The following is a 55,008-nucleotide window of genomic DNA, read 5'->3' on the forward strand; positions in this document are numbered from 1 at the left end:
GGTCGTGCACCTGGAAGAAGAACTCGAGCAGGTCGCGGAACGTGGTCTGCGCCGGGTCGTAGACCACCTCGATGGCCTCGGCGTGGGTGCCGTGGTTGCGGTAGGTGGCGTTGGGGACGTCGCCGCCGCTGTAACCGACCCGGGTCGAGATCACCCCGGGCTGACGGCGGAACAGCTCCTGCATGCCCCAGAAGCAGCCGCCGGCCAGGACGGCCCTTTCGGTTGACGTGCTCACGGCGTCACTCCTTCTCCTCGTGCGGGGTTACCGTCGGTACAACTTCCCCCGGCCCCCGATGATTCCACGCGGGTATTACGGAAGCCTGACGTGACGTGCGACGATGGGCGGGGACGGGACTCTCTCCCGGGAGGCGCGATGCGCGACGACATCGCCTCGGAACGGCCCGGCGGCGTGCTGGTCGTCGAAGTGCGAGGCGAACTGGACATCGACACGGTGCTGCGGTGGACGACGGTGTTCGAAGCCGCCATCTGCGAAATGCCGGGGCCGCACCTGCTGGTGCTCGACCTCGGCCTGCTGGAATTCCTCTCGGTCCGCGGGGCCCGCGGACTGCTGGGCGCGCTCGCCCTGTGCCGCGAGCGCGGGATCGCGGGCTGCCTGATCGTGCCGCCCGGCAGCGATGTCGAGCGGGTGGTCCGGTTCACCGGGCTGGCGGCCCGGGCGCCGGTGTTCTCGCACCGGCTGCTCGCGATCGCCGCCTACCAGCCGGTCGCGGTGCGGTGGCTGCCGAGGTGAGCCGGTTTCGGCCGGACGCCCCTCGGCGCCGCCGGATCCTCGGTGCCGGGCCCGGGGCACCGGCGATCCGGCGCCCCGGCGTCAGCCGAGGCCGTAGGTCTGCGGATAGTCCACAGTGCACACGAGCGCGTCGCGCCGGGCCCGCCGGCCCGCCGGGGCGACCAGCGGGCTGGCGGTGTGCAGGAACCGGGCGTCCTCGAACACGATGAGCTGGCCGGGCTCGAGCCGCTGCGCGTGGACCGGGGTTTCCGGGTCTTCGGGCCGGAACAGGGTCGTCTCCGCGCCGGTGCCGTCGCGGTCCACGACGTAGACGAAGACGAACTCCTCGCCGTCGGCGTGCGGCCGGGTGACGACGTTGGTGAAGGTCCGGAAGATGTTGACGCCGAAGGTCCCCCGCGGCCGGCGGCGGTGCTCCGGCAGCAGGCCCAGCGCGGCGCGGATCCACGCCGCGAACAGCGGGTCGCCCGCCACTGGCGTGCGCCGGTATTCCCGCCGTTCGGGACGGCCCCCGCGGTCCTCGATGGCGATCTCGGGGTGCTCGGCCAGCGTCAGGTCCTCGCCGTGCCACGCGTACTCGACGACGTCGCGGGCGCGCTCCCGGTCGGCGGGGATGTCGCCGGGGTAGCAGCGGAGGACCTCCGGCGTGAAGTACGTGCGCAGCAGGTGTTCGCGCAGCTGCCCGCCCGGCAGGCCCAGCTCGTCGTCCGACACGACGAGGTAGCCGTCGGTGTCGAGCTGCTTGCGGGCGAGGCGGAGGTCTTCACCGGCGGAACCGGGAAGGTCGAAAGCCATGCATTCGTCCCAACGTGAAGGGAAAAGGGGTCAGCCGAACTGCCCGGCCTGGATCTCGCGGATCAGCGCGCGGCTTTCGTCGGGTTCCAGCGAGGCGGCGACCAGCGCGTCGTGGTACCCGCGGTAGTAGGCGACCGTTTCGGCGGTCTCGATGTGCCGGAACCCGGCATGGGTCTCGATGTGCACGATGTCGCGGTCGAGTTCGTCCTCGAACTCGAAGTAGGCGTACATGCAGCTCATGGAGAACAGCGGGGGGTGGGAGAAGGGGAAGACGCGCAGTTCGACGTTCGGCGCGGTCGACCGTTCCACCAGGTGGTCCAGCTGGGCGTGCATGATCTCGCGGGAGCCGACGAACTGCCGCAGCGCGGTCTCGTGGGTGACCGCGACCAGCTTCAACGGCTCCATGCCGTCACGCTCGGCGAGGGCGTGCTTGCGGCGTTCGCGCAGTTCGACGAGCCGGTCGACCTCCTCGGCCGACCACCACGACTCGTGCGTGGAGTACTGGGCGCGCGCGTACTCGGGGGTCTGCAGCAGCACCGGCAGCAGCGGGATCGTGTAGATCCGGGCCACCGTCGCTTCGGTCTCGTACGCGAGGTGCGCGTCGAGCCCGGGGGTCGCCGTGGTCTGCGAGTAGTCGGTCCACCAGCCCTGCCGCCCGGACGCCTTCACCCAGCGCATCAGCCGGTCGGCCAGCTGGGTGTGCTCGATCCCGTAGAACCGGATCAGGTCGCGGACGTCCCTGGCCTGCGGGCTGCCCTGCGCGTTCTCGAGCCGGGAGAGCTTCGACGTCGAGATCAGCAGCTCGTCCGCCACCTCGTCGAGGGTGCGGCCGGACTCGTCACGCAGGTTCTTGAGCGTGTCCGCGATCCTCCGGCGGGGCACGATCGGGCCTTGCGTGGGGGCCATGGGGACCTTCGTTCTGGCGGGGTGGGCCGTTCTTGGTGGGAGCCCATTGTGGGTTTCCCACCGCGCCGCGACCATACTCCCCCGCGCTGACCGAGCGCCGACGCCACCCTTGTCGGCGATTCGCGACATTTTCCCTGACGGACAGGCTAGGCCGAAGGGGTAGTCCCAAAGCGGGATCTCGCCGTGGGAATTGCAAAGCGCGTCTGCCCAGGCTGACACTTGCAGGGCGGGGCCGCAGCCAGGCCCGGCGCACGGCGCCGAGGGGAAGGGGCCAGACCATGTTCGTCGTAGTGAGATTCGGTGTGCTCGTCCGGGTGCTGGCCGGCGCCGCCGCCGTGGGGTTCCTGCTGTTCCTGCTGCTCGGCGGCCTGAGCCCGGGCGCGGCCGATTCGCCGGGGCCGACGGCACCGAACCCCGCCGCCGGCGGCAGCGACCTGCTGGCGCGCAGCACGCCCACGCCGTACGTCGTGGCCGGCACGGGCAGCGGCCTGAACGTCCGGTCCTGCGCGGCGCCGACGTGCCGCCGGGTCGGCTGGGTCGCCGAAGGCGCCACGTTCGCGGCCGAATGCTGGACGCACGGCACGCCCGCCGCGGGCGACGACCGCTGGCTGCGCGGCACGGCCGGCGGCAGCACGGGCTACGCGGCCGCGCACTTCCTCCGGGGCAGCGGCGCACCGGAGTGCGGCACGAGCCCCGCGCGCCGGATGTGAAGCGCGGTCACTCGCCGCGCATCGAGCGGCGGATCTCGGCCAGCCGGTCCTTGGCCGCCTGGTCGCGGTCGGCGATCTGCTTGTCGAGGGCCTCGGCGGTGTGCTCGGTGCCGAGCCCGGCGACGTCGGCGGCCCCGAGCGACGTGGTGTACCGGTTCTCGATCTTGTCCCGGACGAAGTCGAAGCTCGGGACCCCGCCGTCGCTGTAGTCCGGATCCGGCAGCGGCGGCGACGGGATCGCGATCGCCGCGGTCGGGGTGTCGTCGACGATTTCGCCGTCGATCACGTTCCGGTCGTCGTTGCTCATCTCCCGACCTTAGCGCCGTTGTGGGCAGTCCTGCCGCAGTCAGTGGGTAATTCGGCCGTGGGCCGGGCGGGCGGGGTGGGGAATTCTCGACGCGCACAGCCGGTGTCCGGAGGGAGCAGAGCATGAGTGCCGGGGCCTACCGCGCCGAAACCGCGGAAATGGGGGCGGTCGTCAGGGCGGTCGAGGACGTCGGGTCGTCCTTCCTCTCGGCGACGCGCGATCTGGAAGGCCTGGTGCTGGACGCGTTGTCCTTCGCCGGCATCGGCAGCGGGGTCGCCGCCGCGAACACCGCGTTGCACTCGACGCTCGGCAGCGCGCTCCAGAAGCTGCTCGGCCTCCTGACGAACGTGAACCAGAACGTCCAGACCGCCGCGGACGGCTACCGGGCCGCCGACACCGACGTCGCCCAGGCCTACGGGGGCGGGCAGGGCGGCGGGGGTGGCGCCGCGGCGGCCGCCGCCGTGCCGCAGCAGCTCGACCCGCGGGTCGTCGACTCGATCATGCGGTCCGAAGGTGCTACGGGGGAGCAGGGCGGGGTGCCCGAGGCCTACGGCTTCCGGCAGAACATGCACAACGGCTACGACCGGATCGTCGCCGCGCGCGAGCAGTACGGGATCGGCAGCGCCGAAGAGCGCGCGGTCGTCGCCGACCTGATGACCGCGAACGCGCGCACGGCGGGCGCGCTGAACTTCACCGATCCCGGCACCCAGGCCGCGATCATGTCCGGCGCGCACATGCGCGGCGCCGGCGGGGTCCGTGCCATCCTCAACCACATGGCGGGCGACGACATCGTCCGCAGCTCGCGCACGCTGTCCGACGCGGCGATCCAGCACGCGCAAGGCCTGACGCCCGAGCAGTTCCAGCAGGAGTTCCGCGACGCGCGCGTCGAGTACGACCGCCAGGTCTACGGCGGCACGACCACCACCCAGGGCGGCCACACGCAGAACTGGTGGGACCGCTACGGCAACGGGCTGACCCGCCGCTACGACCGCGAGCAGAACGAGTTCCTCGGCCTGTCGCAGCCGCAGAACTGAAAGCCGGTTCGAAGATCGCCCGAATGGGCACTCTCGTTGAGTAGCCGAACGACAACGGGAGGCACACGATGAACCGGAGGATGATCGCACTACTGGGCGGGGTCGCCGCGATGGCGGGGACCATGGCGTTCGCGGGAACGGCCGAAGCGGCGTCGACGCCGTGCAGTGCCGAAGCGAAGGCCTGCGTCCAGCGCAGTTCGAATACCGCGTGGCTGACCGACGGCGCCGGGAACGTCACCTACGGCGGCGTCCCGATCACCGTGGGGCTGCCGAAGTACCCGACCCCGCTGGGGAAGTTCCAGGTGCAGTACAAGGACATCGACCACTACAGCAAGCAGTTCAACGGGCCGATGCCGTACTCGGTGTTCTTCACCACCACCGGGGTCGCGTTCCACCAGGGCAGCCTGAAGGTCAAGTCCCACGGGTGCGTGCACCTTTCGCACGCCGCCGCGGTGACGTTCTACAACTCGCTGCACCCGGGTGACGTCGTCGAGGTCGTGCCCTGATCCGTCCGTTGTGGACGGTCGAGAAGCGCGCCGGTGACGGCGCCGAACACCAGGTGGTCCAGGATCTGCGGCCCGCGCGGCAACTTCTGTATGGTGGGGTAGCCGCGGGCCGCGATCCCGAGGTCCAGCCCGGCGATGACCAGCCCGGCGGCCGCGCCCCCGCCGGCGCCCAGCCGGTGGCGGCGGGCGAGCGCGGCGAGCACGCCGGTCCAGACGGCGGCGACGAAAACGTGTACGACCAGCCCGGCGGCGACGCCGGGCCGGTGGCGCCGTCCCGGCAGCAGGGTGCCCGCCGCGCGGGTGGCCGCGAAGACGTCACGGCCGGTGACGAGCGCGTGGACGGTCGACGGTATCCCGCTCACCACGGCCGCGGCGGCGCCCGCGCTCGCCGCCCTCATCCGGCCAGGTACGCGGCCACCCGGATCCGCAGGCCGCGGACGTGGGGGAGCGCGATCGTGAACGCCGGGGCCGGCCGGTACCCGGGCCACGGGTCGCCGTGCGCGCACGGACCGGCGAAGTAAACGAAGCCGTCTTCGTCGTCGTAGCGGCCCGGTGTCCAGACCTTCGCGTCGCCCGCGCGGGGATTCCGGGCCCGTGCGGCCCAGTAGGCGTCGTGCTTCATGACGCGGCGCAGCTGCCCGGCGAACACCGCTAGCTCGCCTTCCGGGAGCCCGAGGCCGCGCCCGCACCACACCCGCGGCAGGCGCTCCGACGTGCGCGCGGGGCTGCCGAAGATGACCGCGCCGTCGGCGAAGTGCCGCGTCCAACGCGTTTTTTCCGGGGCTGTTACGGCGAAATCGGGTCCGCCGGTGAGTTCCAGCGTCATGGGGGAACGATAGTCGATCAAGCGGGAAGGGGTACCGCCGCGCGGGTGCCGATCATTGCCGAGATAGTGTATACAGTATCCAGTAGCCTGGCGAAGGAGGCCGTCGTGTACACAGTCACCAACCCGGCGACGGGCGAGCTGGTGGACGAGATCCCGAACGCGGCCGACGAGGAGGTCCGCGCCGCGATCGCCCGCATGCACCGCGGCTACGGCGCCTGGCGCACCCGGCCGGTCGCCGAGCGCGCCGCGGTCGTGCTGCGCGCGGCGGAGCTGTTCGCCGAGCGCGCCGACGAGCTGGCCGCGATCATGACCCTGGAGATGGGCAAGCGGATCAACGAAGGCCGCGGCGAAGTGGGAGTTGTCGCCGACATCTTCCGGTACTACGGCTCGCAGGGCCCGAAGCTGCTGGCGGACGAGCCCCTCCCGATCCGCGGTGGCGAAGCGGTGCTGACGAAGGAGCCGATCGGGGCGCTGCTGGGCGTGATGCCGTGGAACTTCCCGTGCTACCAGGTCGCCCGGTTCGTGGCGCCGAACCTGGTGCTGGGCAACACGATCCTCCTCAAGCACGCATCGATCTGCCCCCGCTCGGCGGCGGCGATCGAGAAGGTGCTGCACGACGCCGGCGTGCCTGCGGACGCGTACGTGAACGTGTTCGCGTCGAGCCGCCAGGTGCCGTGGATGCTCGCGGACCCGCGCCTGGCCGGCGTGTCCCTGACGGGCAGCGAGCAGGCGGGCATCGCGGTGGCGGCGGAGGCGGGCCGCAACCTCAAGAGGTGCGTCCTGGAGCTGGGTGGTTCCGACCCCCTGATCGTGCTGGACACCGACGACCTGGACGAGACGGTGAGGACGACGGCAACGGCCCGGATGCGCAACTGCGGCCAGTCGTGCAACGCACCGAAGCGCATCATCGTTCTGGCCGACCTGTACGAGGAGTTCGCGGACCGGTTCGCCAAGCGCGTGACGGAGTACTACATCCCGGGAGACCCGGCTGACCCATCGACAACACTGCCCCCACTGGCCTCGAGGGCAGCAGCGGACGAGGTGGCGGCCCAGATCGAAACGGCGGTCGCTTCGGGGGCGACGTTGCGCGCGGGCGGCCACCGGGTGTCGGGACCGGGGGCGTACGTGGAGGCAACGGTGCTGACGGACGTGACACCGGAGATGGCGGCCTACCACGAGGAGATCTTCGGCCCAGTGGCGTTGTTGTTCCGCGCGGAGAGCGAATCGGAGGCGGTGAAGCTGGCGAACGACACACCGTTCGGATTGGGAGCGAGTGTGTTCGGGACGGACCGAGCCCGCGCGGCCCGGGTGGCGCGGGGAATCGAGGCGGGGATGGTGTACGTGAACAAGTCGGGCGGGTCGGAGGCGGATCTGCCGTTCGGGGGAATCAAGCGGTCGGGAATGGGCCGGGAGCTGGGGCCGCTGGGAATCGAGGAGTTTATGAACAAGAAGCCCATCCGCCTCTGACCTGCTTGGTCAGTCCATGAGCGCGATCCTCTCCTCATCGCGCCTGAACTCCGCCTTGATTTCGCGGGCCACGCGGCCCCACATCATGTACGAGTTGACCTCCAGCGCCTGCGCCAAGCCCACCATGATCTCGGCGTCCCGCAGCCACCGACACCCGCACTCCAGCTCGGCGAGTTCCACGGCGTCGATACCGGCCCGCTTGGCCACGACTTCCACGGTTTCGTCCCGCAGCTCGCGCAAACGCCGCAACCACGGACCCACTACCGCACGATCACTCATCAATCCTCAATCCATGAAACGCGACCAACACTTCAGGTACCGCCACTGTCACGTGCGTCCGGAGCCGCCACGCGCGCAGTCAGCAGCGCCGCCAGCTCGTCCACCCCGTCGCGGAGCCGGCGAAGGAACACCGCGCAATCCGGCCACTCGTCCCGATCGCGCGGGACGGTCAGCGACACCGCCGACGTCGCCCCAGTCACCACCAAAGCTGGGGGACTGGCCGGGTCCGGACCGGTCTCCTCCACCGACACCGGATCGCGGGGCTCGACCGTCCATGTGACCCCGAACCCGTCGACCCGAAGCACCATCACTGTCTGCCTTACTCGCCCAGTCCGTTGCCAGTTCCGAGAATCCATCGGCCGCCGACTTCAACGCCGCCACGCACCACCGCCCGATCGGCCGCATCCCCGGCAACGCCTCCGATGTCGTCGGACCCGGCAGAACCTCCGCGAGAAGCGTGATCTCGAACGAAGCCCGCTTCGCCCACGTTTCGGCCGGGTCGGTGACCAGCACCTTCCACTGCTGCTTCCCGGTCACCTCGTCGACCCGCTGCCGGACCAGGCGATTCGCGGCCCGGTCCTCACGCGACTGGTACTCGTTGTCCGGCGACACCTCGACGCCCAAACGGTGTCCCGTGTCGATAGCCATGCTCAATTTCCCTTACAGGTCTTGGTTTTCGCGCTCAGTCGCGCTCTTCCGACCACTCGGCGCCGAGAGGAGAGGAGTAGGTGCGGTTCTGCGTCTCGCACCACTCGCCAAACTCGTTCGCGGCCACGGCGAGACTCCGCGCGAACCGCGCGGAGTCCATCAGGCCGCCGATCCGAGCCGGTACCTGAATCATGATCGCGGTCTCATCGCCCCCGGCCACAAGTTGGCGGACGCCGGGGGAAGGTGACACGACGGCAGCGCCGTATCCGGCGAGGGGCTGAATCACCACGTGAATGCCCATGTGCTCTCCCGATGTCTCGGCTTCCGCGCGTCCGATTGGGCGCGCTGTGATCAGGAAACACCCGGGTGGGAGAGATCACCCGGACAAACTGTCCGGGTGGGTTCAGCGGTCGGCCGGAACGGCCTTCTCGATCGCGTCCAGCATGGCTGACCAGGGCAGATCCCGGCCAGGAGCGGACCGCGGTTCGTGCAGAGGCCAGACGTCGTCACCGTAGAGCAGGTCCACGCCGACCCTCTTGAGGTTCTCGATGTGCATGGTCCAGAACGGCTGACGTGCGTGCGCTGCGTTGACGCGTGGGAAGACGATCACCGGCAGGTTCAGCGTTCCGATTGCCTCGTTGACCTGCGTCAATGCCTGATTGTCGGCGATGCCGAGAGACATCTTGGCGACGAAGTTCGCCGAGGCCGGCGCCACCAGGTAGCAGCTCGGGGCGGGGTGTGGGCTCTTCTGCGACGGCGAGCGGGGCTCGACCCGCACCGGGTAGCCGGTGGCCTGCTCGATCTCGTCGAGCTGCCCGGTCTCGGCCAGCCAGCGGCCGGCGGTGGGGGTCAGGGTGACCGCGACCGTCCAGCCTCCTTCCTGGGCAGGCTTGATCAGGCGCGGAAGCAGGTCTTCAACCCCGCCGGCCCCGGAGGCGGCCAGCCCGAGAACTCGCGACATCCGGCTACCTCACCGCGCTGCAGCGCTCGGCCAGCGCGAGCAGCGCCGAGGATTTGCCTGCCGTGGCGGGAGCGCGCCGGTACATGGAGCGGACGACCTCCCGGACCATGGTGTTGTGCCGGACGATGGTCGGTGACTTTTGCTCGGCCTGCAGGAGGACTTGTAGGGCGTCGTCGTCCTTGGCGAGCAAGCTGAGTGCTCGGGCGAAGTCGATCAGGTATGTGACCTGGCGTTCCACGGGCAGGTGGTCGACGTTGACGCGCGGGGCGGTCTCGATCACCTGGCTGACGTCGCCGAGGTCCAGTGCGGCCGACAGGCGGTGGAGTTCCACGTTGGCCGGCCCGAAACCGGTCTGCCAGTAGTTCGCGTCCACTCCCAGCTGATCAGCAGCGGTTTTCGCGTGGCCGAGGAGGTCGTTCGCTGTGGTCCGGTCCTGGTGCCGCGCCGCTGCGACAGCGGTACGAAGGTAGAGCATCCCGTAAAGACTCAACGCAGCCGGATCACCCTTCGCCATCCTCGGCAGCAGCCACTTCGCCGCGACGTCGCCCAGCTCAAGCGCGTCATCGAACCGACCTACGGCCAGGAGAGCGTGCGTACCGGACCGGGCGGCCGAGGCCAGAACTAGTGGATCATCGGAGTCGTCCGCCGCCTGCATGGCGCGTTCGGCCGCGATCCAGGCGAGGTCAGCCTCGCCGATTTTGCTCAGCGTAGTCGCGGCCAGGTGGTGCACTCGCGCCGAGATGGCCGCGCAGGCCCGCTTGTACTCGGCATCGTCGGCCGAGGCCGCCTCCATCGCCTGCGTGGTCTTGATCAGCCCAGGCAGTGCAGCGACGACCCGTCCGAGGTCGCCCTTCTGGTAGTTGGACCAGGCACCTTCGACCAGCTGTCGAACAGACTGCGGGTCGATGTACTCGGGCGACATGGCTGAGGAGAACAGTGTCCGCGACAGCCGGCGGGGAGCCATCAGAGCGTCCCGGATCGCCGGGACGTCGTCGTGCTTGTCCTGTTCGTCCATCAGCACGGGTTCGCCGAGCAGATCACCCAGTGTTACCCGTAGCGCCCGCGCGAGGTCGGCCAGCACGTCTAGCCTGCGGATGTCCCGCTCACCGCGCTCGATCTTGCTCAACCAGTCTTCAGTGCGTCCCACCAGGTCAGCAAGAACCGCCTGCGACAGCCCACGCCGCCGCCGGTAGAACGCGATCCGCTCACCGATGCTGAGCTGGTCACCCGCACCACGCATGAACCCAGGCTAGCAGTCACCACGTTACTAGATCGTCCACCTTGTTGACTGCTCGTCAATGGCTTCAACGAACCGGTTCTAGGAGTCTTCCGGATCTATTCGACTATGAGAAGCCGCCGAACGGTTTCTCTGTCTGCGTTATCTAGTTCCAAAGACACTGCGATGATCATTCTGACTACGTCGGCTTCCTGGAGCGTCTGCGATAATGCTTTCTTCATCACGGTCACGAGATTTGGGAGTACATCGGGACACTGTGAACCATGTAAGGCTGCGCGGGATGCCGGTAGTAGTTCTGCTAGAAATTCGGAGCGCAGTCCTTTTATGCCAACGGCCATGAAAAGCAAGCTAGCAGCTGCAACGGATCCGTGATTGCTATTCTTCTCCTTGGTTGCGCCGATGGTTGCCCAGTACAGCCACATGGCGACATCATCAGGCGCGTTCTTGGCGACTCTTTCGAGCATGTCAAGCCATGACAGAAATGTCGGTTTAGTCTTCCATAGTGTTGGCCTCGAATAGGCGAATGCCACGGCTGGCGAGTGCCAACTATCCTGTTCGAGTATCCGATGGAGAGCGATTGAATCGAATGGGATATCTACACATCGTGCGCGGCGCATGGCGTCAACGGTCTGATTGACTTCCAATTGACTAATTTTTCCAGTGGACATGAGTGCGTCAAGAAGTGCGACAGTGCCGAAGGACTTCACGCCAAGATCTCGTGCGTACATTCGAAGGGCTGCATCATCGGCAAATAGCGGTACATCATTGCTTAATGCGTGATCGACGGGAAGCAGCCATGGAAGCATTCGATCGATCTTTTGTATTTCGTCTGCGCGCGGAATCGCCGTGATCTGTGGCCAGTCGACGATGTCTAGGTCCTCGGTAGCTGCAAGCATCCACTGTGCGTACTCCCGCAGATAGGCTCGGCCATCTGGGTCTGCCTCGGAGAAACTTGGTGCATCTGACTCGACATCCCAGCCTATAGAGCCGTCTGAAGGCATTAGAAAACTTTGTACGGCTTGCACTATGTCCGAGCGAGTCTCCACTGTAACAAATATGCGGTCAAATGCCTGAGTCAACTTGGGCCATATGTTTTGCAGGAGAAAACCAAGTGCAAATGTGCTTGTGTCTATCGTCACCCGACCGTCTAAGGCTTGTCGTGCAACCAAGGCTTCTTCTGTGGAGATTGTTGGGTCGGGAATTTGTATTGGGAAGCATCCTGCTGGCCGGCCCACAAGGGCGGTCGCGTATGGCTTCCCAACTAGTGTGGATATCAGCCCGTGTGGAATCTTGGAGTCAGCCAACTGCTTGCAGAACTCGGCTAACTGCTCGGCTCCGGGCTCTAGGTGCTGGCGAAGTATCTCGCGCAGCGCGGCTGGATCTGGGTCGTCAGGAAGGTCAACGGCAAAGAATGATGGATCATTCGGATTATTCGCGACGAATGTGGAAAACGCCATCCGGAGTCGCTCTGTCATATACGGGGATAGCTCTACTCCGTGAGACCACAAAATAAGCCGACCGAGAATCTGTCCAGAAAATCCTTCGACGGTTTCACCGAATGTCTCAACAAAGTCTAATGCTTGCTGCGCCAACCTCTCGTCTTTGCGGTATCTTGTCGCAAGATCAAGCCACATTACTATCCTTGCCGGGTTTGTCGGCTCAAGAACTGGCTCGTCATTAACGACATTCCACGCAGCTTGGAATAGACGTTGGTTGAATAGTGACCCAGCAAGAATCCAGCGCCTGTCCTCGGTTGGTCCCTGTTCATCTATAAGGCCGCGGACGCGCTCCTCCATCTCTCGCCATGCGTGACGTTGTTGTGACGAGCTGATCCGTATCTCGTGGAGAGATGCACGTAGGCCAGCGTCGTCTCCCAGGGAGGCGAGGGCCTCAACGGCCGTGTCGTCAGCCCGTACAAGTTCACCGTGATTGGCAAGCTCTTGGGCTGCCCGAGCGCGAAACCGCGGGTCATTGAACTTGGCCGCCGCGTGATTCAGGGTATCGACGGCGAGATCAATTTGACCTCTATCGACATAGATTCGTACGATCATTTCTATGACGAGCGGTGATCTGTTTCGCCAGGATCTAAGTTGCTCTAATGCTGCATCAAGGTTTCCTGTGGCGATGTCGTGTCTGGCCACGACGAGTGCATCGTATACGTCAACCTCGGGACTTAGTTCATGGCGGTCAGGTATCTCTGCACCTATGGACGCGAGGCCCATCCTAACGGCGTGCTTGTCGTTCTTATCTGTTGCCAGGTTCCATGCAATTTGATATTTCGCTGCGAGAGCTTCGATCTGGGGATGCTCGAAAAATGCCGTGAATTTAGCTTCTAGGAACGCGCGCTCAAAGGTCATCTCAAGAGAGGCGATTGTTCGAGTTGCCAAAACTCGATTTCCTTCGGCAATCGCTGCTTCTGCAACCATGCGAAGCACGTTAGGGTGCTTGGCTTCTTCTTGGGTTGATTCGCCGTCTGGTTGTTCGACGCCCAGGTGAATAACGTCCGCCCAATCGCCACGGTCAAGTGCTAGTTCGCATGCGTAGAGGGTTGCCTCGGTGCTGTCGCCTCCCCATTCGCGTCGCAAGTCGCGGGCTGCGAGGGCAAGATTCCTGGCTTCTCTGCTCTCTGCAAATCCAATAAAAGTGCGGGACTGCTGTGCGGCTAACACTGAAGTGCTAACTAGCATGAGGCGTGGTCCGGCGTATTCGGGATAAATTTGTATTATCCTGCGGAAGTAAGGGATTGCGGCTCGTGGACCCTCTTCGATTGATATAGCCTGAGCGATAATCGTATCTGCGTCGACGCCGAGTTGACCTACTACTCGCGCGGCGGCCAGGATTCCTGCGGCGTCGTTCAAGATGGCTGCGCGAATGAGTGCCACGAGTGGATTGGACGATCCGAGCCTCTCCGCCTGATTTAGGAGAGAGTTCGCTCGATCTAGGTCTTCGGTGGCGGAGGCGTCTAATGCTGCACGGCAAAGGTTTGAAGAACGATCCCGTCCGAGATCTGAGACCTTCTCGAATAGGGCGGAAGATGCGGCGCGGTCGGAGTATGCGTGGGCGCATTCTGCAAGGAAGAGCCACGCTTCAACGTTGGCGGCATCGATCCACTCAGGTGGAACCCTCGCTAGCTCCGACACTGCGGTTTTTCGGTCGTTTGACTTAAGCACCGACGTCAGGAGTCCGGCGGCCACTATTGGTTGCTCAACATACATAACCTCCAATATTTCCCTTGCGCCCGGTGGGATTTGCCGGAGAAGTTTGGCTAGGTCTTTCTTCGCGGCGAGCAGTTCCGCAAGATTGCTAATATCAGATCGCAAGGTTGTAATGTCGCTATGCAAGCGATGTCCGGCAATTGCAATCGAGCGGGAAGGATCCAGGTTCTCTACAAGTGTCAACAATGTTGCATTCACTAATTTGGAAGCTTGTTCGTGCAGCTCATCGCCTTGCGGAGGGTGTCGAAAGGTAAAGGTGCTCTTGATGTACCTTTCTAATTCTCTGACTAGTGTCTCGTGACGCTCATCTCCATAGGTGTCTATGATGTCATTCCAAACATCTGGATCGGTGAACCACCTCTTATAGGCGCGACCGGTCTTGAGTCCTGTTTCTAGCTTTACGGCCCGGAATACTTTCCTGCGCTCGGAGCCGCGCTTCGCTATGTAATTGATGAACCGGGTAAATGTGTCTTGAGCTAGTACGCTGGTCCCAAACCACAGTAGGACGGTTGTGAGCATTCGTATCCCTCGTGAACCCTGGTCGCTGCCGAATTTAGCTCTATGGGATCAAGGCGCGCCGCCGACGGCGGCGCGCACGTCACCACCCGCGCGGCGGGCCCGCCCTCATGCGACACGGACGGCCTGCCGCTCCGCTCCGGCCGCCGGTCGCCGGGCGGCCCGCCGGAGGGCCGGCTGTGTACGCGCGCCGCCGGGAGCTGGTTGATCCACTCGTCCCCATACGCCCAGAGACGTCGGCGAGTCGATCAGTGTTACGCCGACCGGAGCACGATCAGGTGACCGCTTCCTCGTCGGCGATCGTTTAACACCGGCCGACCGCCATCAAGGGCGCCTTCGGCGTCGCTGCGCGATGGACGCAAGCGCCCACCCTTGACACCGGCCTTCCGGCGCTAACGGCAGCGGGGACGAGGAAGACGGGGGAGAGCTGCCACCGGGCCAGATGGGCACAGGGGCAGCGAGGAGCCAGGCCGTCTACAGGCCGTCAGACGTCCAGACAGGCTCGGACGCGACCGGACCCAACAGGCGCAAAAGAGCAGGTCAGAGGCGGTCCGGCCAAGAACGCCCCCAGGCCCACCGACCGCCTGGATAGTTCATGAACAAAAAGCCCATCCGCCTCTGACCCTCACCTACCGCGCGAGAGTCCCGAGCAACTCCCGCACCGCTTCGGCCTCCGGCGCCCGCAACTCGCCATACGCGGCCAACGCCGCCTCCAAATGGCGCCGGGCCTCGGCGCCCTCCCCGGCGGCAAGATGACTCACACCCAACCCATGGTGCGCCACCGCGCATTCGAGCAGGTCGCCGGATTGTCTCGCCAGCTCCAATGCCTTCCCGTACAACGAGATAGCCTCAAGCCCCCTCTTCGTGGCCGCCAGGTCGTTGAGGACCGTCACCTCGAGGTTCGCGTTGCCGCCCGAGCGGGCGAACTCCATTGCCCGGCGGAAGTGCTCCTCTGCCTGCTCCGCCCGGCCCAATCCCGCATACGCACTACCCAGCGCCGACAACACCGGTCCGCCCAGGCCGGCCGATCCCAGGTCCTCCGCTATGCGGCCGCTGCGGTGCAAGTACTCCACCGCCTTCGCGTGGTCGCCGCACCAATGGTGGTGCTCTCCTATGTTGCACAGCGCTATTCCCTCCAGCAACGCGTAGCCCGTCCGGCGCGCTGCCGCCAGTGCCAGGTCGTACTGCTTGCGGGCCTTCAACCGGTTGCCGCGGATGTCCGCGATCGTTGCGATGCTGTTGCGGGTCATGCTCTCCAGAAGGTCGTTGCCCTGCTCCACCGCCGAAGCCAATGCCTCGTCGAGGTGTGACGCGGCCTCGTCGAAACGGCCCAGGAAGATCAACGTCTTGCCGACGGCGTGGCCGGCGAACCCCCGTTCGCGTGTTCCCGGGCCCGCCATGGCCAACGCGGCCGTGTGGAGCGCCAGCGCCTCGTGATGGTGCGCCGCGACGTACAAGTACCGCCACAGCGTTGCCGACAAGGCGACCACCTGCCCGGCCAGCGCCTCCGGTGCGTCCAGCGCCAACGCCACCATCGTGGCCCGCTCCGCGTCCAGCCACGCCCGCGCCGTCCGGGCGTCCGCGAACGACGGGCGGGGGCCGGGTGGGGGCGGGCGCAGGTAGGGCTCGTGCGGGGAGAACAAATCCATCGCCGCCGCGGCGGTGCACAGGTAGTGGTCGAACAAGCGGGTCGTCGCCGCCTGGCGGGTTTGTGGGTCCAGCAGCTCCGCCGCATACAGCTTGACCAGGTCGTGCATCCGGAAGCGGCCCGGCAAGTGCTCCTCCAGGAGGCTGGCCGCGCACAGCACGCGCACCGCCCGGACGTCCCCGAGCAGCGCCGCCGCGGCCGCGCGGCCGATGTCGCCTGCCGGAATCAGGCCCAGCAAGCGGAACGCCGACGCCGCCTCGGGGGTGAGGGACCGGTAGGACGCTTCGAACACCGCGCGCAGGCTCGCGGTCAGCTCGCCGGTGTCCAGCGCGTCCAGCCGGCTCTCGCTCAGCTCGGCGGCCAGCGCCGCCAGGCGGCGGCCCGGCCGGCCCGCGACGCGGGCGGCCACGATCGCCAGCGCCAGCGACAGCCCGCCGCACCGGTCCAGGATTTCCCTTGCCGCCTCGGGTTCTTCGGCCAACCGGGCCGCGCCCAGCTTGTGCGCCAGCAGCTCCCGCGCCTCGCCTTCGTCGAGCGTCCGCAGGGGCAGCGCGCCCGCGCCGTGCGTGGTGAGCAGGCCGCCGAGCTCGTGGCGGCTGGTGACGAGCACCGAACACGACGACCCGCCCGGCAGCAACGGCGTCACGTGCCGCGTGTCGCGGGCGTTGTCCAGCACCACGAGCAGGCGCCGCCGGGCCGTGAGACTCCGGTACAGCGCCACCTGCCCGTCCGGCTCCGGCGGGATCGACGCCGCGGCCACACCCAGGGCGGCGAGGAACCCGCGGACCGCGCGCTCGGCCGGCACCGGCTCGTGTGCCGGGTCGAAGCCGCGGAGGTCGACGTGGAGCTGGCCGTCGGGGAACCGGCTCGCGTGGTCGGTCGCCCACCGGAGCGCCAGCCACGTCTTCCCGAGGCCGCCCGCGCCGGAGATCACCGCGATCGAGCCGTCCGGGGCCAGCAGCTGATCGAGCGCCGCCAGTTCGGCGGTGCGCCCGGAGAACGAGGCCGGCGCCGCCGGGAGCTGCCGCGGTTCCGGGCCGCTGCCGGCCAGGATCCGCTCGTGGAGGCCGCGCAGCCGCGGGCCCGGGTCGGCGCCGAGCTCGTCGGCCAGGCGTGACCGGACCGCTTCGTACTCCCGCAGCGCGTCGGCCGGACGTCCGTCGAGGAACAGCGCCTCGATCCGCTGCGCCGCCGCCCGCTCGCCGCCGGCGCCGTCCGGTGCGGGCCGCGCGAGCACGGCGGCGTGGGCGCCGGTGCGCAACCGGAGGTCGTCGCGATCCAGCACGGCCGTGTCGTGCCGGCGCTCCAGCTCGCGGCGGACCTCATCCACCCACGGCGAATCCAGCTCGCTGAGCGGCGTTCCCCGCCAGAGCGACAGAGCTTCGTCGTACAGCGCGAGGGCTGCTTGGTCGTCCGTCGTCGTCTTCGCCAGCCGGACGAGGTGCTCGAACCGGTGGACGTCCACCAGCAGCGGATCGGCGACGAGGACATAGCCGTCACGCTCGCGCTCGATCGTCACGCCGTCGAGCGCACCCAGCAGGGCGCGCAGCCGCGAGACGTACGCGTACAGCGAGTTCCTCGGCTGCCGGGGTGGCCGTTCGCCCCACACGCGGTCGACGATCCGGTCGGCCGGGACCGCCCGGCCGACGTCGAGGAGCAGCACCGCCAGCACGTCACGCTGACGCGCGTGCCCGACGTCGAGCCGCGTGCCACCGGCCACGACCTCGACGGCGCCCAGCACCCGCAGCTCCACCACGACCCCTCCCTGCCCTCAGGCGTAGCGGATCGGCGCCGCCCCGGCAAGGTCTGTTCAAGGTTTTCCCAACGGCCCCGGCCCACCGTGACGGCACCGACGACCAGGGCAGGAGCCGAGATGATTTCCGACGCCTACCTCCGCGCACGCATCGCCGAGGTTCAGCAGGAGTTCGCCGCCGCCAGGAGGTGGTGCCGGCGGATCAAGCGCCTGGTGGCCAGGGCCCGGCGGGCGCGGAAGCCCGCGAAGTTGTCAGACGGCTGATAATCCCGCCGGATGACCTTCGTCCCCTGGGGTGGCGTCGTTCAACGGCGCCACCCTGACCTGCAGTTTACCGTCCGTTAGCCTGTTCGGTCGATTGCGGAGGAGTCGATCACGGTGTCGAATAATCGCCGACAAGGATTAATCGCCGTGAGGAGCTGGCTGTGCACTGGGGGACCGCGCTCGAAGACGGAGGGGCGGCGGGACTCGTCCGTCCGTACTTCCGCACCCACGGCCGGACGCGGCCGACGCGTGACCTTCCCGTCGAGACGCTGGTCTCGACCACCGCGCGCGGGCGGGCCATGACGCGCGGGAGCACGCCGGAAGAGTCGGAAATCTGCGTGCTGTGCCGCACCTCGCAGTCGGTGGCCGAGGTCGCCGCGCGGCGGCGCCTGCCGCTGGGCGTGGCCCGGGTGCTGCTCTCCGACCTCGCCGATCGCGGTCTAGTCGCCGTGCACACCGCGAAGCGCGGCAACGGCAACCGGCCGAACCTGGACCTGATGAAGCGCATCCTGCACGGCCTCAGCCGGCTGTGAACTCCCGGACCAGCCGGGCCAACTCTGCCGGCTGGTCCAGCGGCAGCAGCGTGTAGCTGTCCGCCACCTCGGCGAACTCGCTCTTGGGTAGCAGGGACGCCAGCCGTCGGCCGTGCTCGAGGGGCATCACGCGGTCCTCGGTGGCCCAGACGACCAGTACCGGGCGGTCGAAGGCCGGCAGCCGCTCGGCCGCTTCCACCAAAATGCCCGGTGCGGCGGCGGCCGCCCGGAGCACGCGAACCGTGTCCCGGCGGATGCCGGCCTGGCTCAGCAGCGGACGGATCCAGCGGGCCGTGGCCGCGTCTCCGCGTTTCGTCAGCCAGCCGAACGCGATCGGGAGGCGGCGCACCGCGCGCAGCCGCAGCTGCTGCACGAACAGCCCGAACAGGCGCGGCGAGAGCTTCCCCGCCAGGAACAGCGTCTTGCCGGTGAGGCCGGGCGGGAAGTTGTCGAACGCGTCGCACGACGCCAGCGCCACCCGGCTCACCCGGGGTGCGCCGCCGGTCATCAGCAGCTGGACCAGCGCGCCACCCGTGTCGACCCCGGCCAGGGTGACGTCCCGCAGGTCGAGCCGCTCCAGGAACTCCGCGAGCAGTTGCGCGATGCCGGGCATCGACAGGTCGGCGTCGTCGTGCACCGGGTGCCGGTGCGCGCCCAGCGGCAGCGTCGGGACCACGCAGCGCAGGCCGTCGAGCTGCGCCACCGGGGCGTCCCACAGCGAGCCGTCCATCAGGAGGCCGTGGACGAAGACGACAACCGGGCCCGCCCCGCCCGTGTCGGTGTACTCGACGGTGCCCGCGGACAGCTCGACCTGCATTGCAGCCTCCCAGAGAAGTCCCCCGGGGGAAGTGAACCACGTGGTTCGCAAACTGTCGAGGATCAGGGCGCGGCTTCCTCCCGTTCGACCGCCCGCAGCAGGGCCGCGAACCCGGCGGCCGCGCCGTCGCCGTCCGGGCTGGTCAGCAGGTCCACGAGGAAACCGCGCAGCGCCGCGAGGATCATCTCGGCCACCTCGAGCTTGCGCTGCTCCGGCCAGTGCGCCGGGCAGAACGACACCAGCGTCGGCAGGTACTGCTGGGAAGCACCCCGGCCGAGCGCGGCGTACCGGCCCGGGTCATACATCGCCAGGCCCATCGCCTGGTCGAGGACGCGCCGCAGCTGCGTCTCCTCGTCGCGGAGGCTGGCCCAGGCGGCTCGGACCCGGCCAGCGAGCGTCGGCGGCTCCGCTGCGACGGCCGTCAGCGCGTTGCCGATCCGCCGTTCCCGCAGCGTGAAGACCACCTGCCGCAGCAGGTCTTCGGCGCCTTCGAAGTGGTAGAGCAGCACCTTGTGCGTCGTGCCGGCCGCCCGGGCGGCGCGCCGCAGCGAGAAGTCGACGAGCCCGTTCTCGGCGACGTCGTCGGTGATCTTCGCCAGCAGTTCCCGGCGCCGGGCCTCGCCGCGCGGCGACCCGGCCGACCGCCGGTAACCCGCCCGTGCCGGTTCGTCGGTAGCGTTGTCCACGAAGGACAGCTTGGCACGGGGGACGGCGGATGCGGGTACTGGTGACCGGGGGCAACGCGGGGATCGGGTACTTCGCGGCCGAGCAGCTGCACGGCAAGGACGCCGGTGCGCGGCCCGCGGTGCGCGCGGTCCTCCGCCCGGACGTCGAAGGCGGGCAGCTGTGGGGGCCGCGCGTGTTCGGCCTGCGCGGCCGGCCGCGCCTCGAACCCCGCTGGGCGAACCTCACCGACGACGCGGCCGCCGCCCGGTTGTGGACCGAAAGCGTGGCGCTGACCGGACTGGACCCGCTCGGCTAATCGTCCTCGCCGGTGACGTTGCCGATGCTGGCGGGGACACCCTTGATCATATCGACGACGGTCTTGCCGGCCAGACCCGACTTGCCGAACCACGGATCGGTCATGACCTTGATCGCCGACTCGAACTTTTCGGCGCCCTCCTTGCCGAAGAGCTTGCCGAGCTCGTGCACGGAGAAGTTGCTGATCTTGTCGAACTTCTGCATGATCTCGGGCGTCACGCCGTCCACTTGGGACAGTTTGGTCTTGATGACGTCGGTCATCTGGTCGGTGAACGGCTTGTGCGGCTTGGGGTCCGGAGTGGACGGAGTGGGGTCCGGCTTCGGTTCGGGAGCGGGGGTGGGTGCCGGTTCGGGCTTCGGATCCGGCTTGGGTTCGGGTTTGGGTTCCGGAGTGGCCGCCGCGGGCTCGGGTTTGGGCTCCGGCTTGGGTTCGGGAGTGGTGTCCGGCTTGGGGTCGGGCTTCGGTTCCGGTGTGGCCGAGGACGACGAGGGCTCAGGCTTGGGTTCCGGCTTCGGCTCGGGCTCGGGCTTGGGCTCAGGTTTGGGCTCGGGCTTGGGCTCCGGAGTGGCCGACGAAGACGAGGGCGCCGGTTCGGGCTTGGGCTCGGGCTTGGGTTCCGGCGTCGGGTCCGGCTTGGGCTCGGGCTTCGGCTCCGGCGTCGCCGACGACGGTGTCGTGTCCGGCTTCGGCTCCGGTTTTGGTTCCGGCTTGGGCAGCGGTGTTGCGTCCGGCTTCGGGGTGGGCGTCGGCGTCAGGCTGCTCGTCGGGGGCTTGGCCGCCGCCAGGTCGTCGCCCGCCTTGCCCAGCTTCGTTAGTGCCTGCAGCAGGTCGCCGAGCTTCTTCGCCAGCTGGGCCAGCTTGGCGCCGATCTTGCCCAGTGCCGTCGCCACCGTGCCGATCGTCGTGCCGATGAAGATCGCGATCGACGCGCCGAACGTCACCGGGGCCAGCGCCGCCGCGATCAGGGCGCCCTTGACGATCGTCGCCAGGAGCATCGCGATCAGGTCGCGGAGGATGCCGCGGAAGGCGCCGACGATGCCGCCGGCGATCTTCATGTTCTTGCCGGCCTCGTCGAGGTAGCCGCCCAGGGAGGCCAGCTGCTCGGTGACCGCGTCCATGTCCTTCTTGAACTGGTCCGCGGCCTGCCCGCTCCAGTCCTTCAGCAGCACGTCGAGCGCCTGCTGGTGGTCGGCCGACCACTGCTCCAGCTTCTTCTTCTCCGCCGTCAGCGCTTCGCTGGCCGCCGCGATGCCGATCGGGTCGCCCATCAGGATGTCCAGCGGCCACCGCAGGATCGTGATGTGCTCGATGAGCCAGCCGATCCCGGCCGTGAGCAGGCTGCCGATCGGGTCGAGGACCAGCCCGATCGTCTCCAGCGCCATGCCGGCCGAGCCGATGCCGATCGCGACCTTGTCGTGCTCCTTGACGGCCTTGTCCAGGCCGATCGCCGCCTCGAAGAACCCGGCCCCGGCGGAGGCGTTGTCGCTGTTGAACAGCTCCGAACCGTGGAGGCTGACGTCCTTGCTCCGGTAGTCGTCGCCCACTATTCGAACCTCACGATCGAGTTCACGGCGTCTTCTTCGCCCGACTGGTAGCGCTTCGCCGCTTCGGCGACCTTGTCGGCGAACTCGCCGACGGTCTTCGCGTACTCGCCGAACTGGTGGTGGGCCTTGTCGGTCCAGGTGCTCGCGCCGGCCGCCATCAGCTGGCACGCCGGGTTGATGCCGAACATGCCGGGGTCGCACACCATCCCGCCGACCAGGTCCGCGGTGCTCTGCAGGTTGCTCTGCAACTCGTCGAGGTGCTTGCCGAAGTTCGCCAGCGGGTCCGCCGAGACCCGGAAGCCGCCGCCGCTCACCAGGGGTTCGATTCGTCGTCGAGGCGGTCGTCGGCCGCGGGACGTCGTCGCGGCGCCGCGGCCGGGGGCGGCGGAGGCGTCGGCTCGGGGCTCTCCGGGGCCGCGAAGTCGCCGTCCGGCGGCGGGTCCGGCGGCAGGAAGGACCGGACCATCGCGGTCGATTCCGTGTCGCCGTTGATGGCGGCGAAGGAATCCGCGACCGCCCGGGCGGTCTGACGTTGCGCGTCGCGGACCGCGCCCATGATCGCCGCGGTCAGCCGGGCCGGGCCCAGCTCGCACGCGCGGTGGCCGAGCTCGAGGTTCGTCAGCGCGCCGTTCGGAGCGAGTGTCACCGTCACCGCGCCGTCGCGGCTTCGGACCGTGGCGCCGGCGGTGGAGAGCGCTTCGTTCAGCGCTGCGGACTTCGACTGCATCTCCCGGATCTGCCGCTCGAGCAGGAGCTGGAAGTCTTCGCCTTGGCTGAGGTTCGGTTGCACGGCATTTGCTCCTCGACGCTCCGGCGCAGGTGGCCGGGTTCCATGATCGAGTAGGCTAGCGCATACCGGACATTCATCTGGAATTCGTCGGGGGTATGCCTGGTTGTCTCCTTGATGGTGCCCTTGTGCACCTGCCGTGGCTTTGTCTAGCGTTTTGCTTCTGCTGCTCGCTGTACCTCTGTGTGGCGGGCCTTCCAGAACTCTGCGGTGCGGTTGCTCTCCGCTGCCGTCCTGCCGTCCAGTTGCTCGCGGAGGATGTCCGCGTGGCCTGCGTGGCGGTTCGTTTCCGTCAGTACGTGGACCAGGATGTTGAACAGCTTCACCTTGGGGCGGGGCCACCAGGGCACGTGGCCTGGTGCGTCGATCGGCAACTCGGTGATCGTTGTGTCCGCGTGGGTCCATGCCCTGCGGTAGCCCTCGATGATCTCTGCTCGTGACTCGTGCTCGGTTGCCCACATGTCCCTGCCTCGTGCTTCGGCGTCGTCCCAGCGTGGCAGTGACTCCGGGAACGGGCGGGCGAAGATCTCGCCGAAGTAGCGTGCCTCTGTCAGCGTCAGGTGCTTGACCAGGCCGAGCAGGTTCGTTCCCGTCATGGTCAATGGGCGGCGGATGTCGTACTCGGTCAGGCCGTCCAGCTTGCCGAGCAGCTCTTCGCGGATCTCGCGCAGGTCGCCGTGCAGGTAGTCCTTTGCGAACTCGTCGATCATGGCGTCCAGCCTGTCAGCCCACGGGCACTCCGCGCACCGTCACCGGGCCGCGGGTCGGGTCCAGCTCCAGCTTCTGGTCCACTCCGGATGGCGTCAGGACGTCGAACGCCTTCGGGGCCGTTGCCGGGTCCGCCGCGCAGATCGGGGTCGTTCCGCCGGGGGCGCACAGGCCGAACGTGTACTGACCCGCCGTCGGGGTGAACGGCCTCGCCTGGTCCGGGGAGTTGCCGTCCTGGCCGGTGAGCACCACCGCGAACGTCCAGCCCGGTCCCGGCGTCCCGAAGGCCTCCTTCGCCACGCTGACCGTGATGTACCGCGTTGCCTGCGACGCCTGCACCGACGGCGTTGCCAGCGAAGCGCCCGAAGCGTCGACGAGCGCTGGTTCGGCGAAGCCCTGGACCTCGATGCGGCGGCTCCAGGCGTCCTGGGCCGCGATCGTGTACGCGCGGCTCGGGAACGGGGCCGCCGTCGATGTTGCCGTTGCTGCCGGGTCGTGGCCGTAGATCGTCAGCAGCTGGGCGCCCAGTGGCGAGCCGAACGTCGGGGTCAGGTCGCGGAGCTGGGCCCGGAACACCAGGGTGGTGCCCGAGTCGATGATCTGGAACCGCTGCAGGTCGAACGCGCCCGCGTGGAAGTCGCCCGCCGTCGGGTACGTGTACGTGCCCGGGCCGTTGTCGTCGGCGTCCGGGTCCGTGGTGTCCAGCAGGACCGTTCCGGTCACGAAGTCCGAGCTGATCGTCTTCTGCGCGTAGCCCGTTCCGGCACCCGTTGCGGTCGCCGTGACCACGTTCGCGCCCAGCGGGGTCGGTACCGTCGCGGTGAACGTGCCCGCCGCCGAAGCCCGGGTCGACAGCACCGTCGTCGTGCCCGCGTCCGTCGCCGAGACGGCGAGGTCGACGCGGCTGCCCGGGGGCGCGGTTCCGGTGACCACGGCCGTTGCGGTGGACACCGATGCCGGTGCGTCGAGCGTGACAGCCAACGCTGCCGGGGGCGACGCGTACCGGGTGCGGACGTCGGCGGGCTGCTCGGGCAGGCGGCCGTCGTCGAGGGCGCGGGCCAGGCGCACCGACTGGGACTGCGCCCAGCTCAGCGGCGCCACCGACCCCACCGACTGGCCCGGTGTGAAGCCGATCGACGCCGTGCGCGGGTCCGAGCCGTACGGTGACGCGGGCAGCGCCGGGTTTTCCCAGATCTGCTCGGGGATCAGGCCCGTTCCGCCCGTCTGCGCCCGCATCGCGCGCAGCAGGGCCGCCGCGCCCGCCCGGTCGCCGGTTTGGACGGCCTGCTCGCCGCGTTCACCCGCGAGGACCGGCCAGAGGTGGCCGGAACCGGTGTTCGTCGACGGCCAGGGAGCGCCCGTGGGGCCGCAGTTCGTCGGGTCCGGTTCGTAGCAGTCGCCGTAGCCGTCCTCGCTGCCCGCCGCCGACGTGCCGTAGCGGTACCAGCCCGGGCCGGCCGGGGTGTCCCGCTTGATCACGCGGTCCACGACGGCGAGCGACGCGGCGACGTCGGGGTCGTTCGCGGGCAGCACGCCCAGGCGCGTCAGCTCGAGGAAGCCGGCGTCGACGATCGCGCGCTGGTCGGCGTCGACCGAACCGTTGCCGAGGTTGTAGATCCACTCCGAGTCCGGGTTGCCGTTCTTGGTCAGCCGCAGGAAGTACCGGCCGCCGTACGGGCCGGTGGACGTCACGGTCCAGCCCTTGATGCTGCGCTGGAAGTGGTCCGCGGTCGCGCGGTAGACGTTCGCGCGCGCCGGGTCGCCGTTGCGGTCGGCGATCACGCCCGCCGCGACGAGGCCGGCGATCTCCGCGGCGATCGTCGAGGGGGAGTAGCCGCCCTGTTCCTCCCAGCGCTCGGAGCCGAACGCCGGTCCGTGCGCCACGACGAAGTCCGCGGCCGCCCGGATGTGGCCCGTGTAGAGGGTGCGGTCGCGGTCCAAGCCGGCCTGCAGCGCCATCAGGATCGGGTATGCGCTCTCGTCGAGCTGGTCACCACCCGAGTCGGGTGCCTTCTTGCCGTTGAGCAGCGAGTTGCGCGGGAACCGGCCGTCCGGCTGCTGCTGCCGCGCGAACAGCCACCGGACGCTCGCCCGCGCCGTCTCGCGATCGCCGGCGGCCAGGAGGCCGGAGAAGCTTTCGTAGAGGTCGCGGGCGAAGATCTCGCGGTAGGAACCGAAGTAGACCGGCTTGCCGCCGGGCGCGTCGCCCGCGGACACCGCCTGACCCCACGGGCTGCCGAGCGACGCGACCACCGCGCCCGGGAACGTCTTGTCCTCACTGGCCTTCAGCACGTTGACCGACTGGTAGTAGGCAGCAGTGTCTTCGGAATCCTTGCCCCGCAGCGGGATCAGCCCGTTGTCGTAGTCACGCCACTCGCGCGCGTACTCGCGGTAGCTCTGCTCGAACGGCGTGCGCAGGCTCGCCCCGGCCGTCGCGACGGCGGCCCGGGCGTCCGCGCCGAAGCCCAGCGCCAGCACCGAGGGGCGGCGCGGCTGCAGGTCCAGCTGCGCGGTCTGGACGACGTTGCCGTTCACCGCCGACGGCGTCGTGTCGGTGAGCCGGTGGTCGCGGTCCAGCTGGGCCAGGCCGTCGCCCGCGGTGCCCGCGAACCCGCTGCCGGTGGCCAGGAACCGGCGGTCGGCGCGCAGGGCCGCGGCCAGCGGGGTGCCGTAGTCGCGGGCCGGCGCGCTCGACACCGTATTGCTGTCGGCGCTGACCAGCGCGGACGTCGCCGCGTCGACGGTCGCCGTGTCACCGCCGCCGTTGGCCGGGCCGCCGCCACCGTTGCCGTTGATGCTCGCGTCGAACCGCACGTACACCTTGAGGTCGCGCCCGGAGTCCCGCAGCGGTTCCAGCCGGGTGCGGATGAGCACGCCGGTCCGGGCCGGGTCGGCCAGGTACTCGGTGACCAGCCGGTACCGCCCGCTGCGCGGCGTCGACGTCACCTTGCACGCCATCCCGCCCGCGCTCGTGCGGACCGTGTAGGTCATGTCCCGCGCCTGCAGGTCGGTGAAGCTGCGGCCGTCGGTGACCGCGAACTGCAGCGTTTCGACGTTCGTGTTGTCGATCACCGGCGCGTAGACGTCGGACAGCACGCCGCCCGCCACGGTGAACCACGCCTTGCTCGTGGTGTTCCGCGCGGTGCCGAGGCAGTCCTTGCGGGCCAGGCCGAAGTGCGAGCCGGCCCCCGGTCCGGGCGCCGCGGCGGCCGCGGTGGCCGCCGGGGCGGGCAGGAGGGTCGCGGCGAGCACCGCGCACAGCACCACGGACGACGTCGACCGAATCATCCGCCCATCCGATCACGACCGCCCCGGCGTGCACCAGGGCCGAACGGCGCCAGGAGCTCTTTACCGGTGATTGAGAATCCGAACCGGTGGGTAGCAAACCAGAAGTCCCCCGAGGAGGTGAACGTGGAAGAGCCGGGATCGGACGGATGGCGGTACCGCGGCACGATTTCGCCACGGACGCTGCCGAGCCTGCGGCGGCACCTGGTCTCGTGGCTGCGGCGGCGTGCCGGCGACGAGGTCGGGCGGCAGGCCGACGACGTCGTCCTCGCCTGCTGGGAGGCGATGACCAACGTGCTCGACCACGCCTACCACGGGCAACCCGGGCTGATCGACGTCCGCGCCCGGATCGACCAGGACGTGCTGATCGTCACCGTGGCCGACCAGGGCCGGTGGGCGACGCTCGCCGAGCGCGCCGACGACGGGCGCGGCCTGCGCCTGATCCAGGCCCTGGTGGACGGGCTCGACCTCCGCTCGACCGAGAACGGCACCGTCTTCACGCTCACCTGGCCGTTCCCGGCCCGCCGCACGGCCTGAGCGGCTCAGCCGGGGGACTCGGCCGAGGACAGGTCTTCGACGAACCGGGTCGCGATGTCCCGGAGCTTCACGTTGGTGCGCTGCGATTCGGTGACCAGGAGCTTCATCGCGTCGTCGGCGCTGATCCGGTGCACGGCCATCAGGATGCCCTTCGCCTGCTCGATCACCGCCCGCGACCGCATCGCCGCCTCGAGCTCGGTGGCCCGCTGCCGGGCCCGGTGGTAGCGCCGCGTCGTCCGCAGCCCGAACGAGACGACCGTGGTGTAGAGCTCCAGCAGCCGCGAGTCGGTCTCCGCGAAGCCGTGGCCGCCGTAGCCGAAGAGGTTGAGCGCGCCGGACAGGTGCTCGTCGACGCGCAGCGGCGCGGCGAGGTAGCTGCCGACCCCGAGTTCGAGGGCACGCGCGGTGAACTCGGGCCACGTCGCCCCGGCCGTGGCGAGCGGGAGCCGCACCACCTCGCCGGTCTCCGCCGCGCGCAGGCACGGCCCTTCGCCCGCGGCGTACTGGAACCGGTCGATTTCGACGGCGCGTTCGTCGGTGGAGGCCGCGGTTTCCGGTTCGCCGTCCCGGATCGCGGTGATGCTCGCTAGGTCGGCGCCCGGGATGGCGCGGACGGCCTCGGCGCAGACCGCGCCGAGGATCTCCGCTTCGCCGGGCTCGGCTTCCAGCGCGCCGGTGAGGTCGGCCATGGCGGCGGTCAGCTCGTCGAACTGCTCGGGCAGGATCGGGTCACCGGTCATGCGGTCATCTCCGTCCCGGATGGCTGCGGCTGCGGACCGCTGCTGCTTCAACGGAACGGCAGCACTTTACCCGCGTCCGGTGCGTCTTCCGCAACACCCGAGGGCGGTGACTCCGGCCCGTCGCTCGCTGCTGAACGTCGTGGGTTGGGCGCCGGGGCCACCTGGCGACGGACGGCAGCACAACCCACCCGACCGCCGTCGCTGCCGCCCGCTTACCCCGTGGAACGGCGGTCAACCGTTCAGCGGATCATCACCTTCGCCACCTGGGTGAGCCCGGACACGCGCAGCACCCGGTCGAGCAGCCGCGGCGCGAGCAGCCGCAGGTCGTGGTCGGCCGCCCGGTCGAACAACACCGCGACGCCCGCGCTGTCGAGGTAGGTCACCCCGGTCAGGTCCACCGTCACCGCGGGGCCGGCCGCCAGCTCGCGGTCCAGGGCCGCGCCGAACTCCGCGGCGTTGCTCATGTCGATCTCGCCCGTGACGGCCAGCACCCGGTCGCCGTCGTCGCCCGGGTCGCTGACCAGCGTGAGTCCCGTCGTCACGAACCGATCCTCCATTCCAGCGTGACGGTGGTCCCGGCGGCGTCGTGCCGGAAGGCGACCGTGTCGGCCAGCGCCTCCATCATCGGCACGCCGCGGCCGCGCAGCACGTGGTTGTCCGGCGGCGGCTGCTTCCAGCGGCCCCGGTCGGTCACCGTGACGACCAGGTGCCCGCCGGTGAACCGGGCCGCCAGGTGGGCGCTCGCCCCGGCGCCGCCGAGGTAGGCGTGCTCGACGGCGTTGGCGCAGGCCTCGCCCGCCGCCACGAGCACGTCCTGCGCGAGGTCCGGCTCGAGCTCCGCGTTCTCCAGCCACGCGCGCAGCCAGTGCCGGGTCGAGGCGAGGTGGTCCGGGTCCGCGGCGAACTCGAAGTCCAGTGCGGGCACCGAGCGGCGGTAGAGCAGCAAGGCGACGTCGTCTTCGTAGCCGTCCGCCGGGCGCAGCCGGTCCATCAGGCCGGCGGCCAGGTCGCCGAGTTCCGCGTCCCGCGTGTCGTGGGCGACCGTGGTGGCCCGCTCCATGCCGTCGTCGAGGTCTTCGCGGCGGCGCTCGACCAGCCCGTCGGTGTAGAGCATGAGCAGGGAGCCGATCGGCACGACCGCTGTGGCCTCCGGGCGCGGCGCCGCGATGTGCACGGCGAGCGGCACGCTCCCGGCGTCCTCCAGCAGCTGCGCCGTGCCGTCGCGGTGGACGAGGGTGGCGGGCAGGTGCCCGGCGCTGCTGTAGGTGAGCGTGCCGGTGGCCGGGTCCAGGATCCCGCAGAAGACGGTGGTGCACAGGGCACCCGGCAGCCGCCAGGCGAACCGGTCGAGCGCGGCCAGCGTGTGCGCCGGGCTGCTGGCTTCCAGCAGCAGCGCCCGGCAGGCGCTGCGCAGCTGGCCCATCACCGCGGCCGCGGCCAGGCCCCGGCCGACGCAGTCGCCGACGACGATGCCGATCCGGTCGCCGCGCAGCGGGACGACGTCGTACCAGTCGCCGCCCACCTCCAGCGGCGGGGTCGCCGGCTCGTAGCGCACCGCGAAGCCGTCGGGCAGCCGGGCCGGGCCGAGGATCGAGCGCTGCAGGGCGAGCGCGACCTCCCGCTGCCGGTCGTCCCGGTGGGCGCGGCGCAGTGCGTGCGCGAGTGTCCCGGCCAGCAGCGCGAGCAGCGTGCGGTCCTCGGTGCCGAGCGGCCGGCCCGGCGCGGGGTCGATCCACAGCGTCAGCCGGCCGCCGGGGTGGTCGAGGGTGGTGCCCGCGCCGCCGTCCGCCGGGGTCGCGTGCAACGCCGGCAGCGCGCGGACCTCGTCGAGCGTCGCGCGCAGCGGGGCGGCGAGGCCGGCCCAGCGGCGGTCGCCGGGATCGGTGGAGGCGATTTCCGGCTCGCCGTCCGGTGGCCAGGTCACCGCGAGGACGCGCCGGGCGTCCCACAGCTCGCGCAGCAGCTCCAGCGCGGTGCGCAGCACCTCCGGGGTGCCGCTGATCCCGGCGAGGCGCCGGTTCATCGAGGCGAGCGCGCTTTCGCGCTGGACGGCGTAGCGCTCGGCGGTCACGTCGCGGATCGTGCCGACCACCCGGCGGCGGCCCTCGTCGTCGTGCAGCTGGTTGTAGGCGATGGCGATCCACACCCGGTGCCCGGCCCGGTGCCGCATCGGCAGGACGAGGCTGCCGGCGGGCTCGCCCCACGCGCGTTCGGACGCGTCGGCGACCTGGCGGTGGGCGGCGGGGTCGGTGTCCGGGTCCGGCCACCACGGGAACGGCGGGGCGTAGGGCAGCCCGCCGGTGCCGAAGCCGAGCAGTTCGGTGAACGCCGTGTTGATCTCCACGACCCGGCCGTCGGCGTCGCAGACGAAGAAACCCTCCTGCAGCGACTCGATCATCGCCGCGCGCCACCGGGTGTGCTGCGACCGCAGCCGCGCCAGCTGCACGGTCGTGCGGACGCGGGCGAGCAGCTCCCGCGCCGAGAAGGGCTTCACCAGGTAGTCGTCGGCGCCGGCGGCCAGGCCGTCGACGGCCGCTTCCTGACCGGCCCGCGCGGACAGCAGCAGCACGGGCACCGCGGCGGTGCGCGGGTCGCCGCGCAGCTCGGCGAGCAGGCCGAGGCCGTCCAGGCGCGGCATCATGACGTCGCTGATGATCAGCTCGGGTGGCTCGGCGCGCGCGGCGGCGAACGCCTCGACGCCATCGCTCACCGCCGTCACCGCGTAGTCGTCGCGCAGCAGCCGGACCAGGTAGTCGCGCATGTCGGCGTTGTCGTCGGCGACCAGCACGCGAGCCCCCTCGGCCACGGCGGGCGCCGGCCGGGCGGCCCGGTCGTCGCCGTCGGGCAGCCAGCGCAGCGCCTCCTGCACGTACGGTTCCGCCGTCTCCGCGGTGAGGCCGCCGGGCGAAGGCTCCGCGACGACGTGCTCGGCGGGCAGGTGCCGCGTGCCCAGCGGCACCCGGACCCGGAACGTCGTCCCGCTGCCCGGCGTGCTCTCCACGGTGACGCTGCCGCCGTGCATGCCCACGAGCTCGCGTACCAGTGCCAGGCCGATCCCGCTGCCCTCGTTCGACCGCGCCCGTGCCGACGGGATCCGGTGGAACCGCTCGAACAGGCGCGGCAGCTCGGCGGCGTCGATCCCGGTGCCGGTGTCGGACACGGCGACCACGGCGGCCCCGCGGTCCAGGACGGCGCTCACCCGGATCGCGCCGTCGAAGGTGAACTTGACCGCGTTGGACAGCAGGTTGAAGACGACCTTCTCCCACATCCCGCGGTCGACGTGCACCGGCTCGGGCAGCGGGCCGCAGTCGACCTCGAACGCGAGCCCGGCCCGTTCGACCGCGGCGCGGAAGACGCTGGCCAGCTCCGCGGTGAACGTCCCGAGGTCGACCGGTTCGAAGCGCGCCTGCATCCGGCCCGCCTCGATCCGGGAGAAGTCGAGCAGGTTGTTCACCAGCCGCCCCAGCCGCAGGGCGTTGCGGTGGATGACGTCGACCTCGTCCCGGACGCGGTCGCCGGTGTCGCCCAGGGTTTCCCGCAGCTCGGCCGCGGGGCCCAGGATCAGGGTGAGCGGGGTCCGGAACTCGTGGCTGATGTTGGCGAAGAACGTGGTCTTCGCCGCGTCGAGCGCGGCCAGCTCCTCGGCGCGCCGCTGCTGGACCTGGTAGGCGATCGCGCCGTTGACCAGTGCCGTCGTCTGCTGGGCGACCAGCCCGAGGAACGTCCGGTAGGGCTCGTCGAGCGCCCGGCCGGCGCTGGCCGCCAGCACGATCACCCCGGTGGCCGCGTCACCCGCGTCGCCGGGCAGCGGCAGCACCACGGCCTCGGCGGGCGGCGTCGACCAGCTCCCCGTGGGCAGTTCGCCGAACACCCCGTCCGACACCGTCCGCGCGACCCCGTCGGCGAGCACGTCCTTCAGCGGCCACGCGGACTCGTCGCCCGCGCCGGCCCCGCCGGGGGTGACGGCCGCGAGCGCCAGTTCGCCGTCGTCGCCGCGGATGTGGATCGCGGCGTAGGGGACGTCGGCTTCCGCGCGGCCCAGCAGACCGGCGACGAGCTCGCAGGCTTCGTCCACCGTGCGGGCGACCCCGGCCTGGGCGCCGAGCTCGCGCAGCGTCGCCAGCCGGCGGGCGCCGATCACGCGCTCGGTCGTGTCCGAGACCGCGGTGAACACCGCCCGCACCGCGCCGCTGTCGTCGTGGACCGGGCTGTAGGAGTACGTCCAGTACGTCTCTTCCCAGTAGCCGTGCCGGTTCATCGGCAGCAGCAGGTCCTCCGACCAGGTCGCCTCGCCGGTGGTCATCACGCTGTCCAGCATCGGGCCGATGATGTGCCAGATCTCGGCCCAGACCTCCGACCCCGGCTTGTCCAGCGCGGGGTGCTTGGTGCCCAGCAGCGGCAGGTACGCGTCGTTGTAGAGGAACCGCAGCTCGGGACCCCACCAGACGATCATGGGGAAGCGGGAGGTGAGGCAGATCCGGACGGCCGTGGTCAGGCTCGGTGGCCAGTCCCGCGGCTCCCCGAGCGGGGACGACGTCCAGTCGAAGTCCCGCATCCGGGCGGCCATCCGGCTGGTCCCGGGAAACACGGCACGGTGGCCGGCTTCTTCCCCGACGCTCATCACACTCCCGGCTCAAGCGACCCCGGCCGAGCCTACTCGACCTCCGGCGGAGCTGCCGGGCACGCGCGTTCACGCGCCCGGGTGAGCACCGGGTTCAGTCGAGCGGGGCTTCGCCGGTCAGCCACGTCATGGTCACCGTGGTGCCGTCTTCCCGGTGCACCTGGGCGCTGTGGTCGGCGAGGGTGTCGATGAGCAGCAGGCCGCGGCCGCGCAGCCCGTTCGTCGACTGCGGCGGCCGCCAGGTGCCGTAGTCGGTGACCGTCACGGTGATCCGGCCGGGCAGCGCTTCGGCCCGGACGTCGACCGGGCCCGCTTCGCCGGGGTAGGCGTGCTCGGCGGTGTTCGCCATCGCTTCGTAGCCGGCGAGGACGATGTCCTCCCGCCGTTCGGCGTCCAGGTGCAGCGTGGTGAGCCAGCGGTCCAGGGCTTCGCGCAGTTCCGGCAGGCGGCCGGCCAGCGCGGTCGAGCGCCGGTGGAACGAGGCCGGGGGAGCGGGCGCGCCCGGCGGGCGGGGGGCCGTCATGGGGCATCCTCTCCGCGGTGGCGCACGTGGATCAGGGCGATGTCGTCGTCGTGCCGTCCGCTGGTCAGCTCTTCGACGAGCTTGTCCCACGCCGTGCCGAGGTCGGCGGCGGCGAGCACGCCGGGAATACCCGCCAGGAGCCATTCGACGCCGAGGGTGAGGTCGCGGGTGCGGCTTTCGACCAGCCCGTCGGTGTAGAGCACCAGGTCCGCGCCGGGCGGGAACCCGGTCGTCCGCTGGGGGAACACCGAGCCGACCCCCAGCGGCTGCGCGAGTGCCTCGCCGATCTGCTCGGGTGGCTCGCCCGGGCGGATCATGATGGCGGGCAGGTGGCCGGCGTTCGCGTAGCGCAGCGTGCCGTCGGACGGCTGGTGGACCGCGTAGAAGCAGGTCACGAAGCTTTCGCCGAACAGCCCGCCGGTCAGCTCGGAGACGTTGCGCAGCACCTCCGACGGCGGCAGCTCCAGCAGGGCGTAGCTGCGGATCGCCGTCCGGACCTGGCCCATCACCGTCGCGGCCGTGACGCCGTGCCCGACGACGTCGCCGATGACGAACGCGGTGCCGCCCGACGGCAGCCGGATGACGTCGAACCAGTCGCCGCCGACCTTGCTGCCGGTGACCGCGGGCAGGTACCGGGTTACCACGTCGAGGCCCGGGGTGGCCGGGGCGACCGGCAGCATGCTGCGGGACAGCTCGGTGGCGAGGGTGCGCTCGCGCTCGTAGAGCCGGGCGTTGTCCAGCGCGATGGCCGAGTAGGCGGCGATGCCCTCGGCGAGGTATTCGTGGCGGGCGGTGAACCGGTCCGGCTCGGGGTGGCCGAAGAAGAACCCGCCCAGCACCTCGCCGGAGGTCGGGCTGATCACCGAGACGGCCAGGTAGCTGCACACCGGCAGGTGGCCTTCCGGCATCCCGTGGTGGGGTGCGTTCTTGCCGAACCGCGGGTCCTTCGTGATGTCGGGGCTGCGGACGGTGCCGGTGCCGTCGAAGGTCGGCGCGAACACGGCGGTGTTGCGCGGCATCGGGAACCGGGAGAACGCTTCCTTCGGCACCCCGGAAATCGTGTAGAGCGTGTACGACTCGCCCAGCTCGTCGATCAGGTTGTAGAAGAAGGCGCCGAAACCGGCGCCGGTCGCCTGCGTGGCCGCGTCGGTCGCGTCCTGCACGATCCGGTCGATGTCGAGCTGCGCGGTCAGTTCGCGGCCGGTGGAGTGCAGCGCGTCGAGCACCGTGGCTTCGCTGCGCAGCCGGCGGACCGTGCCGGCGAGGTCCGCGGTGGCGGCCTCGATGGCGGCGGCGACGGCCGACGGCGGCGTACCGGTGGCCGCGGTGGTGTAGACCACTGCGCCGTACCGGCCGGCCTCGGCGGCGACGGCGATCGCGCCGGTGATCCGCTCGCCCGGCACCAGGTCCGCGAGGACCGCGCGGTCGGTCACCGCGAGCGCGACGTGGTCGCCGAGCACCGCGGCCACCTCGGCCGGCCCGAGCGGGCGGACCGCGGTGGCCGCCGGAGCGCCGTCGCCGCCGACGAAGGCGCGGCGCACCGCGTCGAGCACGGCGTCGAACCCCGGCGAAAACGTCATCAGCGCACCAGCGCGTCGGACAGCGACGGGTAGATGGCGAGTTCGTCGACCAGCCGGGTCAGTTCCAGCGGGCGCAGGGTGATCCGGCCACTGGCGACCACCCGCAGGGGTGCCGAGGCGGGGGTTCCGCGGTGCGCGCGGACGAGCTCGGCCATGCCCGCCGAGGCGAGGAAGGTGACGTCCGTGAGGTCGATGACGAGCAGCTGGGTGCCCAGCCGGGTCGCGCGTTCGGCCAGCCGGCGCAGTTTCGGCGCGAGCGCTAGGTCGAGCGCGCCGTCGACACGCAGCACCGCCGCGCCGTCGTGGCTTTCCAGCACCACCGATCCCGCGGAGCCGGCGGCGTCGCCGAGTGCGTCCTCGGTCACGTCCCGTTCGCTCATGGTGCTCATCCTGCCTGTTCGGGGGCGTGGCGGAAAGCACGAGGGGTGCTGACACGGCGGCGTGTCGCCCGGGCAGGCATGATTGACAGCGGTTGAGCAGACAGCCTTCGTGATCACGCACGCCCACCGGACGCCGGTGGAGCTGCCGAAGGCGAGGAGAAAACGTCATGACCGAGCACACCCACACTGAAAGCTCGGCCACCGCTGTGCCGTTCGGGGAGTTCCGGATCAGCCGAACGGAGCAAGGGGAAGCGGTCGTCGTCGAGGTCGCCGGGGACGTGGACACGACCACCGCGCCGGCTCTCGTGCAGGCCGCGGACGAAGCACTGGCCGACCAGCCGCCCGTGCTGGTGGTCGACCTGAGCCGGGTCGAGTTCCTCGCCTCGCCCGGTCTCACCGCCCTGCTGACGATCCACCGCAATGCCGGTACCGGCACCGCGGTCCGGATCGTCGCGTCCGGCCGGGCGACCCTGCGCCCGATCCAGCTGACCGGGCTCGAGGAAAGCCTTTCGCTGTTCCCGACCCGGGATGCGGCTCTCACCGGGTCCTGACAGTGCCGTCCCGGCCGCGTCAGCTGCCGGCCGGGACGCTCCGGCGCTCGATGGTCAGCAGGGCGACGTCGTCCTGGGCCGCCCGGTTGCCGATCATCGCGGCCATGATCCGCGCGCAGACCCGGTCCGGGTCGCCGCCGCGCACGGTCGCCGCCAGCTGCACCATCCCGACGTCGACCGGCCGGTCCCGGCGTTCCACCAGTCCGTCGGTGTAGAAGGCCAGCACGGCGCCCACCGGCAGCTCCACGACCGTCGTCCGCCGCTCCGGCGCCCCGATGGTCAGCCCGATCGGGGGATCCGGCGGCGCGTCGACCAGCCGGCCCGGTTCGCCGGCCAGCGCCAGCACCGGCGGCAGGTGCCCGGCGAGGGACAGCGTCAGCGCCTCGCGGTCCGGCCCGATGATCCCGTAGGCCACCGTGGCCATCGCCCCGTGCTCGAAGTGGTTCGCCTTGCGGTCGAGCTTGGCGAGCACGTCGGCGGGGCTTTCGCAGTCGAGGGCGTAGGCCCGCAGCGCACTGCGCAGCCGTCCCATGATCACCGCCGCGTCGAGGCCGTGGCCGGAGACGTCGCCCATCACCACGCCGAGCCGGTCACCCGGCAGCGTGAACAGGTCGTACCAGTCGCCGCCGATGCCGGTCTCCGCGCCGGGCACGTACCGCGCACCGAAGGCCAGGCCGGCCACCTCGGGCAGGCTGCTCGGCAGCAGGCTGCGCTGCAGCGCCATGGTGGCGGTGCGGTTCTCCTCCAGCGCCTCCACCTGGATCGCCATCGCCAGGCGGTCGGCGAGCAGCTGCATGGTGGCCACGTCGGCCTCGCCGAACTCCCGCGGCGCGACCGAACCGACGTGCAGCACGCCGACGAGCTCGCTGCCGGCGACCATCGGCACGCCGAGCATGGAGTGCAGCCCGCGTTCCCAGAGCAGGGAGTTGACGACGGTGGTCTCGTCGACGTGGTCCAGGATCACCGGCACCCGTTCGAGGGCCACCCGGCCGGCGAAACCGCTGCCGACCGGCACCCGGACACCCTGGTGGACCTCTTCCTCGATGCCGGCCGCCGCGAACGCGACGAGCTGGCGGCCGCTGGGCTGGTACCGCAGCACAGTCGCGGTGTCGACCGCCATGACCTCGCGCAGGCGCTGGAGGGTCTCGACCAGCACCTCGGCCAGCCCGAGGTGCGCGGCGGGGGCGCCGAGGATCGTTTCCAGCTGGTGCAGCCGGTTCTGGGCGTCGAGACTTCGCGACATGGAACGACCCTAGCCGCAACTGGTTTGCCGGCCTAACCATCCCGGGTTTCGGCGGCGGGTCCCGCGGGGTAACCAGGCCGTCGTGAACGTCGACTTGGACTGGGTGGGTGTGCTGCGGCACGGCCAGAGCACCGGGAACGTGGCCAGGGAAGCGGCGGAGTCGGCGGGGGCGGATGTGATCGACATCGCCGAGCGCGACGCCGACGTGCCGCTCACGGACCTGGGGCGGGAACAGGCATCGGCCGCGGGGAAGTTCCTCGCCGAGCGGCCGCCGGACGTCGTCATTACCTCGACCTACCGCCGGGCGTGGGACACCGCCCGGCTGGCCGCGCCCGACGGCGTGCCGATCGTCCCGGACGAACGGCTGCGCGACCGCGAACTCGGCGTGCTGGATCTGCTGACCTCCCACGGCGTCCGCGAACGGTGGCCCGACGAACTGCGGCGCAAGCGGCGGCTGGGCAAGTTCTACTACCGGCCGCCGGGCGGCGAGTCCTGGGCCGACGTCGTGCTGCGGCTGCGGTCCCTGCTGGCCGAGCTGAGCGCGGAGCACGCGGGAAAGCGCGTTCTGCTGGCCGCGCACGAAATGACGGTCTTCGCCCTGCGGTACCTCCTCGAAGGACTGCCGGAACCCGACCTGCTGCGCGCGGCCGACGCCACCGAGGTCCCGAACGGGTCGGTGACGGCCTGGGAACGCGACCACGACGGCGGGTTCACCATGGTGCTGGCCCAGGAGGTCGGTCACCTGCACGCCACCGGTACCCCGCCGACGGCGGACGACGATGCCGCGCAGCAGCTCTCCTGAGCCGGCGCCGGTCAGCCCGGCCCTGCTGCGGGACTGGCGGATCGGCGCGGAAGACCGCGGCACCGTGCTCGTCGTCGGCGGCGCCCGGTCAGTGCCGGGCGCGCCGGCGCTGTCCGGGACCGCGGCCCTGCGCGCCGGGGCCGGCACGCTGCAGCTCGCGGTCGCCGAACGGCACGCGACGGCGATCGGCGTCTCGGTGCCCGAGTCGTCGGTCGTCGGGCTGCCGGAAACCGCTTCCGGCGCGATCGCCGCGGACGCCGCCGACCGGCTGGCCGACGTGCTCCCCGGCGCCGGGACCGTCGTGGCCGGCCCCGGCCTCACCGGCGTTTCGGAGACCGAGGAACTGCTGCGGCGCCTGGTCCCGGCCATCGCCCCGGACGCGAAGGTGGTGCTCGACGCGTTCGCACTCGGCGCGCTGAGCCGGGACCCGTCACTCGCGGAGCCCCTGGCGGGCCGGCTCCTTCTCACCCCGAACCGGGTCGAAGCCGCCTACCTCGACGGCTGCGAGGAGAAGGAGGTCGACGACCTGGAGACGGCGGTCCGGATCGCCGGTCGCTACCGGGGTGTGGTCCTGCTGATGGGCGTGGTCGCTTCGCCGGACGGCCGCGTGTGGCGCGACGGCAGCGGCCACGTCGGCTTGGCGACGTCGGGCAGCGGCGACGTGCTGGCCGGCCTGACCGGCGGCTTCCTCGCCCGCGGCGCGTCGGCCGACCAGGCGGCCTGCTGGGCGACGCACGTCCACGCCGTGGCCGGCCAGCGGCTGATCCCGGACACCGGCAGCACGGGCCTGCTGGCACGCGAGCTGGTCGCCGAGATCCCGCGCGTCATCGCCGAACTGGAGCGCTGATCCCACCCGCTCGTGAGTGGTAAGGCGAGTTCTAACTCGCCTTACCACTCACGACGAGCCGCGGCAGACCGGCTACCGCTGGGCGGTGGGGCGCACGACGACCTCGTTCACGTCGACGTCGGCCGGCTGCCCGATCGCGTACGCGACGGCTCCGGCGATGGCGTCCGCCGGCAGGGTGACCGCGCGGTAGGCGCGCATCGCCTCCTGCGCACCGGGTTCGGTGATCGTGTCGGCCAGTTCGGATTCGGTGACGCCGGGGGAGACGGTCGTCACGCGGATGCCGGGTTCGGCTTCCAGCCGCAGGCCCTCGGTGATCGCCCGGGCCGCGTACTTGGTGCCGCAGTAGACGGCGGCCGTCGGGACCACCTCGTGCGCGCCGGTGGAGGCGATCGTCACGAAGTGCCCGCCGCGGGCGCGCCGGAAGTGCGGCAGGGCCGCGGCGATCCCGTGGAGCAGGCCGCGGACGTTGACGTCGATCATCCGGTCCCACTCGTCGACGTGCAGGGAATCCAGGCGCGACAACGGCATCACGCCGGCGTTGGCGACGAAGACGTCGAGCCGGCCGTGGGCTTCGACGGCGGCGTCGGCGAACGCGGCGACGTCCGCGTGGTCGGTGACGTCGAGGCGGTGCACGTCGGCGGTGCCGCCGGCGTCGTGGATCTCCTTGGCCAGCGCGGCCAGCCGGTCTTCGCGCCGCGCACCGAGCACGACGTGGTGGCCTTCGCGGGCCAGCCGCAGCGCAGTGGCGCGGCCGATGCCGCTGCTGGCACCGGTGATGAGGACGATCTTCACGGGGTTTCCTCTCGGGGGTAGTCGGCGCCGAGGGTGGTCTCGCGCCAGGTGTCGAAAGTGGAGCGGAGGGTGCCGAGCCGGGCGGTGGCGATGTCGTAGGCGGCCCGGCCGAGGAGCAGGCGCAGCGGCGGTTCGGCGCTGCCGACCGCGGTGATGATCGCTTCGGCGGCGCGGACCGGGTCGCCCGGCTGGTGGCCGTAGGTGGCGAGCGTCGCTTCGCGGCGGGCGCCCGCGGTTTCGGCGTAGTCGTCGATGCGGATCGCCGACTGCCGCATCGAGGGGCCGGACCAGCCGGTGCGGAACGCGGCGGGCTCGACGATGGTCACCTTGATGCCCAGCGGCGCCACTTCCGCGGCCAGGGACTCCGACAGCCCCTCCACGGCGAACTTCGTCGCGTGGTAGTAGCCGGTGGCGCCGAAGGCCGCGAGGCCGCCGAGGGACGACACGGTGACGACGTGCCCGCTGCGGCGGGCCCGCATGCCCGGCAGCACGGCCCGGGTGACGTCGGCGAGGCCGAACACGTTGGTGTCGAACAGCTTCCGGATCTCGGCGTCCTCGCCTTCCTCGACCGCGGCGAGGTAGCCGTAGCCGGCGTTGCCGACCAGGACGTCGATCCGGCCGAAGGTCGCTTCGGCCTGCTTGACCGCGTCGACGACCTGGGTGTGGTCGGTGACGTCGAGCGGCAGCGCCAGCGCGCGGTCGCCGTGGGCGGCGACGAGGTCGGCGACCCGCGCCGGGTCGCGGGCGGTGACGACCGCGCGCAGGCCGTGGCCGAGCACGGCCTCGGCCAGGGCGCGGCCGAGGCCGCGGGAGCAGCCGGTGATGAACCAGACAGCGCTTTCAGGCATGACGAATTACTCCGTCCATTGTGGAAGGAAAGGGAATCAGGACGCGGCGAGGCTGCCCAGCAGCGCGAGCGCCGCTTCCGAGGGGCTGCCCGGCTCGGCCTGGTAGACGATCAGCTGCTGGCCGGGCGCGCTGTTCACGGTCAGTGCCTCGTAGCTCAGCTCCAGCTCACCGACCAGCCGGTGCCGGAACCGCTTGGTCTCGCGGGTCTTCTGCCGGATGTCGTGACGCGCCCACAGCCGGCGGAAGTCCGCGCTCTTGACCGACAGCTCGCCGACCGTCTCGATGAGCCGCGGGTCGTCCGGGTCGATCCCGGCGGCCGCGCGGAGGCCGCCGACCGTGTTGACCGCCACGCGCTCCCAGTCCGGGTAGAACGCACGGGCGTCCGGGTCGAGGAACACCAGGCGGACCAGGTCACCGCTGTGGGTGTGCCCGGCGAACAACGCCTCGCCCAGCGCGTTGTGCGCGAGCACCTCGAGGCAGGGACCGAGGACCAGCGCGGGCGTGGCCGGCCAGCCGTCCATCAGGCGCAGCAGGTTCGGGCTGACCCGCTCCGGCCGCCGGGCGCGCCGGCGGCGCGCGGGCACCGGCTGGGCCAGCCGGTGCAGGTGTGCGGTGGCCTCTTCGTCCAGCGCCAGCCCGCGGGCGAGCGCGTCGACGACCTGGGCCGACGGGTTCCGCTCGCGGCCCTGCTCCAGCCGGACGTAGTAGTCGGTGCTGACCCCGGCCAGGACCGCCACCTCCTCGCGGCGCAGGCCCGCGACCCGGCGCGGCCCGCCCGCGGGCAGGCCGAGCTCCGCCGGGCCCACCTGTTCACGGCGGGCCCGGAGGAACTCCCCGAGTACGTTTTCCGCGGCCATGATCCGAGGCTAACCCGGATCGCGCGGGGGCGGGTGGCCGTGGCGCACCCACCCTCAGACCAGCCGGATCGGCTCGCCGTCCCCGTCCGCCCGCACCAGCCTCGCCGACGCCGAGCGCCCGTCGACGTCCAGCTCCATCACCGCGTTCCCGAAGTGCGGCCCGGACACGCAGTGCCACGACAGCGGCGCGGGCGGGACCCCGGTGCGGCGCGCCAGCCACTCGCTCACCCGCGTCAGCCGCCGCGACCAGCCGGCGCGGAAGAGCCGGTTCATGTACCACGGCACGGTGTTGTGCACCGGCGAGCAGGTCAGCTGGTGGACCGGCGCCGCCGTGGCGCCGGGGAACTCGGCCTGCGCGACGTACGCGTGGTGCACGTCGCCGGAAAGCACGTTGACCGAGGCCGGGCCCTCGTCCGCGACGCGGGCGACGAGCTTCGCCAGCCGCTCGAACGACGCGCGGAACGCCGGCCAGTGCTCCAGGTCCAGCAGCTGCCGCAGCCATTCGCTGACCCGGCCGACGACGCCGGGCCGGGCGCAGAGCCGCTCGTTGACCGACTGCGCGGCCGACAGCGCGGTCGGCAGCAGCCACGGCAGCGAGGTGCCGATCAGCAGGTGGTCGAACGGGCCCGACGCCTGCTCCTCGATCCAGCGGAACTCCTCGTCGCCGATCATCGACCGCTGCCCGCCGGCGAGGATCCGCCCCGCCCGCGAGTCGATGACCAGCAGCCGGACCGGGCCGAAGTCACGCCGGTAGGACCACCGCGTGCCCTTGGCGCCGTCCGCTTCCCGGTCGGCGCGGTCGGCGAACTCGCGCAGCACCGCGGCGTTGTCCTCACCCGATTTGGTGACGTGCTGGTAGAGGTCGTCCTCGGCGAGTTCGTCCGGACCGAGGTTGCCCAGGTGCTGGTACACCCAGTACGAGACGAGCGCGCCGCGGATCCGCTCCCGCCACCAGGACGTCCTGGCCATCTGCGCGCGCCAGGCCTGTGACGTGTTCCAGTCGTCGCGGACGTCGTGGTCGTCGAAGATCATCGACGTCGGCACGGTGGACAGCAGCCAGCGCACCGCCGGGTCGCACCAGGCCTCGTGGTACAGGTGGCAGTACTCCTCGAAGTCGGCGACCTCCTTGCCCGGCGGTTTGCCCGTGTCACGCCGCCCGGCCAGCCACTGCTGCGTCGCGTCGGTCGTTTCGTCGGCGTAGACCTGGTCGCCCAGCAGGAGCAGCGATTCCGGCCATTCGGCCTCGTCGATCCCGGCCATCCGGTGGGCGTACGCGGCGAGCGCGTCCGGGCCCAGCGCGTCCTGCTCCCGCGGCTTGCGGCAGGACCCGAAGACCAGCCGGAACCGCGGATCGCCGGGACGCAGGGTGCGGATCCGGCTCGGCGGCAGGGACCTGCCCGGCTCCGGCCAGACCAGCGTGCCGTCGAGGCGGACCTCGTACGGCGTGCTGCGCCCCGGCTCGAGCCCGGTCAGCACGACGAGGGCGTAGTGGTGGCCGTCGACCTCGAAGGTCCGGGCGGACGCGTCGGCGACGGCGACTTCGCACGGGCCGGCGGCCTCCACCCAGATCGTCGCCGAATCGGCGTTCACGTGCCGCAGCAGCGGGCCCAGGAGCAGCTCGGTCATCCCGGAATCCTGCCAGAACGCGGGCGGCGCGGCCGATCGGTGAGCGGTTCGAAAGGTGCCGAAACATTCCGATAATCGTTGACCGGCCGGGAGGGCCGACGAACCATCATCGCAGTTCCCTTCCCGCCCCCGGAAAGGATTCCTCGAGTGCGAAGACTCCTCACGGCCCTCTCCGCCGCCGTGCTGGCGATCGCCGCCGCGATCGTGCTGGTCGTGGCGGCGCAGCCGGCGTCCGCGGCCACGCTGACCCGGGTCACCGACTTCGGCAGCAATCCCAGCAACCTCAACATGTACACCTACGTCCCGGACCGGGTCGCCGCGCGCCCCGCGCTGCTGGTAGCGATCCACTACTGCACCGGTTCGGCGTCGGCGGTGTTCAACGGCTACGCCCGCGACTACGTCACCGCGGCCGACCAGTACGGGTACGTCATCGTGTTCCCGGAAGCCACCCGCAGCGGGCAGTGTTTCGACGTCTCTTCGCCGCAGGCACTGACCCGCGGCGGCGGCAGCGACCCGGTCGGCATCCTGTCGATGGTCAACTGGGCCAAGCAGCGCTACAACGTCGATGCCTCCCGCGTGTACGTCACCGGGTTCTCCTCGGGCGCGATGATGACGAACGTGCTCGCCGCGGAGTACCCGGACGTGTTCGCGGCCGGCTCGGCGTTCATGGGCGTGCCCGCCGGGTGTTTCGGCACCACGGACGGGTCCAGCTGGAACAGCCAGTGCGCGAACGGCCAGATCGTCAAATCCGCGCAGCAGTGGGGCGACCAGGCCCGGCAGATGAGCGGCGGGCGCAGCGGCCCGTACCCGCGGATGCAGCTGTGGCACGGCACCGCCGACGACACGCTGCGCTACCCGAACTTCGGGGAGGAGATCAAGCAGTGGACCAACCTGCAGGGGGTGAGCCAGACACCGTCGTCGACCGACTCCCCGCAGTCCGGCTGGACGCGCACGCGTTACGGCGGCACGGGGACACAGGCGCCGGTCGAGGGCGTCAGCGTCCAGGGTGCCGGGCATGCGTTGCCGCAGAACGGGATGGTGGCGTACGCGATCAACTTCCTCGGGCTGAACAGCGGCGGCCCGGCCACGACGACGCCGACCACGCCCACCACTCCCACCACGACGACGTCGTCCACGCCGCCCGCCGGGACCACATTGGGCAGTGCGGCGGCCCGGACCGGGCGGTACTTCGGCACGGCGGTGTCGGCGAGCAAGCTGTCCGACAGCGTCTACACCGGCATCCTGAGCCGCGAGTTCTCCATGATCACGCCGGAGAACGAGATGAAGATCGACGCGACCGAGCCGTCGCAGGGGCAGTTCTCGTACGCGAACGCCGACCGGATCGTGAGCCAGGCGGCGAGCCAGGGCGCCCGGATGCGCGGGCACACGCTGGCCTGGTACTCGCAGCAGCCGGGGTGGATGCAGAGCATGGAAGGCTCGGCGCTGCGGCAGGCGATGCTCAACCACATCACGCAGGTGGCGTCGCACTACCGGGGCAAGATCTACGCCTGGGACGTGGTGAACGAGGCGTTCGCCGACGGCGGGTCGGGTGCCCGGCGCGACTCGAACCTGCAGCGCACGGGCGACGACTGGATCGAGGTGGCGTTCCGCGCGGCGCGCTCGGCCGACCCGGACGCGAAGCTCTGCTACAACGACTACAACACCGACGACTGGAACCAGGCGAAGACCCAGGCGGTGTACCGCATGGTGCAGGACTTCAAGTCCCGCGGCGTGCCGATCGACTGCGTCGGTTTCCAGTCGCACTTCAACAGCAACAGCCCGGTGCCGTCGAACTACCGGACGACGCTGCAGAACTTCGCCGACCTCGGCGTGGACGTGCAGATCACGGAGCTGGACGTCGAGGGCTCGGGAACGGCCCAGGCGAACAACTTCCGCACGGTGACGCAGGCGTGCACGGCGGTCGCGCGCTGCACCGGCATGACGACGTGGGGTATCCGTGACACGGACTCGTGGCGGGCGTCGGCGACCCCGCTGCTGTTCGACGGCAACGGCCAGAAGAAGGAGGCGTACACGGCGGTGCTCGACACGCTGAACGGCGGCACACCGCCGGACGGCGGCACCACGACGCCGACCACGACTCCGACGTCGGCACCCTGTTCGGCCGCTTACCTCAAGACGGCGGAGTGGAACGTCGGGTTCAACGGCCAGGTGACGGTGTCGGGGACGAACAACTGGGTCCTCACCATCACGTTCCACGCGCCGCAGAAGGTGATCGGCAGCTGGAACTACACGGGAACGTGGGACAGCACGGGCTATGTGCTGACGGCGAGGCCCAACGGAAGCGGCAACGTCATCGGCTTCACGGTCCAGCACGGCGGAAACCTGACCCCGCCGACGGTGACCTGCGCGGTGGGATGACTGTGACCGTGGCCACGGTCACAGTGGACGCCGGCCCGGCCGAGGCGGCGCGAAAACTGTCGGTGGTGGCGGATAGCCTCAGCACATGAAAACGGACGACGCGACGGTCCCGGCGCACCAGCTCACCAAGGGCCAGTGGTTCTGGCACGAGCCGGCGCCGGGGCTGCCCGCGTGGCAGCTGCAGGTGAATTCGGCGGAGTTGCTGGAGGACTCCGTCGAGATCTTCACCACGGACGAGGAGCGGGAACTGGTTTCGTACCCGCGGAACCGGTTGGTCAGGCTGGCCGGAGCGGCCTGAGGAAGGAAATCGTGGGGGTGGGAAGGTGGCCGCGCCCGCGAGGGTGGGGCGCGGCCACCTTGGTGCAGCAGGGGATTGCCTTCGGGTATCAGGTTCCCTGTGCTTCGGCACGAACTGCCGGTGGGGCAGGCTCAAGAGCGCCTGAGATCACTCGGCCCTTGGCGCTGCTGGTGATTCCGGCGTTGCCGCTGTAGGTCGTGACGACTGCGTTCGTCGCCGGTGATCGTTTTCCTGGCGGGCGCGATGCCCGCCGGCTTTTCGTGAGCCGACGGGCGGCCCCTTTTCCTCAGGACGGGTCGGCGTCTCGGAGTGCCGCCGGGCGCCAGGTCATGCGGACCGTCGTGCCCTTGGTGCTGCTGTCGATGTCGGACTGGTCCGTCACCTGGTCGATCAGCAGCAGGCCGCGGCCGCCCGAGGTGCGGAGGCCCGCCACGCGGGGCCGGGTCGCCGGGATTCCGCAGCCGGTGTCCGTCACCGTCACGGTGACCGCGTCGCCCGCTCGGCTCGCCTGGAGGCGGGCCCAGCCGTGGCCGTCCGGGTAGGCGTGGGCCGCCACGTTCGCCAGGGCTTCGTACGTCGCCAGGGTGATGTCGTGCGTGCTGTCCGGGTCGAGCGGGAGCTCGCTCAGCCACTGGATCAGCTTGCGGCGCAGGCCGGCCATCTCGTTGGGCAGAGCCGGCGCCAGCTCTTCGAAGGTCGAGGCGACCACGGGCCCGGCGGCGATGCGCTCGGGTGCCGTGGTCCCGGCTTGGTCGGCGTCGGTGTTCTCACCCGTATCGACGCCAGTTTCCGGGGTATGTCGATACACGATTCGCTCCCATCAGTCAGCCGCGGTTCCCCCGTTTCGGCGGGCTTCTCCGGTGGACTACCCACCGCCACGGAGTCTTACCCGTTGTGCTTCGTGAGATGTCTCGCTACAGTGAAGGCGCTCCTCGCGGATGCCGGCCCCTCGGCCGCCCGGAGGCAGCTCCCCGGATCCAGGCCACTCGGCCTCTTTCCTTCGTTCCCGGCCACGCCGTCTTCGCGCGGGCCGGCCACCTCATCAGGAGACACCCATGTCGTTCCACGGCATCCTCGACCTGTCCGGCAAGACCCCTTACGTCCGGCCCGGCTACCGGGCGGCGCCCGACGACGTCGCCCTCCCGCTCGCCCTCGTCCGCAAGCACGACCTGCGGCCGGGCGACGAAATCACCGGCACCACCGAGCAGATCACCAGCGTCAACGGCGCCGACCCGGCCGAACCGCGGCCGCGGTTCGCCGACCTCGTCCCGGTCCACCCGGACCGGCGGCTGCTGCTCGAAACCACACCGGCGCGGCTGCTGCCCCGCGTCATCGACCTCGTCACCCCGCTCGGCCGGGGGCAGCGCGCCCTGGTCGTCTCGCCGCCGAAAGCCGGGAAAACCACGGTGCTGAGCGAAATCGGCCACGGCCTGTCGGTCAACCACCCGGACTGCCGGCTGCTCGTCCTGCTCGCCGACGAACGGCCGGAGGAGGTCACCGAGCTGCGCCGGACGGTGCGCGGCGAGGTGATCGCGTCCACTTTCGACCGGCCGCCGGCGGAGCACGTCGCGGTGGCGGAGCTCACCGTCGAGCGCGCGAAGCGCCTGGTGGAGAAGGGCGAAGACGTCGTCCTCCTGCTCGACTCGCTGACCCGTCTCGGCCGCGCGTACAACCTTTCGGCGCGCCCGTCGGGCCGCACGCTGTCCGGCGGCGTCGACGCGGCCGCGCTGCAGCCGATGAAGCGGATCCTCGGCGCCGCTCGGAACGTCGAGGGCGGCGGCTCCCTCACGATCATCGCGTCGGCCCTGGTGGAGACGGGTTCCCTGGCCGACACGGTGTTCTTCGAGGAGTTGAAGAGCACCGGCAACGCCGAACTCAAGCTCGACCGCAAAACGGCCGAGCGACGCGTCTTCCCGGCGGTCGACGTGGCCGCATCCGGCACCCGGCGCGAAGAACTGCTGGTGACACCGGGCGAGCTCGCCGCGATGCGCGAGGTCCGGCGGGCGCTGCCGGGGCCGCACGCGATCGAGCAGCTCCTGGACCAGCTCCGCAAGACCGGCTCCAACGCCGAGTTCCTCCTGCGCGTGACGGGCGCCTCCTTGCCCGCCGCGGCCTGAGCAATCAGCGGCCGCGACGCTCCCGGAGTTCGCCGATCACCTGCTGCCCGGTGCTTTCGGCGTCCTCGACCCCGGACGGCGGTTCACCCTGCCCGGGGCGGTAGAGATCGTCCTCGTCCCGCCCGGGATCGGCAGTGCCGGGCCGCGCGATCTCGGGCTGCTGTTCGTCCGGCTGCGACATCCCGGCTCCGTTCATCGAGGCGGCTGATAGGGCGTGGCCCGCGGGTAGGACGGCCGGTCAGGCCCGCGGTTCAGGGCGGCAACGAGAAACCCGAACCCGACGACGACCACGACGAGCGCACCGGCCCCGGGAGCGGCAACCCACCACCCGAACCCGGCGGCCGCCACGACCCAGGCACCGACGAGGGTGCGCTTCGCGGTGAGCGGATACGGTTTCGGCAGTTCCCGGACGGCAGTCCCGCCGAGGACAAGCAGCCCGGCAAGGACGACGAGCAGGACGGTCAGGTACACGGGATGTCCTCCTTCGGGGAGTCGGCCATCTCGTTGCTGACTACCCGCACGAGCGCAGGACAAGCCGTGGCGTCGGGCACAGCACGGCTCACCGGCTCGGCGGACCCGCGCCCCGGGTTCCGCAGGCCGCCCGGACCACGCGCAGTTCGGCCGGCCGCACCGCTGACTCGCCTATCAGCCTCCACCCGCGCGCACCCGAGCCGGCCACACCCTCGGCTTGCGCCCAGCTCCCGCACCAGCCCGCGCGCCGCGGCTGACCGCACCCGCCACCAGCGGCAAACCGTCAGGTCCCGCGGCCCGTCGACTTCTGCAGCGCGTCGATTCGCTCGGACGCCTCCGCCTTCGTCAGATTGTCCGGTACCTCCTCGCCGGCTTCCTGCGCCAGCGTCTGCAGGTACGACTTCTGCGGCCCGGTCATCGGCTCGTCGCCGGTGGTCCAGTCGCTCGGGTCCTTCTCCGGGTTCGGTTCCACCTGGTCAGTCATCACCCCTCCAATCGAACATCTGTTCGCCTGTGGTCGACTCTAGCGCAGCCGTCCGACGATCGCCGGTCACGAGCCGGCCGGAGGTGTGCTCGGGGTGCCTGCCTCGTGACCCCGTCGGCCGTGGGTGCGGCGCTCGTCCTTCATCTGCTGTTCGTGCAGGTGGCGGCGGCCTCCGGTGAGCGACGTGAGCAGCTCGCGCTCAAGGTCGCGGCACGCCTTGTAGTACCCGTCGTCGTACTCCTCGACGACCTGGAATGTCCACCGATCGGGTAACACGTTGAGCCCGATCAGCTCCTCGGAGATGCGCCGCGCCCAGTCGCCGTGGCCGGCCTTCTCGAGCTGCTCCACGGCTTCGCCGAGGGCCAGGTCCGCGCTCCCGGTCAGCTGGTGGAACGAGTAGAGGTGCCCGCGGGCGCGCTCGATCGTCTCGAGCGCCTCGGTGACCTTGCCGACGGCTTCGACGGTGGCGGCGTCAGGGTTCTCGTCCATGCGCGAAAAGTGCCCCGTTCCGCGATTTCTACACCTCGCGGGACGGGGCACCGGCCGGACCTCACGCCGTGGGGCGCGTGGCTCCCGCGTACTCGCTCATCAGCGGCGAGATCTTGACGACGTCACCGCTCGTCGGTGCGTGCACCATCTTGCCGTCGCCGATGTACATGCCGATGTGGGACACAGGGGAGTAGTAGGCGACCAGGTCGCCGGGCTGCAGCTGGTCCCGCGACACCGGGGTGCCGAAGCCGGCCTGCGCCGAGGACGTCCGGGGCAGGGTGATGCCCGCCTGCTTGTACGCCCACTGCATGAGGCCCGAGCAGTCGAACGTGCTCGGCCCGGTGGCGCCCCAGACGTACGCGCTGCCGAGCTTGCTCAGCGCCGCGTTGACCGCTGCCTGCGCCGCCGCGGTGGGCGCCTTGACGTTCGGTGCCGCGCCGCCGGTGTCCTTCTGGGCGGCCTTGTCCGCGCTGCTGAGGTTCCGGCTCTGCGCCTCGATCTGGTCGATCTGGCCCTGGAGGTCCTTCTTCTTGGCCTCGATGTCCGAAGCCAGCTTCGCCGCCGCGTCACGCGCGTCCTGCGCCCGCTTCGCCGCGTCGGCCGCCGCCTTCTCCGCCGCCGTCGCCTTGTTCGCGGCGGTGGAGAGGTTGTCCATCGCGGCATTCTTGTCGGTGGCGATGACCTCGAGTGCCGCCGACCGGTCCAGGAAGTCCTGAGTGGACGCTCCCGCCAGCAGCGCCGACAGCTTGTTCATCTGGACGCCGCCGGTGAACGACGCGCCGGCGAACTTGTCCACTTCGGACTGGTACTTCTGCTTCGCGTCGATGGCCTGCGCACCGGCGTTCTTCGCGGCGGTCACGTCGGCGTTGGCCTTGTCGAGCTGGCCCTGCTTGGCGGTCAGGTCGTCCTGGGCGCGGAGCAGGTCCTCGTTGAGCTTTTCCGCCTGCGCCGCGAGATCGCGGTACTTGGCGAGGGCGTCCGACCCGGTGGGCGGGGCCTGGAGGACGGGGATGGGGGCGGCGGTGGCCGCCGGCTGGGCCATGGTGACGACGGTGATCACCGAGGCCGCGGCGAGGGCACCTGACACCACGCGCTTGACGGGATGCGAACGCATTCTCGCGCGGGTCTCCTTTGCTGATCGGCCGCCGACGGGCACCGGGGCGGCGAGTCGGGGGCCTCGCCCGTGCCCGGCGCGCGCTTTACCGCAACAGGAAGAGCGCGCGGCGGGGTCCGGTACCCGGCAGAGGGGGTATCGGCGGCGATCTCGCGTCGCCGTCTCCTGACGACCGGGGGCCGCGAGATCTCGAACAGGTTACGAAACGAGCACGACACCGTCCAGGCCGGGGTCGGTCGAAACTCTCCGTGACGCTCGCTCACACGCCTGGACCAGGGGGAACCCGAACGGATTGTGGCTGGGATTACAAGCGGTCGCAGCCGAAAGAGCGCGTGAATCCAGTTTGTACGTCCCTTGTATCCGGTTCGGTGATCCTCCTGGCCGTACCGATTCCGACCCATGGAGGACAAGGATGTTCACGAAGGCCGCCGTGCTCACGGCGCTCACCGCCGCGACGTTCGCCGTGGCCGCACCGGCCCAGGCCGAGACTGCGGCCACGACGGCTCTGCCAGGAGCGAACATGGAGGCCGTGCTGAAGGCGGCCCAGATCGACCCGCGCCGCGCCGACGACACCCAGACCCCGGGCGCCCACGACAGCGTCCTGCTCGTCGAGCAGGCGCTGCAGGCGAAGGGGCTGCTCGACAGCCAGTACGTCGACGGGTACTTCGGCACCACCACGATCTCGGCGTACTCGCAGTACCAGAAGTCGTTGGGCTACACCGGGATCGACGCCTCCGGCCTGCCGGGCAAGACGTCGCTGGAGAAGCTGGGCGAAGGCCGGTACACGGTCACCAACGCGGTTTCCGCCGGCAGCCAGGTGACCTACCACGGCAAGACCCTCAACACCCGCACCAAGGCGATGCTCGTGGCCGCGGAGGGCAAGGTCGGCTTCCAGGTCACCCTGACGCAGGGTTCGTACAACCCCGGTGGCGTCGACGCCTCGGCCGGGACGCACGACGGCGGCGGCGCGATGGACATCTCGGTGTCCGGCATGTCGTCGACCACCCGCACCAACCTGCTGAAGGCGCTGCGCAACGTCGGCTTCGCGGCCTGGTACCGCACGCCGGCGCAGGGCTTCGACTACCACATCCACGCGATGGCCGTCTCCGACCCGGACCTGTCGTCGGGTGCCCAGCACCAGACCGGCGACTACTACCTGGGCATGAACGGACTGGCCGGCCGCGGCGCCGACGACGGCCCGCAGGTCCCGAAGGTGACGTGGGAGGAGTACCAGCGCGGCTGACGCCGGGCGCCCGCCCGGCCGTGGTGGCACGGCCGGGCGCACCGGTGGTTTGATCGAAGGACCAACGACTTGGGGGTGCTTCGATGCCGCAGAAGGCGTTCCGGTTCGGCGTGGTCGCGGGCGCGACGGAGGGCGGCGCGAACTGGCTCGCCACCGCCCGCCGGGCCGAAGAGCTCGGCTATTCGACGCTGCTGTGCCCGGACAACCTGAACATGCCGACGCCGACCGCGGCGCTCGCGGCCGCCGCGGCGGCGACGACCGAGCTGCGCGTCGGCTCGTTCGTCCTCGCCAGCCCGTTGCGCACCGCGCGGGCGGCCGCCTGGGAGGCGCGCAGCCTGACGGTCGTCACGAACGGCCGGTTCGAGCTCGGCCTCGGCACCGGGCGGCCGGAAATGCGGCAGCAGGCCGGGGAACTCGGGCTGCCCTACGGTTCCGGGCCGGAGCGGCTCGACTCGATTTCCGAGACGATCGACCACGTCCGCCGGCTCGACGGCGACGCGCACACGCCGGTGATGATCGCCGCGGGCGGCCCGAAGGTGCGCCGCCTGGCCGGGCTGAAGGCCGACATCGTCACGATGGCCGGCGGCGTGCTCACCACCCGGGACGAAATGTCCGGGCACGTCGAAGAAGTCCGGTCGGTGGCCGGTGACCGCGACCTCGAGTTCGCGATGAACATCTGGGTCGTCGGCGAACAGGTGCCGCCGTGGATCCGCGGGTTCATCGGCGTCGACGCCGAGACGCTGATCGAGCACGACTCGCTGGGCATCCTCCGCGGCGGCGTCGACGACATGGTGGCGGAGCTCGAACGCCGCCGCGAGGAGCAGGGCCTGTCCTACTTCAGCGTCAACGGCGCGTTCCTCGAAGAGTTCGCTCCGGTGGTGGAGCGGCTGTCGGGGAAGTGAGCGTCGCGGGGTCGGTGTTGGCGCCGCAGAGCACGACGGCGACCCGTTCGCCCGGCGCGGGCCGGTAGGCGCCGGAGAGCAGGGCGGCGAACGCCGTCGCGCCGCCGGGCTCGACGGCGAGGCGGTAGCGGTCCCACAGCGCCGTTCTGGCTTCGAGAATCGCAGTGTCGTCCACCAGCACCGAACCCGCGTCCGTCCGGGTGGCGACCGCGAAGGCGATGTCACCGAGCCGGGACGCACCCAGCGAGTCGGCGGCGATGCCGGAGACCTCGACCGTCACGGGTGCGCCCGCGGCCAGCGCCGCGTTGAGCGTGGGGATCGCGCGCGGCTCGACGCCGACCACCCGCGCCCGGCCCTCGACCGCGGCGGCGACGCCGGCCAGCAGCCCGCCGCCGCCGACCGCGACCAGGACGGTGTCCAGGCCGCCGGTCTGCTCCAGCAGTTCGAGGCCGAGGGTGCCCTGCCCGGCGCAGATGTCCGGCTGGTCGTAGGCGTGGCAGAACAGCGCCCCGGAGTCCGCGGCGGCCTTCACGGCCGCGTCGTAGGCGTCGGCGTACTTCTCGCCCACCAGCTCCACCGCCGCGCCGAGCTGCCGCAGTTTCGCGACCTTCACCGCGGGCGCGGTCGCCGGGACGTAGACCCGCGCCGGGAGGCCGAACTCGCGGGCGGCGTGGGCGACGGCGAGCCCGGCGTTGCCGCCCGAAGCCGTCACGACGCCGGTTTGCTCGCCGGCGACGAGGATCCGGTTGAAGGCGCCGCGGGCCTTGAACGACCCGGTGTGCTGCAGCTGTTCCAGCTTGAACCACACGCCGTCGTCCGCGAACACCGGCGTCCGGCGGACGCGGCCCTCGATGCGCGCGGCCGCCCGGGCCACGTCCGCAGTGCTGATCATGCCCTCCAGCATGCGCGCGGGCCGCCGTAAGCACCAGCGACGTCTCCTATGCTGGCATTAGCGACGCTTACGGCTGGAGGTCTCCGTGCTCGACGCCCACCGCCTCGCCGTGCTGGCCGAGGTCGCGCACGCCGGCTCGATCGCCGCGGCTGCCCAGCGGCTCGCCTTCACGCCGTCCGCCGTCTCGCAGCAGCTGGCCAAGCTGGAGCGTGACGCCGGCGCCCGGCTGCTGCACCGCCACCCGCGCGGCGTCACCCTGACGACCGCCGGGGAGGAGCTGCTCGTCCACGCCGAGGCGATCGTCGGGGAACTGCGTGCGGCGGAGCGGACGGTCCGCGCCCTGCTCGACGAGGAGCTCACCGTCGGCACGTTCGCGAGCGCGGGCATGACACTGGTGCCCGCCGCGCTCGCCGGTTTCCGCCGCGACCACCCCGGCGTGGCGCTGCGGCTGCTGGACCTGGAGCCGCCCGACGGGTACGGCCTGGTCAGCTCGCGCGACCTCGACCTGCTGATCACCCACCGCTATCCCGGCGCTCCGCTGCCCGACCCGCGCGGCCTGCAGCGGACGCTGCTGCGCTCGGAGCGGTTCCGGCTGATCCTGCCGAAGGGGCACCCGAAGGCGGGCGCCCGCCGGCTCACGCTGCGCGCACTGGCCGGGGAGGACTGGATCTCCGGCAGCCGGGGCGTGCCCAACCGCGCCTGCCTGGAGCAGCTCGCCGACGCCGCCGGCGTCCGGTTGCGGGTGGCCTACGAGACGCGGGACTACCAGGTGATCCTGGCGCTGGTGGAGGCCGGGCTGGGGATCGCGTTCGTGCCGGAAAGCGTGCTCGAGCGGGTGGCGCCGGAGCGCGTCGAGGTGCGCGACGCGACGGACGCGCGGCCGGCGCGGGACATCTTCGTGGTGCACCACCGGCGGCCGGGGAAGCTGGTGGCCGAGATGGTGGCCCGGCTCAGTCCGCGGTAGCCGGCCCGGCGGCCGGGAACTGGATCGGGCTCAGCAGGTAGCGGACCCGGTCCGCGGTGGGTTCGTGGCCCATCCGGCGCACGATGACCTCCCGCAGCTCGCCGATCATTTCGGCCAGTTCGGCGCGGCTGAGCCACAGCGCGTGCTGCCGGTAGCCGACGAGGTCGGCGGCCGGGTCGGCGTCCTCGCGGTCGAGGTAGGCGTTGAACTCCGCGATGAGCGCGGCCATCGCGGTCGCGAACACGCGCCGGTGGTCCTCCTTCGGCACCGACGCCGCGGTGGCTTCGTCGACCACCACGCGTTCCCGGCGCAGGCGGTAGCGCCGCTCGACGGCGCCGTGCACCCGCTGCTCGCCCTCGATCTCGAGGATCCCGCCGTCGGCGAGCACGCCGACGTGCCGGTAGACGGTCGCCTTCGAGACGTCCGGCAGCCGTTCGCACAGCTCGGACGTGGTGCGGGTCCGGCCGCCCGCCATCGCGTGCACGATCCGCAGCCGCACCGGGTGCACCAGCAGGTTCAGGGAATCCACCCCCGCATGTTCTCATGCGTGATACCGTTCTCAAAGTTGAGAACGCAGATCTGGAGGGGACCATGCCCGTCATCGAACCGCCGCAAGGACGCACCTTCACCGTCGCCGGCCGACGGCTGCTGCTGGATCGCGCGGGCACCGGCGGCCCGCCCGTCGTGCTGCTGCCGGGGGCCGGGCTCGTCGGCCTGGACTACCTGAACGTCCACACCGCGGTCGCGGAGTTCACGACGAGCGTGCTCTACGATCGCGCCGGCACCGGCTGGAGCGACCCGGTCGCGCTGCCGCGCACCGCGGCCGAAGTGGCGACGGAGCTGCGGGACCTCCTGCGTGCCGCCGAGGTCGAGGGGCCGTACGTGCTCGCCGCGCATTCCCTCGGCGCCGCCTACGCCCGGCGGTTCACCCAGCTGTTCCCGGCCGACGTCGCCGGGCTGCTCCTGCTGGATCCAGGACACGAAGACCTCTTCGCGCACCTGCCCGCCGAAGCGGCGGAGCTGAACGAACGGATGAAGCAGGCCGCGGCCGACATGCCGGACCTGACCGAGGCGCAGCTCCGGGCCGCGCGGGCGCAGTACGCCGAGCTGTTCGCGAAGTGGCCATCCGACGTGCGGGAGAAGCTGGTCGAGCACCACCTGACCACGTGGCGGACGGTGCTCGACGAGACGAAGGACGAGGACGACGTCCACGCCGAACTGCGGGCCGGTG

General features: G+C 70.7%; 58 protein-coding genes and 1 pseudogene (2 of these 59 cut by a window edge). 19 read left to right on the top strand and 40 right to left on the bottom strand.

The features are described from left to right. On the bottom strand, positions 1-235 hold the start of the coding sequence (gene msrA / locus OO60_RS28350) for a peptide-methionine (S)-S-oxide reductase MsrA (protein ID WP_004558995.1). The gene continues 281 nt to the left of window position 1, outside the view; the window shows 235 of its 516 coding nt (coding positions 1-235); the start codon lies at positions 233-235; the stop codon falls past the left edge of the window. Positions 236-373: 138 nt separating this feature from the next. Between msrA and OO60_RS28355 the strand changes: the two genes are divergently transcribed. Beyond that, entirely contained in the window at positions 374-751 is a 378-nt protein-coding gene (locus OO60_RS28355; protein WP_004558996.1) for an STAS domain-containing protein, read from the top strand. A gap of 81 nt (positions 752-832) precedes the next feature. On the opposite strand, the gene OO60_RS28360 is transcribed toward OO60_RS28355, so the two are convergent. Further along, the gene (locus OO60_RS28360) at positions 833-1,543 is read right to left on the bottom strand and encodes a 2OG-Fe dioxygenase family protein (protein ID WP_004558997.1); all 711 of its coding nucleotides are present in this window, start codon (positions 1,541-1,543) and stop codon (positions 833-835) included. Positions 1,544-1,573: 30 nt separating this feature from the next. Beyond that, the gene (locus OO60_RS28365; protein WP_004558998.1) at positions 1,574-2,449 is read right to left on the bottom strand and encodes a helix-turn-helix domain-containing protein; all 876 of its coding nucleotides are present in this window, start codon (positions 2,447-2,449) and stop codon (positions 1,574-1,576) included. Between the two features lie 290 nt (positions 2,450-2,739). On the opposite strand from OO60_RS28365, the gene OO60_RS28370 reads away from it, so the two are divergent. Beyond that, complete coding sequence (locus OO60_RS28370) at positions 2,740-3,159, top strand: hypothetical protein (RefSeq protein ID WP_244885594.1); 420 nt, start codon at positions 2,740-2,742, stop codon at positions 3,157-3,159. Between the two features lie 7 nt (positions 3,160-3,166). Here OO60_RS28370 and OO60_RS28375 read toward each other — a convergent pair whose 3' ends face one another. Then, complete coding sequence (locus tag OO60_RS28375; RefSeq protein ID WP_033262466.1) at positions 3,167-3,466, bottom strand: hypothetical protein; 300 nt, start codon at positions 3,464-3,466, stop codon at positions 3,167-3,169. Positions 3,467-3,588: 122 nt separating this feature from the next. Between OO60_RS28375 and OO60_RS28380 the strand changes: the two genes are divergently transcribed. After that, positions 3,589-4,500 (top strand): hypothetical protein, encoded by a 912-nt coding sequence (locus OO60_RS28380; protein ID WP_033262467.1) that lies wholly within the window; start codon positions 3,589-3,591, stop codon positions 4,498-4,500. 68 nt (positions 4,501-4,568) lie between these two features. Continuing rightward, complete coding sequence (locus OO60_RS28385; RefSeq protein ID WP_033262468.1) at positions 4,569-5,006, top strand: L,D-transpeptidase; 438 nt, start codon at positions 4,569-4,571, stop codon at positions 5,004-5,006. On the opposite strand, the gene OO60_RS28390 is transcribed toward OO60_RS28385, so the two are convergent. Both OO60_RS28390 and OO60_RS28395 read right to left on the bottom strand, forming a co-directional pair. After that, a complete protein-coding gene (locus OO60_RS28390; protein WP_244885596.1) occupies positions 4,961-5,404 on the bottom strand; it encodes a hypothetical protein in 444 nt (147 codons plus the stop codon). The two genes, OO60_RS28385 and OO60_RS28390, sit on opposite strands and share 46 nt — an antisense overlap. Next, a complete protein-coding gene (locus OO60_RS28395; protein ID WP_033262469.1) occupies positions 5,401-5,832 on the bottom strand; it encodes a hypothetical protein in 432 nt (143 codons plus the stop codon). The genes OO60_RS28390 and OO60_RS28395 overlap by 4 nt, the downstream gene beginning before the upstream one ends. A 105-nt stretch (positions 5,833-5,937) precedes the next feature. Here OO60_RS28395 and OO60_RS28400 point away from each other — a divergent pair, with 105 nt between their 5' ends. Further along, positions 5,938-7,299, top strand: coding sequence for an NAD-dependent succinate-semialdehyde dehydrogenase (locus OO60_RS28400; RefSeq protein ID WP_033262470.1), 1,362 nt, complete (start codon positions 5,938-5,940; stop codon positions 7,297-7,299). A 9-nt stretch (positions 7,300-7,308) separates the two neighbouring features. On the opposite strand, the gene OO60_RS28405 is transcribed toward OO60_RS28400, so the two are convergent. The 8 genes and pseudogenes from OO60_RS28405 to OO60_RS28430 form a co-directional block, all read right to left on the bottom strand. Further along, positions 7,309-7,578, bottom strand: coding sequence for a hypothetical protein (locus OO60_RS28405; RefSeq protein ID WP_162186957.1), 270 nt, complete (start codon positions 7,576-7,578; stop codon positions 7,309-7,311). Between the two features lie 32 nt (positions 7,579-7,610). Then, entirely contained in the window at positions 7,611-7,886 is a 276-nt protein-coding gene (locus tag OO60_RS28410; protein ID WP_033262509.1) for a hypothetical protein, read from the bottom strand. Between the two features lie 85 nt (positions 7,887-7,971). Further along, positions 7,972-8,226: pseudogene (locus OO60_RS47895) on the bottom strand (hypothetical protein); the annotation flags it as partial. A gap of 34 nt (positions 8,227-8,260) precedes the next feature. After that, positions 8,261-8,527: a hypothetical protein gene (locus OO60_RS28415; RefSeq protein ID WP_004558833.1), complete on the bottom strand. Its 267-nt coding sequence runs from the start codon at positions 8,525-8,527 to the stop codon at positions 8,261-8,263. A 102-nt stretch (positions 8,528-8,629) separates the two neighbouring features. Further along, positions 8,630-9,187 carry a flavoprotein gene (locus OO60_RS28420; RefSeq protein WP_004558834.1) on the bottom strand — a complete coding sequence of 186 codons (558 nt, stop codon included), beginning with the start codon at positions 9,185-9,187 and terminating at the stop codon, positions 8,630-8,632. Positions 9,188-9,191: 4 nt separating this feature from the next. Next, complete coding sequence (locus tag OO60_RS28425; protein ID WP_004558835.1) at positions 9,192-10,427, bottom strand: helix-turn-helix domain-containing protein; 1,236 nt, start codon at positions 10,425-10,427, stop codon at positions 9,192-9,194. 95 nt (positions 10,428-10,522) lie between these two features. After that, positions 10,523-14,158: a PIN domain-containing protein gene (locus OO60_RS46595; protein WP_155849001.1), complete on the bottom strand. Its 3,636-nt coding sequence runs from the start codon at positions 14,156-14,158 to the stop codon at positions 10,523-10,525. 626 nt (positions 14,159-14,784) lie between these two features. After that, positions 14,785-17,559, bottom strand: coding sequence for an AfsR/SARP family transcriptional regulator (locus tag OO60_RS28430; RefSeq protein WP_033262471.1), 2,775 nt, complete (start codon positions 17,557-17,559; stop codon positions 14,785-14,787). 117 nt (positions 17,560-17,676) lie between these two features. On the opposite strand from OO60_RS28430, the gene OO60_RS47225 reads away from it, so the two are divergent. Next, on the top strand, positions 17,677-17,820 hold the full coding sequence (locus tag OO60_RS47225) for a hypothetical protein (RefSeq protein WP_003090404.1): 144 nt from the start codon (positions 17,677-17,679) through the stop codon (positions 17,818-17,820). A 161-nt stretch (positions 17,821-17,981) separates the two neighbouring features. Next, on the top strand, positions 17,982-18,353 hold the full coding sequence (locus OO60_RS28435; protein ID WP_003090405.1) for a DUF742 domain-containing protein: 372 nt from the start codon (positions 17,982-17,984) through the stop codon (positions 18,351-18,353). On the opposite strand, the gene OO60_RS28440 is transcribed toward OO60_RS28435, so the two are convergent. Then, a complete protein-coding gene (locus OO60_RS28440; RefSeq protein WP_003090406.1) occupies positions 18,340-19,170 on the bottom strand; it encodes an alpha/beta fold hydrolase in 831 nt (276 codons plus the stop codon). The two genes, OO60_RS28435 and OO60_RS28440, sit on opposite strands and share 14 nt — an antisense overlap. 62 nt (positions 19,171-19,232) lie before the next feature. Next, positions 19,233-19,856 (bottom strand): TetR/AcrR family transcriptional regulator, encoded by a 624-nt coding sequence (locus OO60_RS28445; protein WP_003090407.1) that lies wholly within the window; start codon positions 19,854-19,856, stop codon positions 19,233-19,235. A 29-nt stretch (positions 19,857-19,885) separates the two neighbouring features. On the opposite strand from OO60_RS28445, the gene OO60_RS28450 reads away from it, so the two are divergent. After that, complete coding sequence (locus OO60_RS28450) at positions 19,886-20,152, top strand: hypothetical protein (protein WP_003090408.1); 267 nt, start codon at positions 19,886-19,888, stop codon at positions 20,150-20,152. On the opposite strand, the gene OO60_RS48240 is transcribed toward OO60_RS28450, so the two are convergent. From OO60_RS48240 to OO60_RS28475, 5 genes are all read right to left on the bottom strand, one after another. Beyond that, a complete protein-coding gene (locus OO60_RS48240; protein WP_003090409.1) occupies positions 20,149-21,696 on the bottom strand; it encodes a WXG100 family type VII secretion target in 1,548 nt (515 codons plus the stop codon). The two genes, OO60_RS28450 and OO60_RS48240, sit on opposite strands and share 4 nt — an antisense overlap. Beyond that, positions 21,696-22,010 (bottom strand): hypothetical protein, encoded by a 315-nt coding sequence (locus OO60_RS28460; protein WP_003090410.1) that lies wholly within the window; start codon positions 22,008-22,010, stop codon positions 21,696-21,698. Before OO60_RS28460 ends, OO60_RS48240 begins: the two co-directional genes overlap by 1 nt. Next, positions 22,007-22,486, bottom strand: a complete 480-nt coding sequence (locus tag OO60_RS28465) for a YbaB/EbfC family nucleoid-associated protein (RefSeq protein ID WP_033262472.1) — start codon at positions 22,484-22,486, stop codon at positions 22,007-22,009. The genes OO60_RS28460 and OO60_RS28465 overlap by 4 nt, the downstream gene beginning before the upstream one ends. A 146-nt stretch (positions 22,487-22,632) precedes the next feature. Further along, a complete protein-coding gene (locus OO60_RS28470; protein WP_033262473.1) occupies positions 22,633-23,193 on the bottom strand; it encodes a DinB family protein in 561 nt (186 codons plus the stop codon). 13 nt (positions 23,194-23,206) lie between these two features. Continuing rightward, the gene (locus tag OO60_RS28475) at positions 23,207-26,479 is read right to left on the bottom strand and encodes a glucodextranase DOMON-like domain-containing protein (protein ID WP_033262474.1); all 3,273 of its coding nucleotides are present in this window, start codon (positions 26,477-26,479) and stop codon (positions 23,207-23,209) included. A 123-nt stretch (positions 26,480-26,602) separates the two neighbouring features. Between OO60_RS28475 and OO60_RS28480 the strand changes: the two genes are divergently transcribed. After that, entirely contained in the window at positions 26,603-27,013 is a 411-nt protein-coding gene (locus OO60_RS28480) for an ATP-binding protein (RefSeq protein WP_033262512.1), read from the top strand. A gap of 5 nt (positions 27,014-27,018) precedes the next feature. Here the strand turns inward: OO60_RS28480 and OO60_RS28485 are convergent, their stop codons facing one another. From OO60_RS28485 to OO60_RS28510, 6 genes are all read right to left on the bottom strand, one after another. Further along, positions 27,019-27,753, bottom strand: a complete 735-nt coding sequence (locus tag OO60_RS28485; RefSeq protein WP_033262475.1) for a GAF and ANTAR domain-containing protein — start codon at positions 27,751-27,753, stop codon at positions 27,019-27,021. Positions 27,754-27,992: 239 nt separating this feature from the next. Beyond that, entirely contained in the window at positions 27,993-28,295 is a 303-nt protein-coding gene (locus OO60_RS28490) for an STAS domain-containing protein (RefSeq protein WP_033262476.1), read from the bottom strand. Next, positions 28,292-32,374 carry a SpoIIE family protein phosphatase gene (locus tag OO60_RS28495; protein ID WP_033262477.1) on the bottom strand — a complete coding sequence of 1,361 codons (4,083 nt, stop codon included), beginning with the start codon at positions 32,372-32,374 and terminating at the stop codon, positions 28,292-28,294. Before OO60_RS28495 ends, OO60_RS28490 begins: the two co-directional genes overlap by 4 nt. A 94-nt stretch (positions 32,375-32,468) precedes the next feature. Beyond that, positions 32,469-32,897 carry an ATP-binding protein gene (locus OO60_RS28500; protein ID WP_003075752.1) on the bottom strand — a complete coding sequence of 143 codons (429 nt, stop codon included), beginning with the start codon at positions 32,895-32,897 and terminating at the stop codon, positions 32,469-32,471. Then, positions 32,894-34,477 carry a PP2C family protein-serine/threonine phosphatase gene (locus tag OO60_RS28505; RefSeq protein ID WP_033262478.1) on the bottom strand — a complete coding sequence of 528 codons (1,584 nt, stop codon included), beginning with the start codon at positions 34,475-34,477 and terminating at the stop codon, positions 32,894-32,896. The genes OO60_RS28500 and OO60_RS28505 overlap by 4 nt, the downstream gene beginning before the upstream one ends. Beyond that, positions 34,477-34,857, bottom strand: a complete 381-nt coding sequence (locus OO60_RS28510) for an STAS domain-containing protein (RefSeq protein WP_004558919.1) — start codon at positions 34,855-34,857, stop codon at positions 34,477-34,479. Before OO60_RS28510 ends, OO60_RS28505 begins: the two co-directional genes overlap by 1 nt. Before the next feature lie 167 nt (positions 34,858-35,024). Here OO60_RS28510 and OO60_RS28515 point away from each other — a divergent pair, with 167 nt between their 5' ends. Continuing rightward, positions 35,025-35,408, top strand: coding sequence for an STAS domain-containing protein (locus OO60_RS28515; protein ID WP_004558920.1), 384 nt, complete (start codon positions 35,025-35,027; stop codon positions 35,406-35,408). A gap of 19 nt (positions 35,409-35,427) precedes the next feature. Here OO60_RS28515 and OO60_RS28520 read toward each other — a convergent pair whose 3' ends face one another. Beyond that, the gene (locus tag OO60_RS28520) at positions 35,428-36,651 is read right to left on the bottom strand and encodes a PP2C family protein-serine/threonine phosphatase (protein ID WP_004558921.1); all 1,224 of its coding nucleotides are present in this window, start codon (positions 36,649-36,651) and stop codon (positions 35,428-35,430) included. An 82-nt stretch (positions 36,652-36,733) separates the two neighbouring features. Between OO60_RS28520 and OO60_RS28525 the strand changes: the two genes are divergently transcribed. Together OO60_RS28525 and OO60_RS28530 are read left to right on the top strand one after the other, a co-directional pair. Continuing rightward, complete coding sequence (locus OO60_RS28525; protein WP_004558922.1) at positions 36,734-37,453, top strand: histidine phosphatase family protein; 720 nt, start codon at positions 36,734-36,736, stop codon at positions 37,451-37,453. Further along, entirely contained in the window at positions 37,431-38,300 is an 870-nt protein-coding gene (locus OO60_RS28530) for an NAD(P)H-hydrate dehydratase (RefSeq protein WP_033262479.1), read from the top strand. Before OO60_RS28525 ends, OO60_RS28530 begins: the two co-directional genes overlap by 23 nt. A 72-nt stretch (positions 38,301-38,372) precedes the next feature. Here the strand turns inward: OO60_RS28530 and OO60_RS28535 are convergent, their stop codons facing one another. The 4 genes from OO60_RS28535 to OO60_RS28550 are packed head-to-tail and all read right to left on the bottom strand — an operon-like array spanning position 38,373 to position 42,424. Continuing rightward, positions 38,373-39,092 carry an SDR family oxidoreductase gene (locus OO60_RS28535; RefSeq protein ID WP_003090513.1) on the bottom strand — a complete coding sequence of 240 codons (720 nt, stop codon included), beginning with the start codon at positions 39,090-39,092 and terminating at the stop codon, positions 38,373-38,375. Continuing rightward, complete coding sequence (locus OO60_RS28540) at positions 39,089-39,940, bottom strand: oxidoreductase (protein WP_033262480.1); 852 nt, start codon at positions 39,938-39,940, stop codon at positions 39,089-39,091. The genes OO60_RS28535 and OO60_RS28540 overlap by 4 nt, the downstream gene beginning before the upstream one ends. Before the next feature lie 36 nt (positions 39,941-39,976). Further along, positions 39,977-40,798 carry a helix-turn-helix transcriptional regulator gene (locus OO60_RS28545; RefSeq protein WP_033262481.1) on the bottom strand — a complete coding sequence of 274 codons (822 nt, stop codon included), beginning with the start codon at positions 40,796-40,798 and terminating at the stop codon, positions 39,977-39,979. A gap of 54 nt (positions 40,799-40,852) precedes the next feature. Further along, positions 40,853-42,424: an alkaline phosphatase D family protein gene (locus OO60_RS28550; protein ID WP_003059134.1), complete on the bottom strand. Its 1,572-nt coding sequence runs from the start codon at positions 42,422-42,424 to the stop codon at positions 40,853-40,855. Between the two features lie 147 nt (positions 42,425-42,571). On the opposite strand from OO60_RS28550, the gene OO60_RS28555 reads away from it, so the two are divergent. Next, positions 42,572-44,803: an extracellular catalytic domain type 1 short-chain-length polyhydroxyalkanoate depolymerase gene (locus OO60_RS28555; RefSeq protein WP_003059137.1), complete on the top strand. Its 2,232-nt coding sequence runs from the start codon at positions 42,572-42,574 to the stop codon at positions 44,801-44,803. A gap of 85 nt (positions 44,804-44,888) precedes the next feature. Next, positions 44,889-45,101, top strand: a complete 213-nt coding sequence (locus tag OO60_RS28560) for a hypothetical protein (RefSeq protein WP_003059140.1) — start codon at positions 44,889-44,891, stop codon at positions 45,099-45,101. A gap of 286 nt (positions 45,102-45,387) precedes the next feature. On the opposite strand, the gene OO60_RS28565 is transcribed toward OO60_RS28560, so the two are convergent. Next, the gene (locus OO60_RS28565) at positions 45,388-45,909 is read right to left on the bottom strand and encodes an ATP-binding protein (RefSeq protein WP_240490584.1); all 522 of its coding nucleotides are present in this window, start codon (positions 45,907-45,909) and stop codon (positions 45,388-45,390) included. Between the two features lie 247 nt (positions 45,910-46,156). Between OO60_RS28565 and rho the strand changes: the two genes are divergently transcribed. Next, on the top strand, positions 46,157-47,218 hold the full coding sequence (gene rho / locus OO60_RS28570) for a transcription termination factor Rho (RefSeq protein ID WP_003059147.1): 1,062 nt from the start codon (positions 46,157-46,159) through the stop codon (positions 47,216-47,218). A 4-nt stretch (positions 47,219-47,222) separates the two neighbouring features. Here rho and OO60_RS47230 read toward each other — a convergent pair whose 3' ends face one another. From OO60_RS47230 to OO60_RS28590, 5 genes are all read right to left on the bottom strand, one after another. Further along, complete coding sequence (locus OO60_RS47230; RefSeq protein WP_003059150.1) at positions 47,223-47,399, bottom strand: hypothetical protein; 177 nt, start codon at positions 47,397-47,399, stop codon at positions 47,223-47,225. Positions 47,400-47,410: 11 nt separating this feature from the next. Then, positions 47,411-47,689 carry a hypothetical protein gene (locus OO60_RS28575; protein WP_003059152.1) on the bottom strand — a complete coding sequence of 93 codons (279 nt, stop codon included), beginning with the start codon at positions 47,687-47,689 and terminating at the stop codon, positions 47,411-47,413. 283 nt (positions 47,690-47,972) lie between these two features. Further along, positions 47,973-48,173 (bottom strand): DUF3072 domain-containing protein, encoded by a 201-nt coding sequence (locus OO60_RS28580; protein WP_033262482.1) that lies wholly within the window; start codon positions 48,171-48,173, stop codon positions 47,973-47,975. Between the two features lie 66 nt (positions 48,174-48,239). Then, positions 48,240-48,662, bottom strand: coding sequence for a hypothetical protein (locus tag OO60_RS28585; protein ID WP_033262483.1), 423 nt, complete (start codon positions 48,660-48,662; stop codon positions 48,240-48,242). Between the two features lie 61 nt (positions 48,663-48,723). After that, positions 48,724-49,776, bottom strand: a complete 1,053-nt coding sequence (locus OO60_RS28590) for a C40 family peptidase (RefSeq protein ID WP_003059159.1) — start codon at positions 49,774-49,776, stop codon at positions 48,724-48,726. Positions 49,777-50,188: 412 nt separating this feature from the next. Between OO60_RS28590 and OO60_RS28595 the strand changes: the two genes are divergently transcribed. Continuing rightward, a complete protein-coding gene (locus OO60_RS28595) occupies positions 50,189-51,019 on the top strand; it encodes a peptidoglycan-binding domain-containing protein (RefSeq protein ID WP_003059163.1) in 831 nt (276 codons plus the stop codon). 83 nt (positions 51,020-51,102) lie between these two features. After that, a complete protein-coding gene (locus OO60_RS28600; protein WP_003059166.1) occupies positions 51,103-51,921 on the top strand; it encodes an LLM class flavin-dependent oxidoreductase in 819 nt (272 codons plus the stop codon). Here OO60_RS28600 and OO60_RS28605 read toward each other — a convergent pair. Continuing rightward, complete coding sequence (locus tag OO60_RS28605) at positions 51,863-52,813, bottom strand: threonine/serine dehydratase (RefSeq protein WP_033262513.1); 951 nt, start codon at positions 52,811-52,813, stop codon at positions 51,863-51,865. The genes OO60_RS28600 and OO60_RS28605 overlap by 59 nt on opposite strands. 85 nt (positions 52,814-52,898) lie before the next feature. Between OO60_RS28605 and OO60_RS28610 the strand changes: the two genes are divergently transcribed. Further along, complete coding sequence (locus OO60_RS28610; RefSeq protein ID WP_004561266.1) at positions 52,899-53,777, top strand: LysR family transcriptional regulator; 879 nt, start codon at positions 52,899-52,901, stop codon at positions 53,775-53,777. On the opposite strand, the gene OO60_RS28615 is transcribed toward OO60_RS28610, so the two are convergent. Then, positions 53,764-54,306, bottom strand: a complete 543-nt coding sequence (locus tag OO60_RS28615; protein ID WP_033262484.1) for a helix-turn-helix domain-containing protein — start codon at positions 54,304-54,306, stop codon at positions 53,764-53,766. The genes OO60_RS28610 and OO60_RS28615 overlap by 14 nt on opposite strands. Positions 54,307-54,368: 62 nt before the next feature. Between OO60_RS28615 and OO60_RS28620 the strand changes: the two genes are divergently transcribed. Next, positions 54,369-55,008: the 5' portion of an alpha/beta fold hydrolase gene (locus OO60_RS28620; protein WP_004561267.1), read on the top strand. Its footprint extends 239 nt past the window's final position; 640 of the gene's 879 nt are visible here — the first part of the coding sequence; the start codon lies at positions 54,369-54,371; the stop codon falls past the right edge of the window.

The organism is Amycolatopsis vancoresmycina, assembly GCF_000716785.1.
Classification (GTDB): domain Bacteria; phylum Actinomycetota; class Actinomycetes; order Mycobacteriales; family Pseudonocardiaceae; genus Amycolatopsis; species Amycolatopsis vancoresmycina.

Bases quoted from the DNA above. Each gene is read 5' to 3' on its own strand.
- OO60_RS28415 (WP_004558833.1), bottom strand. From the start codon at position 8,527: ATGGGCATTCACGTGGTGATTCAGCCCCTCGCCGGATACGGCGCTGCC.
- OO60_RS28380 (WP_033262467.1), top strand. From the start codon at position 3,589: ATGAGTGCCGGGGCCTACCGCGCCGAAACCGCGGAAATGGGGGCGGTC.
- OO60_RS47225 (WP_003090404.1), top strand. From the start codon at position 17,677: ATGATTTCCGACGCCTACCTCCGCGCACGCATCGCCGAGGTTCAGCAG.
- OO60_RS28485 (WP_033262475.1), bottom strand. From the start codon at position 27,753: ATGACCGGTGACCCGATCCTGCCCGAGCAGTTCGACGAGCTGACCGCC.
- OO60_RS28365 (WP_004558998.1), bottom strand. From the start codon at position 2,449: ATGGCCCCCACGCAAGGCCCGATCGTGCCCCGCCGGAGGATCGCGGAC.
- OO60_RS28355 (WP_004558996.1), top strand. From the start codon at position 374: ATGCGCGACGACATCGCCTCGGAACGGCCCGGCGGCGTGCTGGTCGTC.
- OO60_RS28440 (WP_003090406.1), bottom strand. From the start codon at position 19,170: ATGCAGGTCGAGCTGTCCGCGGGCACCGTCGAGTACACCGACACGGGC.
- OO60_RS28580 (WP_033262482.1), bottom strand. From the start codon at position 48,173: ATGACTGACCAGGTGGAACCGAACCCGGAGAAGGACCCGAGCGACTGG.
- OO60_RS28500 (WP_003075752.1), bottom strand. From the start codon at position 32,897: ATGACGGCCCCCCGCCCGCCGGGCGCGCCCGCTCCCCCGGCCTCGTTC.
- OO60_RS28600 (WP_003059166.1), top strand. From the start codon at position 51,103: ATGCCGCAGAAGGCGTTCCGGTTCGGCGTGGTCGCGGGCGCGACGGAG.
- OO60_RS28450 (WP_003090408.1), top strand. From the start codon at position 19,886: ATGCGGGTACTGGTGACCGGGGGCAACGCGGGGATCGGGTACTTCGCG.
- OO60_RS28475 (WP_033262474.1), bottom strand. From the start codon at position 26,479: ATGATTCGGTCGACGTCGTCCGTGGTGCTGTGCGCGGTGCTCGCCGCG.
- OO60_RS28550 (WP_003059134.1), bottom strand. From the start codon at position 42,424: ATGACCGAGCTGCTCCTGGGCCCGCTGCTGCGGCACGTGAACGCCGAT.
- OO60_RS28360 (WP_004558997.1), bottom strand. From the start codon at position 1,543: ATGGCTTTCGACCTTCCCGGTTCCGCCGGTGAAGACCTCCGCCTCGCC.
- OO60_RS28520 (WP_004558921.1), bottom strand. From the start codon at position 36,651: ATGTCGCGAAGTCTCGACGCCCAGAACCGGCTGCACCAGCTGGAAACG.
- OO60_RS28390 (WP_244885596.1), bottom strand. From the start codon at position 5,404: ATGAGGGCGGCGAGCGCGGGCGCCGCCGCGGCCGTGGTGAGCGGGATA.
- OO60_RS28530 (WP_033262479.1), top strand. From the start codon at position 37,431: ATGCCGCGCAGCAGCTCTCCTGAGCCGGCGCCGGTCAGCCCGGCCCTG.
- OO60_RS28420 (WP_004558834.1), bottom strand. From the start codon at position 9,187: ATGTCGCGAGTTCTCGGGCTGGCCGCCTCCGGGGCCGGCGGGGTTGAA.
- OO60_RS28405 (WP_162186957.1), bottom strand. From the start codon at position 7,578: ATGAGTGATCGTGCGGTAGTGGGTCCGTGGTTGCGGCGTTTGCGCGAG.
- OO60_RS28585 (WP_033262483.1), bottom strand. From the start codon at position 48,662: ATGGACGAGAACCCTGACGCCGCCACCGTCGAAGCCGTCGGCAAGGTC.
- OO60_RS28510 (WP_004558919.1), bottom strand. From the start codon at position 34,857: ATGAGCGAACGGGACGTGACCGAGGACGCACTCGGCGACGCCGCCGGC.
- rho (WP_003059147.1), top strand. From the start codon at position 46,157: ATGTCGTTCCACGGCATCCTCGACCTGTCCGGCAAGACCCCTTACGTC.
- OO60_RS46595 (WP_155849001.1), bottom strand. From the start codon at position 14,158: ATGCTCACAACCGTCCTACTGTGGTTTGGGACCAGCGTACTAGCTCAA.
- OO60_RS28385 (WP_033262468.1), top strand. From the start codon at position 4,569: ATGAACCGGAGGATGATCGCACTACTGGGCGGGGTCGCCGCGATGGCG.
- OO60_RS28540 (WP_033262480.1), bottom strand. From the start codon at position 39,940: ATGCCTGAAAGCGCTGTCTGGTTCATCACCGGCTGCTCCCGCGGCCTC.
- OO60_RS28515 (WP_004558920.1), top strand. From the start codon at position 35,025: ATGACCGAGCACACCCACACTGAAAGCTCGGCCACCGCTGTGCCGTTC.
- OO60_RS28605 (WP_033262513.1), bottom strand. From the start codon at position 52,813: ATGATCAGCACTGCGGACGTGGCCCGGGCGGCCGCGCGCATCGAGGGC.
- OO60_RS28595 (WP_003059163.1), top strand. From the start codon at position 50,189: ATGTTCACGAAGGCCGCCGTGCTCACGGCGCTCACCGCCGCGACGTTC.
- OO60_RS47230 (WP_003059150.1), bottom strand. From the start codon at position 47,399: ATGTCGCAGCCGGACGAACAGCAGCCCGAGATCGCGCGGCCCGGCACT.
- OO60_RS28410 (WP_033262509.1), bottom strand. From the start codon at position 7,886: ATGGTGCTTCGGGTCGACGGGTTCGGGGTCACATGGACGGTCGAGCCC.
- OO60_RS28495 (WP_033262477.1), bottom strand. From the start codon at position 32,374: ATGAGCGTCGGGGAAGAAGCCGGCCACCGTGCCGTGTTTCCCGGGACC.
- OO60_RS28560 (WP_003059140.1), top strand. From the start codon at position 44,889: ATGAAAACGGACGACGCGACGGTCCCGGCGCACCAGCTCACCAAGGGC.
- OO60_RS28425 (WP_004558835.1), bottom strand. From the start codon at position 10,427: ATGCGTGGTGCGGGTGACCAGCTCAGCATCGGTGAGCGGATCGCGTTC.
- OO60_RS28505 (WP_033262478.1), bottom strand. From the start codon at position 34,477: ATGACGTTTTCGCCGGGGTTCGACGCCGTGCTCGACGCGGTGCGCCGC.
- OO60_RS28545 (WP_033262481.1), bottom strand. From the start codon at position 40,798: ATGGCCGCGGAAAACGTACTCGGGGAGTTCCTCCGGGCCCGCCGTGAA.
- OO60_RS28375 (WP_033262466.1), bottom strand. From the start codon at position 3,466: ATGAGCAACGACGACCGGAACGTGATCGACGGCGAAATCGTCGACGAC.
- OO60_RS28590 (WP_003059159.1), bottom strand. From the start codon at position 49,776: ATGCGTTCGCATCCCGTCAAGCGCGTGGTGTCAGGTGCCCTCGCCGCG.
- OO60_RS28470 (WP_033262473.1), bottom strand. From the start codon at position 23,193: ATGATCGACGAGTTCGCAAAGGACTACCTGCACGGCGACCTGCGCGAG.
- OO60_RS28395 (WP_033262469.1), bottom strand. From the start codon at position 5,832: ATGACGCTGGAACTCACCGGCGGACCCGATTTCGCCGTAACAGCCCCG.